Source organism: uncultured Hymenobacter sp., assembly GCF_964243305.1.
In the GTDB taxonomy this organism is placed as follows: Bacteria; Bacteroidota; Bacteroidia; order Cytophagales; family Hymenobacteraceae; genus Hymenobacter.
In genome coordinates, this window is sequence record NZ_CAXTEF010000008.1 from 79446 (window position 1) to 127040 (window position 47595).

General features: G+C 61.1%; 38 protein-coding genes. 21 read left to right on the forward strand and 17 right to left on the reverse strand.

Annotated elements, in window-relative coordinates:
- Positions 1–139: 139 nt before the first annotated feature.
- The 5 genes from ACFE70_RS07405 (at position 140) to prfB (ending at position 7054) form a co-directional block, all read left to right on the forward strand.
- Positions 140–2980: a hypothetical protein gene (locus ACFE70_RS07405; protein ID WP_375417090.1), complete on the forward strand. Its 2841-nt coding sequence runs from the start codon at positions 140–142 to the stop codon at positions 2978–2980.
- 31 nt (positions 2981–3011) lie between these two features.
- On the forward strand, positions 3012–3746 hold the full coding sequence (locus ACFE70_RS07410; RefSeq protein WP_375417091.1) for an ABC transporter ATP-binding protein: 735 nt from the start codon (positions 3012–3014) through the stop codon (positions 3744–3746).
- Between the two features lie 152 nt (positions 3747–3898).
- On the forward strand, positions 3899–4453 hold the full coding sequence (locus tag ACFE70_RS07415; RefSeq protein ID WP_375417092.1) for a cob(I)yrinic acid a,c-diamide adenosyltransferase: 555 nt from the start codon (positions 3899–3901) through the stop codon (positions 4451–4453).
- A 141-nt stretch (positions 4454–4594) separates the two neighbouring features.
- Positions 4595–5665: a branched-chain amino acid aminotransferase gene (locus ACFE70_RS07420; RefSeq protein WP_375417093.1), complete on the forward strand. Its 1071-nt coding sequence runs from the start codon at positions 4595–4597 to the stop codon at positions 5663–5665.
- A 311-nt stretch (positions 5666–5976) separates the two neighbouring features.
- Positions 5977–7054 (forward strand): peptide chain release factor 2 gene (gene prfB / locus ACFE70_RS07425; protein WP_375417094.1). Its coding sequence is split into 2 segments (ribosomal slippage): positions 5977–6036 and positions 6038–7054, totalling 1077 coding nucleotides; the frame shifts between segments, so codons are not numbered across the junction.
- Between the two features lie 86 nt (positions 7055–7140).
- Here the strand turns inward: prfB and ACFE70_RS07430 are convergent.
- The 3 genes from ACFE70_RS07430 to ACFE70_RS07440 form a co-directional block, all read right to left on the reverse strand.
- A complete protein-coding gene (locus ACFE70_RS07430; RefSeq protein WP_375417095.1) occupies positions 7141–8766 on the reverse strand; it encodes a SusD/RagB family nutrient-binding outer membrane lipoprotein in 1626 nt (541 codons plus the stop codon).
- A 12-nt stretch (positions 8767–8778) separates the two neighbouring features.
- On the reverse strand, positions 8779–12030 hold the full coding sequence (locus tag ACFE70_RS07435; RefSeq protein WP_375417096.1) for a SusC/RagA family TonB-linked outer membrane protein: 3252 nt from the start codon (positions 12028–12030) through the stop codon (positions 8779–8781).
- Positions 12031–12257: 227 nt separating this feature from the next.
- A complete protein-coding gene (locus tag ACFE70_RS07440; protein ID WP_375417097.1) occupies positions 12258–12989 on the reverse strand; it encodes an SDR family NAD(P)-dependent oxidoreductase in 732 nt (243 codons plus the stop codon).
- 99 nt (positions 12990–13088) lie between these two features.
- Between ACFE70_RS07440 and ACFE70_RS07445 the strand changes: the two genes are divergently transcribed.
- Positions 13089–13412, forward strand: a complete 324-nt coding sequence (locus ACFE70_RS07445) for a hypothetical protein (protein WP_375417098.1) — start codon at positions 13089–13091, stop codon at positions 13410–13412.
- Positions 13413–13422: 10 nt separating this feature from the next.
- Complete coding sequence (locus ACFE70_RS07450; protein WP_375417099.1) at positions 13423–13812, forward strand: IS1 family transposase; 390 nt, start codon at positions 13423–13425, stop codon at positions 13810–13812.
- A 48-nt stretch (positions 13813–13860) separates the two neighbouring features.
- Here the strand turns inward: ACFE70_RS07450 and hslU are convergent, their stop codons facing one another.
- The 3 genes from hslU to lon all read right to left on the reverse strand — a co-directional run bounded on the left by hslU (position 13861) and on the right by lon (position 19130).
- Positions 13861–15297 carry an ATP-dependent protease ATPase subunit HslU gene (hslU, locus tag ACFE70_RS07455; protein ID WP_375417100.1) on the reverse strand — a complete coding sequence of 479 codons (1437 nt, stop codon included), beginning with the start codon at positions 15295–15297 and terminating at the stop codon, positions 13861–13863.
- A 123-nt stretch (positions 15298–15420) separates the two neighbouring features.
- Positions 15421–16473, reverse strand: coding sequence for a type IX secretion system protein PorQ (porQ, locus tag ACFE70_RS07460; protein WP_375417101.1), 1053 nt, complete (start codon positions 16471–16473; stop codon positions 15421–15423).
- Positions 16474–16634: 161 nt separating this feature from the next.
- Positions 16635–19130 carry an endopeptidase La gene (gene lon, locus ACFE70_RS07465; protein WP_375417102.1) on the reverse strand — a complete coding sequence of 832 codons (2496 nt, stop codon included), beginning with the start codon at positions 19128–19130 and terminating at the stop codon, positions 16635–16637.
- Between the two features lie 442 nt (positions 19131–19572).
- Between lon and ACFE70_RS07470 the strand changes: the two genes are divergently transcribed.
- Positions 19573–21651 carry an OmpA family protein gene (locus tag ACFE70_RS07470; protein WP_375417103.1) on the forward strand — a complete coding sequence of 693 codons (2079 nt, stop codon included), beginning with the start codon at positions 19573–19575 and terminating at the stop codon, positions 21649–21651.
- Between the two features lie 54 nt (positions 21652–21705).
- Positions 21706–21936 (forward strand): hypothetical protein, encoded by a 231-nt coding sequence (locus ACFE70_RS07475; RefSeq protein WP_375417104.1) that lies wholly within the window; start codon positions 21706–21708, stop codon positions 21934–21936.
- A 366-nt stretch (positions 21937–22302) separates the two neighbouring features.
- On the opposite strand, the gene ACFE70_RS07480 is transcribed toward ACFE70_RS07475, so the two are convergent.
- From ACFE70_RS07480 to ACFE70_RS07495, 4 genes are read right to left on the reverse strand one after another with little or no spacing between them, the layout of a single operon-like run.
- A complete protein-coding gene (locus ACFE70_RS07480; RefSeq protein WP_375417105.1) occupies positions 22303–22764 on the reverse strand; it encodes a 3-oxoacyl-ACP synthase in 462 nt (153 codons plus the stop codon).
- A complete protein-coding gene (locus ACFE70_RS07485; protein WP_375417106.1) occupies positions 22764–23195 on the reverse strand; it encodes a hypothetical protein in 432 nt (143 codons plus the stop codon). The genes ACFE70_RS07480 and ACFE70_RS07485 overlap by 1 nt, the downstream gene beginning before the upstream one ends.
- Complete coding sequence (locus ACFE70_RS07490; RefSeq protein WP_375417107.1) at positions 23182–23388, reverse strand: hypothetical protein; 207 nt, start codon at positions 23386–23388, stop codon at positions 23182–23184. Before ACFE70_RS07490 ends, ACFE70_RS07485 begins: the two co-directional genes overlap by 14 nt.
- Positions 23389–23406: 18 nt before the next feature.
- A complete protein-coding gene (locus tag ACFE70_RS07495; protein WP_375417108.1) occupies positions 23407–24903 on the reverse strand; it encodes a GH3 auxin-responsive promoter family protein in 1497 nt (498 codons plus the stop codon).
- 165 nt (positions 24904–25068) lie between these two features.
- Between ACFE70_RS07495 and ACFE70_RS07500 the strand changes: the two genes are divergently transcribed.
- Both ACFE70_RS07500 and ACFE70_RS07505 read left to right on the forward strand, forming a co-directional pair.
- Positions 25069–25497: an OsmC family peroxiredoxin gene (locus ACFE70_RS07500; protein ID WP_375417109.1), complete on the forward strand. Its 429-nt coding sequence runs from the start codon at positions 25069–25071 to the stop codon at positions 25495–25497.
- A 124-nt stretch (positions 25498–25621) separates the two neighbouring features.
- Positions 25622–26131: a hypothetical protein gene (locus ACFE70_RS07505; protein ID WP_375417110.1), complete on the forward strand. Its 510-nt coding sequence runs from the start codon at positions 25622–25624 to the stop codon at positions 26129–26131.
- Here the strand turns inward: ACFE70_RS07505 and ACFE70_RS07510 are convergent.
- The 4 genes from ACFE70_RS07510 to ACFE70_RS07525 all read right to left on the reverse strand — a co-directional run bounded on the left by ACFE70_RS07510 (position 26128) and on the right by ACFE70_RS07525 (position 30292).
- Positions 26128–26616, reverse strand: coding sequence for a Uma2 family endonuclease (locus ACFE70_RS07510; protein ID WP_375417111.1), 489 nt, complete (start codon positions 26614–26616; stop codon positions 26128–26130). The genes ACFE70_RS07505 and ACFE70_RS07510 overlap by 4 nt on opposite strands.
- Before the next feature lie 57 nt (positions 26617–26673).
- Positions 26674–28248 (reverse strand): chromosomal replication initiator protein DnaA, encoded by a 1575-nt coding sequence (dnaA, locus tag ACFE70_RS07515; protein WP_375417112.1) that lies wholly within the window; start codon positions 28246–28248, stop codon positions 26674–26676.
- A 154-nt stretch (positions 28249–28402) separates the two neighbouring features.
- Positions 28403–29338, reverse strand: a complete 936-nt coding sequence (locus ACFE70_RS07520; RefSeq protein WP_375417113.1) for a bifunctional metallophosphatase/5'-nucleotidase — start codon at positions 29336–29338, stop codon at positions 28403–28405.
- A 186-nt stretch (positions 29339–29524) separates the two neighbouring features.
- Positions 29525–30292: a 5'-nucleotidase C-terminal domain-containing protein gene (locus ACFE70_RS07525; RefSeq protein ID WP_375417114.1), complete on the reverse strand. Its 768-nt coding sequence runs from the start codon at positions 30290–30292 to the stop codon at positions 29525–29527.
- A 175-nt stretch (positions 30293–30467) separates the two neighbouring features.
- Between ACFE70_RS07525 and ACFE70_RS07530 the strand changes: the two genes are divergently transcribed.
- The 5 genes from ACFE70_RS07530 (at position 30468) to ACFE70_RS07550 (ending at position 38376) form a co-directional block, all read left to right on the forward strand.
- Positions 30468–32267 (forward strand): methylmalonyl-CoA mutase family protein, encoded by a 1800-nt coding sequence (locus ACFE70_RS07530; RefSeq protein WP_375417115.1) that lies wholly within the window; start codon positions 30468–30470, stop codon positions 32265–32267.
- 135 nt (positions 32268–32402) lie between these two features.
- Positions 32403–34673 carry a methylmalonyl-CoA mutase gene (gene scpA / locus ACFE70_RS07535; protein ID WP_375417116.1) on the forward strand — a complete coding sequence of 757 codons (2271 nt, stop codon included), beginning with the start codon at positions 32403–32405 and terminating at the stop codon, positions 34671–34673.
- A 29-nt stretch (positions 34674–34702) separates the two neighbouring features.
- Positions 34703–36049, forward strand: coding sequence for an RNA-binding domain-containing protein (locus tag ACFE70_RS07540; protein ID WP_375417117.1), 1347 nt, complete (start codon positions 34703–34705; stop codon positions 36047–36049).
- Positions 36050–36091: 42 nt separating this feature from the next.
- Entirely contained in the window at positions 36092–37471 is a 1380-nt protein-coding gene (locus tag ACFE70_RS07545; RefSeq protein ID WP_375417118.1) for a Fic family protein, read from the forward strand.
- Positions 37472–37587: 116 nt separating this feature from the next.
- The gene (locus ACFE70_RS07550) at positions 37588–38376 is read left to right on the forward strand and encodes an SDR family NAD(P)-dependent oxidoreductase (RefSeq protein ID WP_375417119.1); all 789 of its coding nucleotides are present in this window, start codon (positions 37588–37590) and stop codon (positions 38374–38376) included.
- Between the two features lie 31 nt (positions 38377–38407).
- Here ACFE70_RS07550 and ACFE70_RS07555 read toward each other — a convergent pair whose 3' ends face one another.
- Complete coding sequence (locus tag ACFE70_RS07555; protein ID WP_375417120.1) at positions 38408–38902, reverse strand: ankyrin repeat domain-containing protein; 495 nt, start codon at positions 38900–38902, stop codon at positions 38408–38410.
- 125 nt (positions 38903–39027) lie between these two features.
- Positions 39028–40197 (reverse strand): NAD(P)/FAD-dependent oxidoreductase, encoded by a 1170-nt coding sequence (locus ACFE70_RS07560; protein WP_375417121.1) that lies wholly within the window; start codon positions 40195–40197, stop codon positions 39028–39030.
- Positions 40198–40367: 170 nt separating this feature from the next.
- On the opposite strand from ACFE70_RS07560, the gene ACFE70_RS07565 reads away from it, so the two are divergent.
- The 4 genes from ACFE70_RS07565 (at position 40368) to ACFE70_RS07580 (ending at position 45426) form a co-directional block, all read left to right on the forward strand.
- Positions 40368–41762 carry a Fic family protein gene (locus ACFE70_RS07565; protein WP_375417122.1) on the forward strand — a complete coding sequence of 465 codons (1395 nt, stop codon included), beginning with the start codon at positions 40368–40370 and terminating at the stop codon, positions 41760–41762.
- Positions 41763–42076: 314 nt separating this feature from the next.
- Positions 42077–43231, forward strand: coding sequence for a 1-deoxy-D-xylulose-5-phosphate reductoisomerase (locus tag ACFE70_RS07570; RefSeq protein ID WP_375417123.1), 1155 nt, complete (start codon positions 42077–42079; stop codon positions 43229–43231).
- 176 nt (positions 43232–43407) lie between these two features.
- On the forward strand, positions 43408–44751 hold the full coding sequence (gene rseP / locus ACFE70_RS07575; RefSeq protein ID WP_375417124.1) for an RIP metalloprotease RseP: 1344 nt from the start codon (positions 43408–43410) through the stop codon (positions 44749–44751).
- 168 nt (positions 44752–44919) lie between these two features.
- Entirely contained in the window at positions 44920–45426 is a 507-nt protein-coding gene (locus ACFE70_RS07580) for a DUF6702 family protein (RefSeq protein ID WP_375417125.1), read from the forward strand.
- 30 nt (positions 45427–45456) lie between these two features.
- Here ACFE70_RS07580 and ACFE70_RS07585 read toward each other — a convergent pair whose 3' ends face one another.
- The gene (locus tag ACFE70_RS07585; protein ID WP_375417126.1) at positions 45457–46125 is read right to left on the reverse strand and encodes a DUF2461 domain-containing protein; all 669 of its coding nucleotides are present in this window, start codon (positions 46123–46125) and stop codon (positions 45457–45459) included.
- 213 nt (positions 46126–46338) lie between these two features.
- Here ACFE70_RS07585 and ACFE70_RS07590 point away from each other — a divergent pair, with 213 nt between their 5' ends.
- Complete coding sequence (locus ACFE70_RS07590; RefSeq protein ID WP_375417127.1) at positions 46339–47451, forward strand: hypothetical protein; 1113 nt, start codon at positions 46339–46341, stop codon at positions 47449–47451.
- Positions 47452–47595 lie beyond the last annotated feature (144 nt).

Below are 47595 nucleotides of genomic sequence, written 5' to 3' on the forward strand. Positions count from 1 at the left end.
CAAAAGGAACGTCATGCTGAGCGCAGCGAAGCATCTTGCCAGGAAAAGTAATCCAATCGTTGTTCATTCATTTGGATTAGTCAGCGGGCAAGATGCTTCGCTGCGCTCTGCATGACGGTCTAATTTTTTCAATCGACTTTTGCCCAACTCCTTGCCTTCCCCTACCCCCTTGCGCCGCCTGCCCGGCCCGCTCTTGCTGCTGGCCCTGCTGGCCGCGGCGCTGGCCGGCTACCACTACGCCACGGGCGAGGCCACCACCCTGCCGCTGGTGCTGGTGCCGCACTTGCAGCCCCTGCCCCTCACGCTGGAGCAGGTGCCGGTGGGTGCCGGGGCCACGCTGCCGGTGGAGGCCAACGGCTACATCACCACCCTGACCCACGATTTGGCGGGCCCCTTTACCCGACCCGACGCGGCGGCGCTGTGGGTGGCGCTGCTGGGCGTGGTGCTGGCCGGCTGGCTGGCGGTGGTCAGCACCCTGCCGCGGCCGGCATTCGTGGGCGGCATGGCGCTGGCCATCTTCTTTCTGATGTCGCTGAACGCTGATTTACTGGGCATTTTCAATGCGTCGCGGCAGTATTTTCTGCTTTTGGCTTTGGCGGTGCTGGGGGGGGTAGGGTTTGGGCTGCATGCCTTTGGCGAGCGGGTGGCGCTGGGGTGGCGGGGGCTGATTTTCGGCGTGCTGGTGGCGGGGCTGGGCGGCTTGGTGTTCAGCCGCAGTCAGTTTTCGGTTGATGAAACGGTGCTGCACCTGGCGGCCTACGCCACGCCGGGCGGCGCGGGGCTGCTGGCGCTGCTGGTGCTGTGGCTGGGGTTTGAGAACGTGCACGGGCTGTTGTGGCTCAACACTCAGGCAGCGCAGCCCGGCGGCCGGTTTGGCGTGCTGCCACTGCTGGGGGCCAGCCTCTTGTACCTGAGCCCGCTGGGGCTGTATTTCTGGAACAATGGCGAGCTGCTGCTCTTCCCTGGCCTGCGCTTCGACCCGCTGGTTTTGCTGCTGCCGGCAGCCGTGGTGGGGGTGCTGGGCCTGCGGCGCCGGGCCGCCACGGTGGCCGACTGGCTTCCCTACGCACCGGGCCTGCGCCAGCTGCTGCCGCTGGTGCTGGCCGGCGCGGCCGGTGCTCTGGGCTACGGCCTGGCCACGGCCAACGGCCCGCTGCTGCAAGCCGCCCGCGAGTTCACAAACCTGGCTTTTCTGGCCCTGGGCACCGCTTTTCTGCTGTATCTGCTGCTGAATTTTGCGCCTCTGCTGCAACAGCGGCTGCCCGTGTACCGGGTGGTGTTTGAGCCGCGCCGGTTTCCGTTCTACGCTATGTATTTGCTGGGTTTGCTTACCGTGGTGCTCGTGCTAGTGCGCAGCGAGTTCGCGGCCCTCAACCAAGTGCGGGCCGGCTTTTACAATGAGCTAGGCGACCTCACGCGCCAGCAAAGTGAGGCCCACCCCGACGACCTAGGCCGCGCCCTGCTGGCCGAGCGCTACTACGCCGAATCGGACGCGCTGGACCGCAACAACCACCGCGCCGCGCTGGGCCGGGCGGCCCTCTACCGCTTCCGGGGGCAGCCCCGCAACGAGCTGCTGGCCCTGAGCCGCGCTCTGCGCCGGGCGCCGGCCGAGAAAATCTCGCTGCACCTAGCCGCCCTCTACAACGCGCCCCAGGACTTTTTCGACGCCCAGCAGGTGCTGCGCCAAGGCTTGCGCGACAACCCCGGCAGTGCCGCGCTGGCCAGCGACCTGGCCCAGCTCTACACCCGCTCGGCCCTGACCGACTCGGTGGCATTCTACCTCGATTTGGCCGCGCGCCGCGCGCCCGGCGCCTACCCCTCCCGCACCAATCAGCTCGGCTTTCTGCTGAGCCAAAACCTGCTGGATGAGGCGCGGAAGCGTAGCCTAAGCCCCGCCACACCGGCCGAGCCCGCCCTAGCTGGCAACCAGCTGCTGCTGAGGTTGCTGTACCCGGCCGCAGCCCCGAAAACGGTCGCGGCCCCGGAATCCCTACCCCCCCTCGCGCAGCTCAACGATGCCAGCTTCGCCTGGCTCTACCACGCCGCGCTCCAAGCCCAGCGCCGGGCCGACACAGCGCTGCTGCCCGCGCTCCGGCGCGCCGTGGCCCAGCCCGACAACAACGCTTACTCCGACCAATTGGCGTTTGCGCAGGCGCTGCTGCTGCACGGCGCCGGGCAGGAGCAGCAGGCCCGGCAGCTGCTCGCGCCCCTGGCGGTGGGCGAAAGTTCGACAGCGGCTTATTATCAGTACGTGCTGGGGCTATGGCAGCTGCGGCAAGGGCAATATGGCACGGCCGCCGCGCAGTTTGCCCAGGCCACGGCTCACGGCGCCTCCACCGACGCGGCCCGCGCCTACGCCCTGGCCCTAGCGGGCCAGCTCGACTCGTCCCGCGCCGGCGCCGCCCGGCTGGCAGCCAGTTCCGACACCGCCCGCCAGCGCCTGGGGCGCCAGCTGCAAGGCCAGCTGGCAGCCTTCCGGCCGGAGAGCCCAGGGGTGCCGGCTCAGCTGCCAGCCACCATCGCGCGGGCCGGCAGCGTGGCTGAGTTGCAGCGATTGGCCCCGGCAGCCCGCGCCCGCCCGGCGCCGGCCGGCACCGAAACCTTGCGGCAAGCCCGGTTGGCGGAGCTGGAGAACCGGGCAGCGGAGGCTAGCAGACTATATGCGCGCCTGCTGCAAGAGGCGCCCTTCAATGAATCCGCTATCCTCACCGCCGCCACCTTCTACACCCGCCGCCGCGACTACCTCGCCGCCTACGAGGCCCTGCGCCGGGGCCTCGATGAAAACCCGGAGTCAAGCGCGCTGTTAGGGGCTTATGTGCCGGCCGCCGCTCAGGCTGGCCTAAGCGACTACGCCGCCGACGCCCTCGCGCGCCTGCGCCCGCTACTCAGCCCGGCCGCTTATAGTACCTTGCAGCAGCGTTTGGCGGCGGTGCGAGCGGCCAGGGCAGCGGCCACCGCGTCTTTCAGCGCAACGCCCTAACTTTCAAGCTCTCAACCAGCTGCTTTCGCTCATGGCCCCTACCCCCTCCCCCGTCATCAAGACCACCAATCTGGCCAAGAAGTACATCATGGGCACGGAGGTGATTAACGCATTGCGCTCAGTCAGCATCGAGATTCAGCGCGGCGAGTACGTGGCGTTTATGGGGCCGTCGGGCTCCGGCAAAAGCACGCTGATGAACCTGATTGGCTGCCTCGACACGCCCACCGAGGGCTCCTACGTGCTCAACGGCCAGGATGTGAGCCGCATGTCGGACAACGCCCTGGCCGAGGTGCGCAACAAGGAAATCGGCTTTGTCTTCCAAACCTTCAACCTGCTGCCCCGCGCCTCGTCGCTCGATAACGTGGCCCTGCCCCTCATCTACGCTGGCTACGGCAAGCGCGAGCGCGACGAGCGCGCCATGACCGTGCTCGAAAGCGTGGGCCTCGGCACCCGCGCCAAGCACAAGCCCAATGAGCTGTCGGGCGGCCAGCGCCAGCGCGTGGCCATTGCCCGCGCCCTGGTCAACCACCCCAGCATCATCCTCGCCGACGAGCCTACCGGCAACCTCGACTCCAAGACGAGCTACGAAATCATGGATTTGTTCGAGGCGCTCTATGCCAAGGGCAACACCATCATCATGGTGACGCACGAGGAAGATATTGCCCGCTACGCCCACCGCATTGTGCGCCTGCGCGACGGGCTCGTGGAGTCAGATGTAGTGAACACAGACATTGCCACGCACGCTTCAATGAGCAGTGAGCAGTGAGCAAAACGAACGTCATGCTGAGCCTGCGAAGCATCTTGCTCGGGGCAGTAATTCAAGAGTTGCGATTCCCTACCCCCTACCATTCCGCCAAAGCGCTTCGCCTCCACTTTGCTGCGCTCAGCATAGGATTCAATGGCTGATAAAGTTATTCTATGAAAATCTACACCCGCACCGGCGACCAGGGCCAGACCTCCCTTATCGGCGGCACCCGCGTATCCAAATCCAGCCTGCGCCTCGATGCCTACGGCACAGTCGATGAGTTGAATGCCTACATTGGACTGCTGCGCGACCAGGACATCAACACCAGTCGCCGGCCGCAGCTTAAGGAGCTGCAGGACCGACTGTTCACCATCGGCTCATCGCTAGCGGCCGACCCGGAGAAGTCGAGGATGAAGCTGCCGGACCTGCACGAAGAGGACGTGGCCCTGCTCGAAGCCGAGATGGACCAGATGAACGAGGGCCTGCCCGAGCTGCACGCCTTTGTGCTGCCCGGTGGGCACCCGGCCGTGTCGTTTGCCCACGTGGCGCGCTGCGTGTGCCGCCGCGCCGAGCGGCTGGTGGTAGAACTACAGGAAACCGCTTTCGTGGCCGATTTGGTGGCGATTTACCTCAACCGACTCTCCGACTACCTGTTCGTGCTCAGCCGCTGCATGGCCTTCGAGCTGGGCGCGGAGGAAGTAACCTGGCAGGCCCGGATTGACCGCTGAGCCGCCCGGCGCCGGGCCTTGCCGCACCCAAACGACCGTCGCGCCGTTACAGGCCTGCGGGGCCGTTTTGGTTTATCAGTTGGCCGGCTCTGCCGTACTTTTCAGCTCCCTACCCTCCCTATTTTCCCCACCCCCGCTCGCATGACGCCCACCGATATTCTCCCCGTGCGCATTCAGCCTACCACCGCCTCGCGCCTGTCCGAGTTGGACTTCAGTCAGCTTGAATTCGGCAAAGCCTTCGCCGACCACATGTTTGCCGCCGACTACCGCAACGGCGAGTGGCAGGACGCTCAGATTGTGCCCTACGGCAATATGGCCGTGAGCCCGGCCAACTCGGCTTTGCACTACGGGCAGGCCATTTTTGAGGGCATGAAAGCCTACCATCAGCAGGATGGGGGGGTAGCCTTGTTTCGTCCCCTCGACAACTGGTCCCGCCTCAACGCCTCGGCCGAGCGCATGTGTATGCCGCCGCTGCCGGAAGAGGTGTTTATGAATGGGCTGAGCCAGCTTATCAAGCTCGATGCGGGCTGGGTACCCACGGCGCCGGGCAGCGCGCTCTACATCCGGCCGTTCATGTTCGCCACCGATGGCTTTATTGGCGTGCGGCCTTCGGACACGTACCGGTTTATGATTTTTACCTGCCCGGTCGGCTTGTACTACAACAAGCCCCTGCGGGTGCGTTTCGAGCAGAAATACGTGCGCTCGGCCGAGGGTGGCACCGGCTACGCCAAAGCCGCCGGCAACTACGGCGGCGCTATGATGCCCAGCAAGCTGGCGCAGGCCGAGGGCTACCACCAACTGCTCTGGACCGATGCGTCAGAGCATCAGTATGTGGAAGAATCCGGCACCATGAACGTTGTCTTCGTGCTCAACGGTCGGCTGGTGACGCCCGCGCTCAGCTCCTCTATTCTCGATGGCATCACGCGCCGCTCGGTGCTGCAACTGGCCCGCGACCTGGGCGTGGCGGTAGAAGAGCGCAAGGTGAGCAGCCTCGAAATCATGGAAGCGCTGGCCGCGGGTCAGTTGCAGGAGGCCTTTGGGGTCGGCACGGCTGCCACCATCGCGCCTATCGCCACCATTAGCTTCGAGGGCCACGACTATCACCTGCCCGCCACCGGGCCCGATGCCCTTTCGCGCCGTATTGGCGCGGCCCTCGACGCCATCCGCGCCGGCCAAGCGTCCGATGAGCACGGCTGGATGGTGCGGGTGTAGTTTCTTTGCGTGGCTCCGGCGGCTTTTCCCAGTTGTCGGGTTGCCCTTTTGGAGGAGTGCTTTCCTACCCCCCTGATCAACAACGAAGTGGCCCGACGACGCAATGAGTCGCCGGGCCACGTCATTCTTTTAGTTTCATCAACCGATTTCGTTATCCTGCGCAATGCCAAGCGGTCCCGAAAGAGCCTGCCTCGCGCCGTTAAACATTGTCGGCCAGCCGACTTTGGTTACGGCCGCGACCGGCGCGGGCAAGGTTCTTTCGCTCGCTGAGCTAGCGCCGGGTGACGTTCTTTTTCCTAATTTTCCCACCAATGACCCAAGACCAGATTAAGGACTTGAAGGGCCGCGCTGAGGCCCTGAGGAGGTATCTTTGACTACGATGCCCGCAAACAACAAGTAGAGGAAGCCGAGGCCCAGACCACCGCCCCCGGCTTCTGGGATGACTCCAAGGCTGCCGAAACGCTGCTACGCGAGGTCAAGTCCATCAAAACCTGGACCGACGACTACGAAGCCGTGCAACAGGCCGTCGCTGACACCGAGGTGCTCTATGATTTCCATCGGGAAGGCGAGGTCACAGAAGCCGAAATGCAGACCGAGTTTGAGGCTACGCAGCAGAAAGTGGAGGCGCTGGAGTTCAAGCGAATGCTTTCTGACGAGGAAGACCAGCTCGCCGCCATCATCGATATCAACCCCGGCGCCGGCGGCACTGAAAGCCAGGACTGGGCCGAGATGCTCATGCGCATGTACATCATGTGGGGCGAGAGCCACGGCTTCACCGTGCGGCAGGTCAGCTACCAGCCCGGTGAGGGCGCCGGCATCAAGTCGGCCTCGCTGGAAATTGACGGTCCGTTCGCCTATGGCTACCTCAAAAGCGAAATCGGGGTGCACCGCCTCGTGCGCCTCTCGCCCTTCGACAGCAGCGGCCGGCGCCACACCAGCTTCGCCTCGGTGTTCGCCTACCCCGTCATCGACGACACAATTAGCATTGAAATCAACCCGGCTGACATCTCCTGGGACACGTTCCGGGCCGGCGGCGCGGGCGGGCAGAACGTGAACAAGGTCGAAACCGCCGTCCGCCTCACCCACGCGCCCTCCGGCATCATCATCGCCGTCCAGATTGAGCGTAGTCAGCTCATGAACAAGGAGCACGCCCTGCGGATGCTCAAGTCGCGCCTCTACCAACAGGAATTGGACAAACGCCACGCCGAGCGCGACAAAGTCGAAGCCACCAAGAAGCGCATCGACTTCGGCTCCCAGATTCGCAACTACGTCCTGCACCCCTACAAGCTCATCAAAGACCTGCGCACCGGCATCGAGCGCACCGACGTACAGAACGTGCTAGACGGCGACCTAGACGAGTATATCAAGGGGTTTTTGATGCAGAGCTAGGTTAGATAGTACTCTTTGCTTTTAAGCAGCTAAAAAGGGCTGCCCGATTGGGCAACCCTTTTCAATTAACGACCATTACCATCGGACTAGTCCACTACGTCCCAGAATATCTTAGTAAACTGGTCAACACCAGTGGGAAGGTTTGCCGCGTTCGTGCTTACTTCGGTCTGCGGGTAGAACAAACGTGTGGGCAACCTACCTGGAGTAGCCGCGCGCAGCGAAACCTCAAATTTGGGTTGCGCAGTACGCCGGTAATCAGCCCATGCTTCAGTGCTGGCAACAGTATTCTCAGCCAGATACTTCTGGTAGATGATAACTGATTGTTTGCCTAAGGAGCCCGACGATGGAGCGATATCGAAGTTTACTAATGGATTAGTGGCATTAGCGGAAATATATGTGTTGTACTGAGCTACACCAGCGGTTGTCGCAGTGACGTCAGCTAGCGCAGTGGGAACGAATGGAGCCGTCCGATAGGTGAACAAAAACGAGGCTTCGATTCCGTTATTGAAATCAGTCCTAGCAGCAGCGTCGCCGCCAGCAAGCAAGTTCCGAGTCTCAGCTTCAGCTTTAGAAAATAAATGCTCCGACAGTAGCATCAATACAGTTGGTTGAGTTGGAGATCTCAGGAAGGTTCCACCCAGTGGTCTAGCAGCAGTTGGATTTAAAAGGCGCGAACCAACACGAGGAGTTTCGGGATCATATTGAGGAGGATTTGGTTCTCCCAAAGTAGTTCCGGAGTAAGCTGAAACACTATCAACCGTACCTCGCCGATAAAGCTGCGAAATACGTGGGTCGTTATTACTCTCATACTGCCGAATAATATAGTTCGTGGGAACTATGAAGTTGTATTCGGAAGTAGGATTAACGAGGCCAGGAGCAAAGCCATAACGGTTGTAGAATGGGTTCTGCTGGTTGGAGTTAGCAGCGTAGCCTGGCTGTGCCACTACGTCCGCGTCAATGAAACCGTCGGCAACAGCTGCGGTTTGAAGGGCCGTCATCTCCGTCGCCACGTAGGTATTTAAGCCCGCGTCATTGGTCTGCGATTCACGGAGCAGTATACGCAGTTGCAAGCTATTAGCAAATTGCTTCCATTTCTTCATGTCTCCGCGAAAGACAACATCCTCCGAGGTAACAGGACGAGCATCAGTACCTGCCGCATTGATATCGGAAATAGCCCCCTTCAGTTGCACAATGAAATCCCGATATATTTCGTCTGCCTTGTCATAAGTAGGGGAGGTGTTCGCAAGGCCTTGCAACGCGTCCGTATAAGGGATATCTCCGTACTGATCAACCAGCAGCAGAAAGTTATACACCTTCATGATACGAGCAATGGCCGCGTGGTTGGGGTAGCCACTTGCCGTACCCTGTTGCTGGATGATATTGTAATCATTCAGGTTGTCATAGGTAGAGCTGAACAGGTTCTGGTAATAGTTACTGGTATAGTTATAGGTCTGCTCCTCAGCAAAGCCACTAACGGTACCTGACTTACCCCAGTAGCCAGCGGCAAAGCTCGAATAGCTATTGTAGTTCTGGCCGTTGGCCACACCACCCGTATAATTAGCGGCCGTGGTGACCAGCGCCGAAGCCAAAAGCGCATCGGGAGTTACCGAAGTTGCTTGGTTCGGGTTTTCATTGATGTCGAGGAACGACTCGCAACCAGTCGCCGCAGTTGAGAGTGCGGCTGCAAGTAGGACTCTAGAAATTACTTTCATGAATAAATCAGATTAGAAGGTTACGTTAAGGGTAGCCCCGTAAAACTTGGTGGGGGGAGTTTGCAGGAAGCTGTTGATACCAACTGCATTGCTGCCAACAGACGTGCCGCTAAATTCGGGGTCAGTATAGATGTTCTCTTTTGGTACCCACGTAAATAAATTCCGGCCAAAAAGATTCACTGTAGCTGCCTTTACCAACCCAATTTTTGATACAAGCGTAGCTGGTAACGCGTAGCTCAACGACACCTCCCGGATTTTAAAGAATTTACCCGAAGTAACGTAGTTCTCTGCTACCCCCCGGTTCCAAGCCGGAGTGTTAGCCCAGAACTCTGAGCCACCAGGAGTCAGCCCTTCAGTGTTAGGCACATAGGTTACACCATCAGGAGATAAAATAGCCGAATTGGGATACACAAAATCTTGGCGGCCGTAGGTCGCGCTCCGTTGTCCGCCGCCCGTGAAGTCCAAGTCCTCGCCAATGGCGTGGTACACTACATAGCCCGTGCGCATTTCGGCTTGCCCCGCCAGAGTTATGCCTTTGAAGGTGAAATTGGTGTTGAAGCCATACCGGTACTTAGGCTGAGTATTGCCGAATATTTTGGTATCAGTAGCCCGCAGAGGAAAATAGCGAACATCACCAGTGTTTGGGTCTTCTGTCGTACCCATCTTCACCCGGCCATCTTCTGTGCGCTCATAGTAGGTTCCTTGCAGAACTGGAAAAGGCTGGCCCGGAATGGCAACTAGGGTTGCGTTGCCAGTGGGGCTACCGCTGCCCAGCAACGTCAGTTGCGGAAGACCATCGCGCAACGAAATTACTTTGTTGTTATTATAATTAAAGTTGCCGCCAACCGTGATGCTCAAGCCATTATCAATACGAATCGGCGTGATGTTTAAGTCGGCCTCAATCCCTTGGTTCTGTACCTCACCGGCATTAAGCAGCAAGCTACTATAGCCTGCAGCAGCTGAAATACTCGTACTTACAGTCTGATCAGTACTATTCTGGGAATAGTACGTAACGGCGCCTGATACCCGACGTTGGAGGAAACTGAGTTCAACTCCTGCCTCAATCGAGCGGGTTTCCTCAGGCTGTAGGCCCGGCTGCACCAATCCTCCGTTTGCAGTGAAAGAAGGTGTCGAGCCGAAAGGAAAGCCTCTGCCGGGTGAGAAAGTAGATAGAGTTTCGTAAGCGCCACCCGTCTCGTACACGCCATTGCCCGTTCTGCGGGGTAGGTTTACTTGGCTCACCTTGGTAATGCCTCCCCGAATCTTACCATAATCTAAGAAAGAAACCTCTTTCAGCGCCGGAATTGCATTGGTAAAGATGAAAGATGCATCAACTCCAGGATAGAAGTATTTGTTATTACCATCATCCAAGACGGAAGTGGCATCATAACGACCTGAGCCATGCAGATAGAAGAAGTCCTTGTAGCCTAAGGTCAAGTCAGCGTAGAAAGCGTACAGGCGGCTTTGAGCGCGTGAGTTAAAGCCATCAAGGTTACCAATGCGATTTTCCAGGTTGAAGTACTCATCATCCACAACCGGCACTGCCAACGCAGTGGAAGCCACGTAATTATAGCGGCTATCGAGTTGTTGCACGTTGTTGCCTAAGATGGCCTGCACGCTGATATCGCCAAAGGTTCTATCCATACTGGCGAACAAGTCCGAATTGCTGCGTGTCAGGTTACTACCCAAGTCCCGCACGTAGCCGGCATAGCTGTTAATCTGCTTGGGCGAATTAGGGTCAAGCGAAAACTTGTTTTGAGTTGTCAGGCTCGTTTGGTTGATATTGGTAGTGCCCAAACGGTACTGTACGCGCAGCCAATCAAATACTTTGTATGACAAATCAACATTGCCCTGCAACGTATTCCGGCGGTCCGTCGTGCGGTTGGCATCGATGACGAAGTATGGGTTGTAGTAATAGGCATTGTAGTACCCAAAGTTTGGCTCAGCAAATGGATCGTTTCGGTAGTCCTTATACGACGTAATAGGAGCCATTACCGTCGTATTGAATACGTTCCAATACACTGAACTCTGCTGGTCGAGGTTCGAAGTAATGTTAGCCTTCTGTATAGAATAGTTAAGATTGAAACCAACAGTTAGGCGGCCTAGCTCCCTTGAAGCATTAAAGCGGAAACTGTTACGATCAAACTTGTCTTTTGGAACAATACCATTGTTGCGCAGGTTCTGGTAGGAGGTAAAGAACTTAGTCTTCTCATCACCACCTGAAAACGTTACGCCATTCTGCATCTGGTAGCCTGTGTCGAAAAACTTACGCTTCTCATCAGGGCGGGCCTCATAGGTCAGTTGTTGTACGCTTCCATCGGCCAGTGGCTGACCAAAAGGTCGCAATGAGCCATCAAAGCGCGGTCCGTACTGTTGATTTTCGTAGCCTTGATACTGGTGAACATAGCCTGCATCTACCGTATTATCAGGTTTGAATGCTGGCCGCCCCGAATTAGTAAAATAATCAGGGGAGCCCGGCCCGAATTCCTCCTGAAACTTCGGCAAGAATGAAAGTGACTCAAACTGCGAGGTATGCGAGAAAGTAACTTGGGGAGTAGTGCTCCCCTTTTTGGTAGTAATGATTAAAGCGCCGTTAGAGGCTTGCGAGCCATAAAGCGCCGCTGCGTTAGCCCCCTTTAGTACGGAAATATCCGCAACATCATCAGGATTGAGAGCCCCCAGGATATCATTTGTAGTGATAACCCCATCGATTACGATAAGTGCTTCATTATTACCAGTTAGAGAACGAGTACCGCGTAGCGTCACGCGCGGACTCGGATTGACGCCGTTGCTAAGAGTCTGGATTTGCAGACCTGATACTTTACCGGCCAAGCCATTTGCTACGTTTGTGACGCGAGCCTGAGTAAGCTCTTTAGAGTCAAGTGTAGCTGTGGCATAGCCAACCTGTCCTTGCTGGCGCTGAATACCCAGAGCGCCGGTCACTACTACCTCACCTAGCTGCTTAGCATCCGTTGCTAAGGCCACATTAATATTTGAGCCATCGCCGATAGGTTGCTGCACAGTGGTGAAGCCCACAAAGCTGAACGAGAGCGTGGTAGCCGAACTTGGTACATTAAGCGAGAAATTGCCATCCGCATTTGTAGAGGTACCAACGTTAGTACCTTGCGCAAGCACTGTTACGCCGGGCAGCCCCTGCCCGTTAGTGCGGTCGGTTACCCGGCCTGAAACGGCCCGGTCCTGCGCCGATGCTTGGTGCCACAAGCAGCTGAGCAGAAAGACCAATAGTAAAGAGAAGTTCTTCATACTAGAAGGTGGGAAAGTGAAAAAAGGTGAAAAGCAAGTCTTAAGAAAAAAGGATGGGTATGAAAATCTGTTGGCAAGGTATCACATTCTTAACAAATTTAAGAAATTTACTCCGGTTCTCTAGCACAGTTTATTAAAGAAAAAATGACGTCCTGCCAGTCTATATTTAATGTATGAATATCTATACATATTAATTTATTTTATAATGTTTTCCAGCCGGAGGCAGGCTACTTGATATCTTCCAGCCGCAGCACTACCCCCTCTCCCACCGGCAAAGGCGCGCGCAGCCAACTCACGATGCTGGCAGCCACAGCTTCGGGCTCCTGCAGCCGGCCTTCGGTGTGGAGGTAAGCGAATTTGGCGGCTTCTGAGAACTGCGCCTCGTCGGCGGCGCGGATGTGCTCCTGCATGGCTGTGTCGAGTACGCCGGGCGAGAGGGCCCGCACCCGCACGCCGGAGCCGCGCAGGTCCTGCTCTTTCTGTACGGTCTGGCTCAGGGCATTAAGGGCGGCTTTGGAGGCGGAGTAGGCGCCCCAACCATCGACGGCGCGCTGAGCGGCGCCGCTGCTGATGTTGAGGATGGTGCGCGGCACTGCCAAGTTGCCGTAGGCGGCCAGGAAACCGTTCATCAGCATGGCCGGGGCCACGACATTCAGGTCGAAGACGAAGTTGAAATGCTCGCTTTTCTGGGTGCCAAAGTAGCCAATTTGGCCCAGCACGGCCGCGTTGTTGATGAGCGTGAGACTGCTCGCGTCGGGGCGCGGGACGAAGAGCTTGTAAAGGTTGTTCTCTACCGCGTCGATATCAGACAAATCTAGCGGCTGGTGCTGGTAGCGGGGGTGCTCGATGGTAGCGTGCCGCGAAACGCCCAATACGGTGGCATCGGGCCGTTGCAGCACGGCATCGGCCAGGGCGCGGCCCAGGCCGCGGCTGGCGCCGGTGATGAGGTAGTAGTGCATTTCTTTGAGTTATGAGCTAAAAGTTATGAATTATGAGTTGGTAGTGAAGTTGGGTTGCGGGCGGTGGTCTATTAAGAGGTGAAAAGCGTATAAGGGTTTATGGTTTACACGCAACATCTCTGCGCCAAATGCGGCAGCGAGCATATTCGGCGCAATGGCACGAGTCAAGGACACGCCAAATACCAGTGTAAAGCTTGTGGCTACCAAGCGCGTTTTACGCCCGCTGCGGTCGCAAAAGCCGCCCAATATGCCCAGGTTGAAAAACTGTTGGTTGAACGTAACTCACAACGCAGCATCGTGCGGGCAACGGGCGTCGCACGCGTGACCGTGGCAAAGCTGGTAAAAAAAAGCGCGGGCAGCTTCGCCCCCGCTGCCCCGACTGCGGCGGAAGAAGACCCAGAAAAAACGCTGGGAAGCGCTTGAACTCGATGAGATGTGGACGTTTGTGGGCAGTAGAGCGCATAAAGTCTGGCTCTGGCTCGCCGTTGAACGTGCCAGTCGGCGCATCGTGGCGTGGGTCTTGGGCGACCGGAGTGCCCAAACTGCGCAGCAGCTGTGGCAAGCCTTGCCTCGTCGCTACCGCCGCCACTGCTGGTATTTTACCGACCTCTGGGACGCCTATGCGAAAGTGCTGCCGCGTTGGCAACAGCGGCCATGTCCGAAAGGCGAAGGGCAAACTAGTATTATAGAAGCCATCAACTGTTCCTTACGTCAGCGTTGCGGGGTGCTGGTGCGCAAATCGTGCTCCTTTAGCAAAAGGTTGGTGATGCATACCGCACGCATCAAAATCGTTATCGATAATTATAATATCACCTTAAATTAAACCACCACCGGGTTGCGAACTTATAATTCATAACTTTTAACTCATAACTCACAAAATATACTGGCTCAGGTCCCGGTTCTTGACCATGCCGCGCAGGCGCTCCTCGACCAGCTCGGCGGTGATGTTGATTTGCGAGTCGGCGCCAATTTTGTCGGGCACGTCGAAGAGCAGCTCATTGAGCAGGCGCGACATGACCGTGTGCAGGCGGCGGGCACCGATGTTCTCAACTTCAGCGTTCACCTCGGTGGCGATTTCGGCCAGCCGGTCCAGGGCAGCATCTTCGAATGTCAGCCCTACCCCCTCCGCTTGCAGCAAGGCCTCGTACTGCTTGGTAAGGGCATTTTTGGGGTGGCGCAGGATGCGTACGAAGTCCTCCTTGGTGAGCGGCTGCAACTCGACGCGGATAGGAAAGCGGCCTTGTAGCTCCGGAATCAGGTCCGAGGGCTTGGCCACGTGGAAGGCGCCGGCGGCGATGAACAGGATGTGGTCGGTGTTGACGATGCCGTACTTGGTGTTCACGGCCGAGCCCTCCACGATGGGCAGCAAATCGCGCTGCACGCCCTGGCGGCTCACGTCAGGGCCGCCGCTTTTGCCGTTGCCGCCGCTGCTGGCCACTTTGTCGATTTCATCGATGAAGATGATGCCCGCGTTTTCGGCCTGGCGCACGGCTTCTTCCTTCACCTCATCCATATCGATGAGCTTGGCGGCTTCCTCATCCAGCAGCAGCTTGCGGGCTTCGGCTACCGTGACTTTACGCTTGCGGCTCTTCTTGGGCAGCATCGAGCCCAGCATGTCCTGGAGGCCCGACAGGGCGGCCTCGTCCATGCCGGGGGGCGCCATCACGCCCACGCTCGGGCCCGATTGGGATACCTGAATCTCAATGCGCCGCTCATCCAGCTCGCCACTGCGGATTTTTTCGCGGAAGCGGGCCCGGGTGCGCTCGTTCAGCTCTTGGTCAGAGGTAGGGGGGGTAGGGATTTCGCCCTCGCTGCCGCTGCCATTGTCGCTGCCGCTCACGCTGAAGCCCGGACTGCGGGTGGCACTGCCGTTGCCGGCCGCCGGCCGGATGGGCGGAATCAGCGCATCCAGAATCACGTCTTCCACGGCCTGGGCGGCCTGGGCCTTCACGGCTTCCTGGCGGCGGGCCTTCACGCGGTTAAACGACTGCTCGGCCAAGTCGCGCACCATGCTTTCCACATCGCGGCCCACGTAGCCGACTTCCGTGAATTTGCTGGCCTCGACCTTGACGAAAGGCGCGTCGGCGAGGGCGGCGAGGCGGCGGGCAATCTCGGTTTTTCCTACCCCCGTCGCCCCAATCATGAGAATGTTGTTGGGCACAATCTCGGCCTGCATATCGGCGGGCGCGTGCAGGCGGCGCCAGCGGTTGCGCAGCGCGATGGCCACGTAGCGCTTGGCCTCGTGCTGGCCGACGATGTACTTATCTAGCTCCGCCACAATCTGGACGGGGGTCAGGAAATCTTGCATGAGCTACGTAGGGTGCGGGGCTGGCCCCCGCCCGGTAGTTGAACGGTAATGAGACTAAGCGGCGATTTTGGGACGGCGCGCACGTCCGGACGAAGGCAACTAAAAGCAGCCGGAGCCCCGCTCCTACTCCTTCTTTTTAAATAGCGTCTTGCTGAGCGTAAAATAGTTGCTGCTGCCCGCCGCTTGCAGCGTGGCGTAAGTATAATCGAGCTGGAACTGACTAATCTTAAGCATCACGCCCAGGCTCAGGCCCGCGCCGCCGCTGACGTTGTCGAGGCGCAGCTCGCGGCGGGCCAAGTGGTTGTAGCCGGCCCGAAAGCTGAGGTTTTGACCCAGCAGCAGCTCGGCCCCAACCGTGAAGTGCCGGGCCAGGTTGTCGCCGAAGCTGCGCTTGGGGGTGGTTTCGTTGCCGGCCTCATCGAGCGGACCGCGCTGATTAGGGTCAAAATACTCGATGTCCCAGCGCTGCAAGTGGTGGGCCGTGAGCGAGACGCGCACCGGCATGTGCTCGGGCTTGATGGCGGCGCCCAGCTGCACGTCGAGCGGCAGCGGTCCGCGGCGGGTGCCGGGGTAGGGCGTGAGTTGGGCGCCAGCATTGCGCACCACCAGGCCCACCGTAAAGTCCTGCGCCGGGTGCTTGTACAAGGCGCCCACATCGGCGGCCAGGCCCACCGCGCGGCTGCCGGCAATGCTGGACACGGCCAGCTTGGCGGCCCCGCCGAACGTAACCCTACCCTTCGTGTATGAATCAGCCACGCTCAGCGCGAACTCATTGACTGAGAAGCTGCCCAGGCTGTTGCCGGCCGCATCGAAGCTCTCGAAGTCGCCGTAGCTCACGTAGGTCAGCCCCACGCCGAAGCGGCCGGCCTTGGCCGTGTTAAAAACGTAGGCTGCCGTGCTCTGCCGGATGTCGCTCACGTAGTCCACGTAGCTCAAGGCCAGGCGGCCGTCCATGCCCTCGTGCAGGGCGGCAGGGTTGGCGAAAAGCAGCGTCGGGTCGTCGGCGCGGGCGGCCGGGGCCATGCCGCCGAGAGCCGCCTGCTGGGCGCCGGCCGGCAATTCCAGAAACGGAAACGCAGCCCTACCCCCCAACTGCTGCGCAAGGGCAGTTTGCCAGCTCCCTACCCCCATCATCAAGCCAAAACCAGTCAACCAGCGGGCGTAGCGTTGCTTCATGTAGCTAAAGGTAGGAAAGAATGAAAACTACGCGCCGACCGGCCCGACGCCCCAGGCGTTGGACCAGTTGTTAGCGGGCTCGCTAAAACGACATCCTACCCAACAGCGCACCCCTCAACTGGCCGAGCGCCTAGAGCGTCGGACCGGACCGCCAGCCGGCGCTACTGCACCTCCACGCTCGCGCCAATGGCCGGCACGGGCTCGTCGCGGATGGGCAGCAGCTGCGGATGCGGCACCAGCTCCGGCAGCAGGGCCACGCGCAGCACGTCGAGCACGCGGTCGGCGTAGTGAATGGTGAGGCCCTTGAGGTAGTCAGCGGGGATTTCGTCGATGTCCTTGCGGTTTTTGGGGCACAGAATAATATCGGTCAGGCCGGCGCGGCGGGCGGCGAGCAGCTTTTCCTTGATGCCGCCCACCGGCAGCACCTTGCCGCGCAAGGTAATTTCGCCGGTCATGGCCAGCTTGGCGCGCACCCGGCGCTGGGTGTAGGCCGAGGCGATGCTCGTGAAAATGGCGATGCCCGCGCTGGGCCCGTCCTTGGGCACGGCGCCCTCGGGGAAGTGAATGTGCAAGTCGTACTGCTCAAAGAGGCGGTAGTCGATGCCGATTTCGTCGGCCCGCGAGCGCAGATAGCTCAGCGCCGTGATGGCCGATTCCTTCATCACGTCGCCCAGCTGCCCGCTCAGCGTGAGCTTGCCCCTACCCCTACTCAGCAGGCTTTCCACGAACAGAATGTCGCCGCCCACGCTCGTCCAGGCCAGGCCCGTTACCACGCCGGCCGTGTCGTTGTCCTGGTACTGGTCGCGGTCGAAAATTGCGGCGCCGAGAATCTTGCGCACGTCGGTTGGCTCCAGGACGGGGGGTAGGGATTCCTTGCTGGCTTTGCGGCGGGCCAGGTTGCGGGTGAGGGCCGCCAGCTTGCGCTCCAGCCCGCGCACGCCCGACTCGCGGGTGTAGTCGTCGGCCACGCGGTGCAGGGCCGCATCCGTGATTTTCACCTCCGCTTCGCCCAGGCCGTGCTCACGCAGCTGCTTGGGCCAGAGGTGCTTGCGGGCAATGAGCGTCTTTTCTTCCTGGGTGTAGCCGGTCAGGTCGATAATCTCCATCCGGTCGCGCAGCGCCGGCTGAATCGTGTCGAGCGAGTTGGCCGTGGCGATGAAGAGCACCTTGCTCAAATCGTACTCCACTTCCAAGTAGTTGTCGGTGAAGGTCGCGTTCTGCTCTGGGTCCAGCACTTCCAGCAAGGCCGAGCTGGGGTCGCCCCGAAAGTCGCTGCTCACCTTGTCAATCTCATCGAGAATAATGACCGGATTGCTCGCGCCCGCCTTCTTAATCTGACTCAGAATGCGCCCTGGCATGGCCCCGACGTAGGTTTTGCGGTGTCCGCGAATCTCGGCCTCGTCGCGCACGCCGCCCAGGCTCATACGCACGTACTTGCGCCCCAGCGCCGTGGCGATGCTGCGCCCGAGCGAGGTTTTACCTACGCCGGGCGGGCCGTACAGGCACAAAATCGGCGCCTTGAGGTCTTGCTTGAGCTTGAGCACGGCCAAGTATTCAAGGATGCGCTCCTTTACTTTTTCGAGGCCAAAGTGGTCGGCATCAAGGATTTGCTTGCTCTTCTTGAGGTTAAACTTGTCCTTGGTGTACTCGCCCCAGGGCAAATCCAGCAGAAATTCGACGTAATTCAGGCTCACCGCGTAGTCGGGCGCCATCGGGTTGGAGCGGGTGAGCTTGTCCATTTCCTTTTGGAAATGCAGGGCCACCGGCTCCGTCCATTTTTTGGTCAGCGCGCGCACTTTCAGGCGGTTGATGTCCTGGTCGGGGCCGTCCTGGCCCAGCTCGTCCTGCAAGGTTTTGAGCTGCTGGCGCAGGAAGTACTCGCGCTGCTGGGCATCGATGCCGGTGTGGGTTTTGGTGCGAATGTCCTGCTTGATTTCCAGCAGTTCGGCCTGCTTGAGCAGGGCTTCGAGCAGCATCCGCGCCTGCGCTTCGGCGTCGGGCGCGTCGAGCAGGGCCTGCTTGGCGGACAGTTCCAGCTGCACATTAGAGGAAAGAAACTGCACCAGAAACGAAGGCGACTCGATGCCGTCGAGCATGGCGCGGGCTTCGTTGGGGATGTCGGGGCTTAACTCCAGCACCTTGCCGGCGGCCTCGCGCAGCGCTTGCAACAAGCCCAGCTGCCCGGCGTCGTCGGGGTCGAGGGTGCTTTCGGCAAAATAGCCCACCCGCGCGGTCAGAAACGGCTCGAAGGTGAGCTGCTCCTCCACCCGAAACCGCAGCTGGCCCTGCAAAATGATGGTCACATTGCCATCGGGCTGCTCAATGAGCTTAAGGATACGCGCCAATGTGCCCACGGCGTAGAGGTCGTCGGTGCTGGGGTCGTCGGCTTCGGGGTTTTGCTGGGCCACGATGCCGAGCAGGCGGTCTTTCTGGTTGATTTTGCGCACCAGCTTCGCGCCTTTTTTGCGCGTTACGGTCACGGGCAGCACCACGCCGGGAAACAATACCGTGTTGCGCACCGGCAGCAGGGGTAGGGTTTCGGGCGCATCGGCCCGGCTCAGCAGGTGGTCGGGGTCAGCAGCCATGATGGAAATGGCCTCGGGCTGCGGATTGACTTCGCCTAGAGTGCGCGCGGAACGGCGGGAATTTGCAGACATCAGGAAAGAGAATAGCAACGGAAAAAGCCTGCGGATGCCAGTTTGGCAGCCATCAGGCCAGGGGCAGCGGGCCCGGTAAGGTACGGGACCGGGTCGGCGTACCGGTCAAGGGCCGTGCCAGGCAGGGAGCAGGCCGCTATTTGTCACGGCCCGCTGCCGCCCAATTCCCTGCCCCCTGCCCCGCCACCAAGTCCGGGCCGGCGGCCGAAAGTAGCCGCGCCGCGGCGGAAGCGCCCGCCGGGGCTCCTGAAATTGCCCGGCGGCTCCTCGTCCGGCATCAGCGTCAGCGCCAGGGCCGCCCCCCGATTAAGGGCGGCCTGTTCCCTACCCCCCTCTTGTCGGGCGAAGCCAGCAAACGCATTCGTGACGAGCCGGGCTGTTTCTGGTTTAAATCCCTATTTTTAGGCAACTTGCGGGTCCTTTCCCACTCTTGTTTTTTCCAATGTCTGCCTCCTTGCGCCGTCTGCTGCTGTCGTATTTGCTGCCAGGGTTGTTTCTAGTCTTCAGTGCCGCACCCGCGACCTGGGCGCAACGCGGCAGCCGGGCGCCCCAGACTAAGCCAGCCGCCGGGCAGCGCGCTACCCAAGTCGCCGCCCAGGCCCGCGGGCGCGGGCGCGCCAGCCTGAGCAGCCGGCGCCTGCGCGTGCGCCCCGACGCCACGCCAGACTTTATCAACATCAATAAAATCCCCTATTTTGAAGACAAAAAGGCTTACCGGGCCATCGAGCGGGCCGAGCGGCGGCGCGACTACCGCCTGGCCCGCACCCTGCGCGAGCAGTACGTGGCGCAGTTCGGCATCGAGAACTTCTGGCGCAATACCGATTTGCTCTGGCGCCTGGGTCAGCTTTTGCAGCGCGACAGCAGCCAGCAGGAAAAAGCCAAGGCCTACTTCCGCCTGGCCTTGAAGCACCACCGGACCGATATTAAAAAAGTCCAGAACTACTACGACTCGCTCGAAACCGACCGCACCGACCTCTACGTGCCGCTCAAGACCTACTACAACCTGGTCGAGTACCGCAAAAATCTCAACACGTTTCATCCGCCCCGCGGCGTGCAGGCCAACATGGGCGATGCCATCAACAGCGCCGTGCCCGACTACGGCCCGGCCCTGAGCGGCGGCGACACGCTGCTGCTCTTCAGCTCCAAGCGCAAGCGCCGCGGCCTCAAGGCGGTGGTGGATGAGGACCTCTACACCTCGCGCAAAGACGGCAGCAGCTGGACCGACGCCGAGCCGCTGCCCAAGCCCATCAACTCGCTCTACAATGAGGGCTCAGCCTGCTTCACCAGGGATGGCAAAACCATCTTTTTCGCCCGCTGCGAGTGCCCCGGCTGCCGCGGCAACTGCGACCTGTTCACGGCCCGGCTGGGCAAGGATGGCAAGTGGAGCACCCCGCAAAACCTGGGCGCGCAAGTCAACTCGCCGGCCTGGGACTCGCAGCCCAGCCTTTCGCCCAAAGAGGATACGCTCTACTTTGCCTCCGACCGGCTCGGCGGCTTCGGCTTGTCGGATATCTACTTCTCGGCCCGGCAGCGCAACGGGCAGTGGGGCAAGGCCCAGAACCTGGGGCCGGTGGTGAACACCCGCGACAATGACCTGAGCCCGTTTTTTCATCCGCTGTATAATGTGCTGTATTTCAGCTCGCGGGGCCAATTGCTCAACTTTGGCGACTTCGACATCTACAAAACCTACCGCGTGGCCGGCCGCTGGCAGGAGCCCCGCAACATCGGGCCGCTGGTAAATGGCAAGGGCTCGGAATATTATTTCAGCATCGACGCGCAAAGCAAAAACCTCTACTACGCCCGCTCCGAAGAGAAGGAGCTAACCAATCTGGACCTGTACTCCTTTCCACTGCCGATGGAGGCGCAGCCGCTGGCCACCACCAAAGTGGAAGGCACCTTGCTCGATTCGGTGAGCCACAACCCGCTCAAGGGTATCGTTAGCATCATCGACACGGATAACGGCATCGAGGTGGCCAGCAAGTACCTGCGGCCCGACGGCACGTTTGACTTCGAGCTGATGGAGGGCTCGCACTACGCCCTGCTGATTCAGAGCCCCGACTTTTTCAGCATCGAAAAGCAGTTTATCCTCAAAGGCGACACGGTGATGAGCCTGCTCACCAACAGCATCGACTACAAGCTGCCGCTTATTTTTAAGAACATCGAGTTCGAGGCCGGCCGGGCGGCTATCCGCCCGGCCATGCACGGCACCCTCGACCGCGTGGCCCTGTTCCTGGTCGACCACCCCACGTTTCGGCTCAGCATCGCCGGCCACACCGACACCAAAGGCGACTCGGATGAGAACGAGAAGCTCTCGCAGGACCGCGCTGCCGCCATTCGCAGCTACATCGAGCGCAAGGGCATAATTGCGGCCAGCCGCATCGAGAGCTTCGGCTACGGCGCCAGTCGCCCGCTCAAAGACGAGCTGACCGAGGCCGACGCGCGCGTCAACCGCCGCGTGGAGTTCCGCCTCATCAAGCCCGAAAGCGAGTCGGCCGCGCCGGGCGGGGCGGGCTGGAACTAAGGGGGTAGGGCGGCGTTACAGGCGTACTTTTCCTAAAGTCAACTAGCTTTTGCCATGACCTACAAAGAACAAATTATCGAGCGCATTGCCAAATCAGATGATAGCCAGTTGCTGCACGAGATACTCGCGTTTCTGGAACAGCGCGAAAAGGAAGAGCCGAACCGCCCGCCGAAAGGCAGCTACGAGGCCCTCATGCAGTTTGCTGGCACCATTTCTAACGAAGAAGCCGAGGAAATGCACGACGTTATTAACCGAGAGTTTAACAATATCGAAGGCGAATGGTAGCCCTCGATACGAATATCGGCATTGAAATCTTGCGCGGCAAATTGCAGCTCCCTCAGGAGCGGCAGCAGGCACCGTATGCATTGCCCACCGTGGTGGCTGGGGAGTTGTTGTTCGGGGCTCACAACTCAGGGCGTCTCACCAAAAACCTGGGATTATATCGCACCTTCATCCGCAACCTACCCGCGCTGCTCCTCGACGCTATGGCCGCCGAGCACTACGCCGAAATTCGCCTGGTCCTGAAGCAAAAAGGCCGCTCATTCCTGACAACGACATGTGGATTGCCGCCATCTGCCGCGCCCACGACGTGCCGCTGCTCACCCTCGACCGGCACTTCGCCGAAGTCCCCGGCCTGCGGGTGCTCACGCCTTAGCTCACCGCCAGCACCCGCACGGCCTTGCCGTTGAAAACGGCTTCCTCACCCGCCCGCTTGCCGTGCAGCGCCAGCGCTACCGGCGCGGCCGCCGACACGGCAAAAACTTCCGGCTGATTCTCTACCCCCCCTGCGCCGGCCAATGCGCCCGCGCTGACGCTGAGGTAAAACCAGCCCAAACTCGTCTGCACCAAGGCGCCCTGCCGCACCGTATCGCAAACTAAATGAGGGTTAATGCGAGCCAATTCGGCTTGCAGCTGCTGGGCCTGGTGGAGCTGGGCGGCGTTGCGGTTGCGCTCTTCCTGGGCCATCGCGCGGCCGGTTTCGTACTTGTCGCCGGCGCTGCTCTTGGTTTCGGAGTTGGCCGATTCCTGCGCCGCCTGCATGGCCTGGGTGGCGGCGGCCATCCGCTGGGCGATGAGGGCCTGGCAGGCGGCGTGCAGGGCAGGTTTGGTCACTAGCTGATTTGGGATTTCCATACAATCTCTGGCGTGTCACTGACATTCCAGTTGACTAGCAATGTGCCCAATTTATTAATGGAAGCTGCTTCTGATGCAATAGAAAACTCGAAGCGGTGATGAGCTGCCCGTTCTTCGTTGTTGTCAACTATAATCCTGAGCGCCGTATGGCCTACCGGGCTAGCGCAATAAGCTTCTATAAGCAAGTAGACTAAAGTCGAGGGATGACCAGCTTGGCCAACCTCAAAACCGACGGTATCCGCAGCATTTTTGGGGAATGCCATTAACGTTTTGCCAAAAGCATCAAACGTGTTGGCATCGCCGTAAAAATAGGCATGTGCTTTTACATCTGGCCGAATGATGTCAACGTCAAATAAGCAGTCGCCGTCATCGTCCACGCTCACCGAGAACACGACTTTATTTTTCTTCATTACTGGCTTCTGTGGCCTCTGGGCTTCGCGGCAATTTACTTAGCGCGTAAAGAACTCCAGCCTGATAGTGCAGATATTCTACTACTTCCCGTTTTTCAGCAAAAGTCATTGCCCGCCAACGAGCGTGGTCGTCTGCGTCTTGGTCGTAATGAAGCGGTACTTTGCGAGTAACGGTTTTGTCAAGGCGAAGCATAGTACAAATTACGCATTTTCAGGCGCAGGCCAGCAGCCCATTCCCTACCCCCCTATCATTGCTCAACCGCGGCACTTTGTTCTGGCCGCCGAGCTTGCCCTGGCTTTTCATGTAGCGCTGGAAGGCGCCGGCCGGCAGCGGCGTGAGTTGGAGCGGAGCCAGGATGTCGCCGCGGCGCAGGTCGTCGTAATAAGCGTTGCGCTGGCGTAGCGCAGTATCCAGCGCGAAGGCGAAACTGACTATATCCCGCGGCGGGCGGCCAAACTCAACCAGCCACTCGTGGCGCGAGGGCACGGCCGGGTCAGCGCTGACAAGCGGCGCTACGGTAAATTCAACGACCTCGGTTTCGGGGTGCTGGCGCATGGCTTCGCGCAGCACGGCCTCGACTTCCTCACCAATGACGTGCTCGCCGAAGGCCGACAGAAAGTGCTTGATGCGGCCCGTGACCACGACCCGGTGCGGGGCCAGACTCACGAAGCGCACCGTGTCGCCGAGCGAGTAGCCCCACAGGCCGGCGTTGGAGGAGAGCATAACGGCGTACTGCGTATCCAATTCCACGTCGGCGATGCTCAAGCGGGGCGGGTGGGCCTCAAAAAAGCGCTCGGCGGGCACGAATTCAAAGAAAATGCCGCTATCAAGCAGCAGGAGCAGGCCCGGATTGCCGGGCTCGTCCTGGAAGGCCAGAAACCCTTCGGAGGCCGGGTACAGCTCCAGCGTATCGACGGGGCGGCCAATGCTTTCGCGCAGGCGGGCCTGGTAGGGCACGATGTTGACGCCGCCGGTCACGAAGAGGCTGAACTGCGGGAACACCTCCCCCACGGGCCGGCCGGTGCGGGCCGTCACGCGGTCGAAATACATCTGAATCCAGGGCGGAATGCCCGAAATCAGGGTTAGCGGCTCGCCCAGCAGCTCGTCCACGATGCGGTCGAGCTTGGTTTCCCAGTCTTCGATGGAGTTGGTTTCGTAGCTCGGCAGCTGGCTGCGGCGCAAGTAAACCGGCACGTGGTGGTTGATGATGCCCGACAGCCGGCCCGTGGGCGTGCCGCCGACGTCTTCGAGCACCGGTGAGCCGGACAGGAAAATCAGCTTGCCATCCAGAAACCGGCTTTTGCCGGTGGCGTGGACGTAGTGCAGCAGCGCGTCGCGGGCGCCGTTGATGTGGTTGGGAATGCTGGCCGCCGTGATGGGAATGTACTTGGCGCCCGAGGTGGTGCCGCTGGTTTTGGCCAGATACAGCGGCCGGCCGGGCCAGAGCACGTCGGCCTCGCCGGCTTTCACGCGGTTGAAGTAGGGTGCCAGCCCTTCGTAGTCGCGCACCGGCACCTGGGCGGCAAGCTGCGCGGGCGTCTGGATGCCGGCCAGGCCGTGGTCGCGGCCGAAGGCGGTGCCGGCGGCCGTGGCCGTGAGCTGCCGCAGCAGCTGCAGCTGCGTGGCAGCCGGCGTGCGCTGCCAGCCGCGGTAGCCTGCCACCACATAAGCCGCCACGGGCCGGCTCAGAAAGGATTTTATGCCCATACGCTCACCCCTGTAAAACCGTGAAAATTCCTATTGGCCGGGCGGCGAAGGTACATTCGGCGGGTTTGGCAGCCCGTTTTTTCAAACCTCCGCCTGCTTACCGCCGTTTGGCAGCCGAGTACGACATTCTTCATCCTTCATTTTCCTTCATTTCCCCAAAATACCATGATTAAGCAACGCGGAAAAGCCGCCTGGACCGGCGACATCAAAGGCCACGGCATCCTCTCCACCCAAAGCGGCGTCATCGAGGCGCCTTATTCGGTCGGTAGCCGCTTCGAGGGCCAGAAGGGCACCAACCCGGAAGAGCTGATTGGCGCGGCCCACGCCGGCTGCTACACCATGTACCTGACCAGCGTGCTCACGCAGGCAGGCCATCAGAGCGAGGGTATTACCACCACGTCGCTCGTGACGATGGACCCCACGGCCAAGCCGCCGCTCGTCACCGGCATTCACATCAGCACCGAGGGCCGGGTCCAGGGCCTCTCGCCCGAAGAGTTTCAGGCCTTTGCCGAAGACGCGAAAGCCAACTGCCCCATCTCGCGGGCGCTGAGCGCGGTGGGCGACATGACGCTGGAAGCCAAGCTTGTCGGCTAGTGGTTAGCGGTTAGTAATTAACAAGGGGGGGTAGGGAATCTACGGCGGCGACAACTGAATTCCCTACCCCCCTTGTTAATTACTAGCCGTTATTCATTGACCACTAACCGCTAATTTCGCCGCCATGCCCACTGGTACCACCCGCATTCGCCTGCGCCCCGCCAATACATCACGCATTCCGTTCTGGGGGCAGCTGGCCATTGGCGCCTTCTGGCTGGCCTACGTGCTGTTTTCGATGTGGGGCGACGAAGTGGGCGCGCAAGACTACCACTTTCTGCACTTCGTGTTCCTGATTTTCACGCTCGTGTACCTGGGCTACGTGCTGGTGCACAACGCGCCCATCTTCGGTACGCAGAGCTACCTGGAGTTCACGCCCGGCTACATCGTACATAAAAACGGCCTTTTCCGCCCCAAGCAGGTCTTCGCAGCCGAAAACATCGCCACCCTGGAGCTGCTGCCGCTGCTGCTGCGCGTCCGGCTGAAAGACAATGAGCTGTACGCTCTGAACTTACGCGAGGTGAAAGGCCGGCGGCGGCGCGACATCTTCCGCGAGCAGGTGCGCCGCTTTGCCGGGCAATACGGCATCGCGCTGCGCGAAACGGCCGCCGCGTCCGGCAGCGCGGCGCTGGGCTAGTCGAAGAGTGGGCTGACGGCCATCTCAATACCAGTTGCCGGGTCCGTCAGCGTCTGCCCATTATAGAAGTACTTGTACTTGCCCAGTTCGGAATACACCGCAATGCCACGCAGCTCAGGCAGCACCAACCAATAGGATTTAACTCCGGCCGCGAAGTAGCGCCGCGATTTTTCCAGCAGTTCCGCAATGACTTGCGTGGGGGAGAGAATCTCTATTGCCGTGATGGGAATATTGCTTACGGCTATGAAATCAGGCCCAGTTTGAGTAACAGGCAGGTTTGCTTGCTTAAAAACAGCTACATCAGGTACGGCACTGCGCTCGTCTAAGATGATCTTCAGTTCGGGCAGTACCTCATAGGACGCACCCAAGCCTTGCTCCAGAATGCGCAGCAGCTTTTTTTGAATCCGGGCGTGTTTTAGACTGGGCATGGGTTTTCCACGTTCCAACTCATATTGGCTGAGTTCGGCGGGCGCTAAGGTTTCCATAGGGCAAAATGCTTTCCCCAAAGCTACCCAATCCGGCCCGGAAAAATCCCTACCCCCCTACCCTTTCACGAACTTCTTGCGCAGCTCTAGCACCTGCGCGCGGAAGGCTTTGTCGCGGTCCACGAGGTCGGACACGAGCTGCACCGAGTGGATGACCGTGGTGTGGTCTCTTCCCCCGAAGTGGTGGCCGATGCTCTTGAGCGAGTGCGTGGTGCACTCTTTCACGAAGTACATGGCCACTTGCCGGGCCTGCACGACTTCCTTCTTGCGGGTTTTGGCCTTGAGCAGCTCCACCGGCAGATGGTAGTACTCGGCCACGGCCTTCTGGATAAAGTCCACGTTCACCTCGGCCTCAATGTCCTCAATGATGTGGCGCAGGGCCTGCTTGACCATTTCGAGGTCAATTTCGCGGCGCTCCAGGCTGCTTTGGGCCACGAGTGAAATCAGCACGCCTTCCAGCTCCCGCACGTTCGTATCGACTGACGAGGCCAGGTACTCGACCACCGAGGGCGGAATATCGATGCCGTCCTGCTGCATCTTGTTCTGGATGATGGCGATGCGGGTCTCGAAATCCGGGCTTTGCAAGTCGGCCGTCAGGCCCCACTTGAAGCGCGAGAGCAGGCGGTCTTCCAGGCCCACGAGGTCGCGCGGGGCACGGTCCGAAGTCATCACAATCTGGCGGCCGGCCTGGTGCAAGTGGTTGAAGATGTGGAAGAACATCTCCTGGGTCTTGTCCTTTTTCGACAAGAACTGCACGTCGTCCAGAATCAGAATATCGACCTGCAAGTAGAAGTTGGCGAAGTCCTGGACCGTGTTGCGCTGCACGTTCTCGATGAACTGGTTCGTGAACTTCTCGGCCGAGACGTAGAGCACGAACTTGTCGGCGTAGGTGGCCTTGATGTGGTTGCCGATGGCCTGCACGAGGTGGGTTTTGCCCAGCCCTACCCCCCCGTACAGCATCAACGGGTTGAAGCTGGTCGTGCCGGGCTTGTTGGCCACGGCCAGGCTGGCGGTACGCGCCAGCCGGTTGCAGTCGCCCTCAATGTAGTTCTCAAACGTGTAGGAACCGTTGAGTTGGGAGGCCACGCCCTGGTGGTCGAGCGTTTTGAGGGCGTCGAAGGGGTTGCGCAGCAAGACGGGGGTAGGGGCCGTGGCTGTGGCGCCAAACTGCCGGGCCGCCGGGTTACGCAACACGCCGATGCCGGCCGGGGCGTAGGAGGTGGCGGCGGCCGGCGCGGGCCGGGATTCGCGCTGCTGCTCGCGGGCTTCGCGCTCTTCGGGCGAGGTGGGGCGGGCGGGCGGCGGGCTCTCGGCGCTTGGCGCGGCTTTGCGGGCCGGCGGCACGTGCAGGGTGCGGGGCTGCGACTGCTCGTTGCCCTGGTCCACGGCCACGCTGTATTCGAGGCGGCCGCCAGGGCCCAGCTCCTGGTAGATGGCGCGGCGCAACTCGTCCACGTAGTGCTCTTCGAGCCACTCGTAGAAGTAAAAAGTCGGCACCTGAATGGTGAGCACGTTCTGCTTCAGCTCGACCGGAAAAATCGGCTCAAACCAAGTGCGGTAGCTCTGCTCGCCGATTTCTGCCCGAATCGTGCGCAGGCAACTGGCCCAAACGGTGCGGAAATCTTGGAGCATTAACCAGAGAAAACAACTGCCGGGCCAACCCGAAATGCGAATAAATGGAGGTACCTGGACCAGCCGCCGGGCGGCCGCGTTTTTTCAGGGGGAACAAATTTGTGGAAAACTCGGCAGTTAAAAAAACCGGCTTTCGCTTGCGTATATCGGCCCGCTAACAGGCCCCGCCCACGGGCAGCACGGCGGCCTGGGCCAGGGCCGGCCGGCGCCGGCCGCGCGAAAACTCATAGTCGAGCCGGCCCAGGTTGATGCCCGACCAGCCGACTTGGTTGATGAGCGTCTGGTGCCCGTCCGGGCCCGCAATCGGCTCCGGCCGCTCCATAAACGTGTGGGTGTGGCCGCCCAAAATCAGGTCGATGCCGGCTACCTGGGCGGCCAGCTTGCGGTCGTCAATCCTGGCCGAGTCATTTTGATTTGAATATTTATATCCCAGGTGCGAGAGGCAAATCACCAGGTCGCACTTTTCGGGGCCGCGCAGCCGGCTCACCAGCTCGCGGGCCTTGGCCACGGGGTCGAGATACTGCGTGGCGCCGAAGTTTTTGTCGGCCACCAGGCCCTTCAGCTCAATACCCAGCCCGAACACGCCCACGCGCAGGCCGGCTTTCTCAAACACCTTGGAAGGCTGAAAACGGCCGGCCAGCGGCGTCTGGCTGAAGTCGTAGTTGGCGATGAGAAACGGAAATTTCGCGTTGGGCAGTTGGCGCTGCAAGCCCTCCAGCCCGTTGTCAAAATCGTGGTTGCCGAGGGTGCTGGCGTCGTAGCCCATCTGGCTCATGAGCTTGTATTCCAACTCGCCGCCGAAAAAATTGAAGTAGGGCGTGCCCTGGAAAATGTCGCCCGAATCGAGCAGCAGCACGTTAGGCTCCTGCGCCCGAATCTGACTAATCATAGTCGCGCGCCGGGCCATACCACCGAGCCCGGCCCACTGCCCGCCGTTGTCGGGAAAGGGCTCGATGCGCGAGTGCAGGTCGTTGGTGTGCAGGATGGTGAGGCGGCGGGGGGTAGGGCTGGCCGCGGCGGGCAGCGCGGCCAGGGTGCTCAGGGCGGCGGTGCTGAAGGTAGCCTGCCGGATAAAGTCGCGACGGTTCATAGCTTGGTTTCTTGTTGGGGAAACGAGTAAGAAGGCGGTCAGGCAGAGCGCAAGCGAAGCACCTCGCGTGGGGAAGCAACCAGCGGTCAACAACGATTGGGTTAGTGCCGCCCGCGAGATGCTTCGCTGGCGCTCTGCATGACCGCCTTTCTGCTAGTTATTTTCTTCATTCCTATTTCTTCATTCCTAATTCACCCTCACCCGGCCCTCCACCTTCGCTTCCACCGGCTTGCCGGCCTTGGTGAGGGCGCGGATGTGGTCGGCAATGGCAGCGCGAAGCAGGATGTTGGTGTGGCGGGGGGGTAGGGATTTGAAAAACAGCATGTTGTCGCCGCCCGAGGCCAGGTAATCGGAGATGGCGATGGGCCAGGTCCGGGCCTGGTTGGGGTCGAAGGGCTGGCCGCCGATGCGGATATCCTGGGGCTGGCCGTCGAAGGTGACGGCGTAGGTGGCGCCGGCGACGGCCATCTTGCTGCGGGCGGCGTAGTCGAAGAGCTGCCGCACGACCGGGCCGGGCACGTCAAGCACCACCAGCTCATTCTCGAACGGCATCAGCTCGAACACCGCGCCCAGCGTGATGGGGCCGGCGGGCAGGGCCGCGCGCAGGCCCCCGTTGGTCATTACGCTCAAGGCAATGGGCTCGTTCAGTGCCTGGCTGGCGCGGGCGCGCTGGATGTCGGCCACGAAGTTGGCCAGCGGCGACTCGCCGGCGCTCTTGACGAGTGGGGCGGGCGCCGTGCCCACCACCTCGGCCATCTGGCTCGCCACCTTATCGTGATAGGGCCGGATGAGGGCCGCCGCCGCGGGGTCGTCGGGCAGGGCTTTGCCCACCGGATGGCTCGTGGCCGGCGCCAGGCGGGCGATGGACCGGTAGGCGGCGCGCTGGCAGGCGGGCAGGGCCAGCGCCAGGCTGCCGGCCAGGCAAAGCGAGCGAAGGTGGCGGGCGAAAGTCAAATCAGGAAGCAAATGGTGGTAAAAAGCCCGAACGCAAAACCCCATCGCGCCAGGGTGCGGCGGCTTCCAAAGTTACGGCGCCGCCGGGCGGCCGGCCCGGCTTTCCAGGGGCCGGCGGTATCTTTCGGGGCGGGTGCGCCGTTGTAGCAAGCCCGCTTTTCCCTGGTTCAACGATATGTCTGACCTCCCGCCCGGCGCCGCGCCGCTCTCGTTTCGTGAGTTTGCCCCGGTGAGCACCGCCGAGTGGCAGGCGCGCCTGGCCCGCGACCTGAAGGGCGCCGACCCCGCCTCGCTGCGCTGGCCCCTGCCCGACCTGGACGGCCTGACGCTGGAGCCATTCTACCACCGCGAGGCGTTGAATGCTTTGGGCGCAATTCCTACCCCCCTCGTCCGGCCTAGTGCTTCCTTTCTGAACCTGCCGGCGCTGCCCGTGCCAGCCGGCGCCGATGGCCGCCTGCAAATCGAGCAGGCTGCCGACGCGCTGGCCCGCGGCGCCGACGGCATTCATTTCGAGCTGCTTGGCGACCCGGCCGATTTCGCCGTGGCCTACCTGGCCGAGCGCTTGCCGCTGGCAGCCACGTTTCTGGGTTTTACGGTGGTTAAAAGCCCCGACCAGCTCTTGCGGCGGCTGGCGGCGGCGCTTCCGGAAGCAGGCGGACTGCGCGGCTTTCTGCGTTTTGCCCCCGGCGCCGTGCCCGAAGGCGCCGAGGCTATCCATTTTCGGGAAGCGCTGCGGCAGTGCCTGCGGCTGGCGCGCCCCTACCCCGCCTTCCGGGCCGTGACCGTGAACAGCACGTTTTTCGGCAACCGCGGCGCCACGGCTACCCAGCAGATTGCGTTTAGCCTGAACACGGCCGCCGCCCTGCTGGCCGAGCTGCCCGACGACGATATTGCCCCGGCCGAAGTGGCGGCGGCTTTGCATTTGCACGTGGGGGTAGGAACCAGCTTTTTCCTTGAAATCGCCAAGCTGCGGGCCTTGCGCCAGCTCTGGGCCACGCTGCTGCACGGCTTCGGGCTGCCGGTAGAGGCCGCGCTGAGTTTGCCGATTTATGCCAGCACTTCGTCGTGGACGCGCACCACGCTCGACCCGCAGTCCAACCTGCTGCGCCACACCACCGAGGCCCTGGGCGCGGTGCTCGGCGGCGCCGACGCCGTGACGGTGGCGCCCTTCGACTGCCTCTATGCGGCCCCGAACGAGTTTTCAGCCCGCCTGGCCCGCAACCTACCGCTGCTGCTGCGTGACGAGGCCGGCCTGGGCCGGGTGCAGGACCCGGCCGCCGGCTCCTACTTCATCGAGACGCTGACCGACGAGCTGGCCCGCGCGGCTTGGGCCACATTTCAGCGGGTGGAAGCGGCCGGCGGGCTGCCCGCCGCGCGCGGGCTGGTGCTAGAGGAAGTTCGGAAAGTGGGGCTGGCCACGTTTAACCGCATTGCTACCGGCCAGCAGATTATTATTGGCACCAACCGCTTCCAGAATCCGCACGAGCACTTCGACTTCAAGCCTAAGCAGCTTTTGCGCAGCAAAGAATTCGACACGACCCGCGCCGCCTACCCCTCCGAAGTGCTGCGTCTGGCTACAGCCATCCACTTCGAGCGCCGCGAAAAGCAAAACAAGAAGGCCGCGCTGGTCCTGCTCGGCGCCGAAACCAACCGCCACATTCTGGAATCCTTCCTGGCCCTGCTGCCGGCGCAGGAGCAGCCTGCCACCCTGCCCGAAACGCCCGCCGGCACGCTTTCGCTGCTGTTTTCCTCGCCCGAAGAAGCCACGCTTATGTACGCCACGCCCGCGCAGTTCGGGCGCCTGGCGCGGGTGGTGCAGGGCATCTCGATGGAGGAAGCCGGCTTCGTGCCGCCCGCCCTGCTCACCGCCGATTTAGCCACGCTGCAAGAGGCCGTGCGCGTGTTCGGCCTGCGCGAGTTCACCGTCGAGGGCTACCGCACTGAGGAGGTGCTGGCCCGGCTGCAAGGGCGGTAACTTCTTGAGTTATGAGTTAAAAGTTATGAATTATGAGTTGAGGGGCGGCCCGTTTTTGCTCCAGTTTATTCTTTAAGACCGCGCATACATACTGCTAACTCATAATTCATAACTATCAACTCATAACTCAACGAAATGCGTCCCGACTTCACCTCCCTGGCCTACGACGCCGCATCCCTACCCCCTCCGCCGGCGCCAACCGAGGCAGGCCGCACGGCCGAGGGCATTCCGCTTAAAAGCTACTACGGCCCGGAAGATGTAGCCGGGCTCGACCACCTGGGCTTCGGCGCGGGGCAGGCGCCGTATCTGCGGGGGCCCTACGCCAGCATGTACGTGCAGAACCCCTGGACCATCCGGCAGTACGCGGGCTTCTCGACGGCGGAGGCCAGCAACGCCTTTTACCGCCGTAACCTGGCCGGCGGGCAGAAGGGGCTGAGCGTGGCCTTCGACCTAGCCACGCACCGCGGCTACGACTCCGACCACCCGCGCGTGGAGGGCGACGTGGGCAAGGCCGGCGTGGCCGTGGACTCGGTCGAGGATATGAAAATCCTGTTCGACCAGATTCCGCTGAGCGAAATGTCGGTGAGCATGACCATGAATGGGGCGGTGCTGCCGGTGCTGGCCTTCTACATCGTGGCAGCCGAGGAGCAGGGGGTAGGGCCCGAAAAGCTGACCGGCACCATCCAGAATGATATCCTCAAGGAGTTCATGGTGCGCAACACCTATATCTACCCGCCGGAGCCGAGTATGCGCATCGTTGCCGACATCTTCGCCTACACGGCGGCCTACATGCCCAAATTCAACTCCATCAGCATCAGCGGCTACCACATGCAGGAGGCCGGCGCCACCGCCGACTTGGAGTTGGCCTACACCCTGGCCGACGGGCTGGAATACGTGCGCGCCGGCCTGGCCGTGGGGCTGAATATTGATGAGTTCGCGCCGCGGCTGTCGTTTTTCTGGGCCATTGGTATGAATCATTTCATGGAAATCGCCAAGCTGCGCGCCGGTCGCCTGCTCTGGGCCAAGCTCATGCAGCAGTTCGGGCCCCAAAACCCCAAGAGCCTGGCCCTGCGCACCCACTGCCAGACCTCGGGCTACTCCCTCACCGAGCAGGACCCTTATAATAATGTGGCCCGCACTGCCCTGGAGGCGCTGGCCGCCACGCTCGGCGGCACCCAGAGCCTGCACACCAATGCGCTGGACGAGGCCATTGCTCTGCCCACCGACTTCTCGGCCCGCATCGCCCGCAACACCCAGCTGTATTTGCAGCACGAAACCGACATCACCAAAGTCGTGGACCCCTGGGGCGGTTCCTACTACGTCGAAACGCTAACCCACGAGTTGGCCGAGAAAGCCTGGGCCCTCATTCAGGAAGTAGAGAGCTTGGGCGGCATGGCCAAGGCCATCGAAACCGGCCTGCCTAAGCTGCGCATCGAGGAAGCCGCCGCCCGCAAACAGGCCCGGATTGACTCCGGTCAGGAAGCCATTATTGGGGTCAATAAATACCGCCTCACCGCCCAGCAGCAAGCCCAGGAAACGGCTATCGAGGTGCTAGATATTGACAACGACGCGGTGCGCACCAGCCAGATTGCGCGGCTCAGCCAGATAAAAGCCACCCGCGACCCTGCCGCCGTGCAAGCGGCCCTTGCGGCGCTGAGTAAGGCGGCGCAAACCTCACGAGACCCCCACGGGGCCGGCTCCCTCTCCAAAAAAGAGGGGGTGCCAAACGATTCAGAGTCGCGCATAACGGGTTCCCCCCTCTCTTTTGGAGAGGGGGACCGGGGGGGTGAGGTCCCCCCGGAGGGCGACCCAAAATCTAATCTCCTCACCCTCGCTATCATTGCCGCCCGCCACCGCGCGACCCTAGGCGAAATCTCCGATGCCCTCGAAGCCGCCTTCGGCCGCCACCAGGCCACGACGCGCACCGTCTCGGGCGTGTACAGCTCCGAAATGAACTACGACGAAGAATTTACCAAAGCCCGCCAGGCCGCCGAAGATTTCGCCGCCCACGAAGGCCGCCGCCCGCGCCTGCTGGTCGCCAAAATGGGCCAGGACGGCCACGACCGCGGCGCCAAAATCATTGCTACCTCCTTCGCCGACGTGGGCTTCGACGTGGACCTGGCGCCCCTATTCCAGACGCCCGCCGAAGTAGCCCGCCAGGCCGCCGAAAACGACGTGCACGTGGTCGGCATCAGCTCGCTGGCCGCCGGCCACAAAACCCTCATGCCCCAGCTTCTGGCCGAGCTAAAGAAACTGGACCGCGCCGATATCCTCGTCATCGTGGGCGGCGTCATTCCGGCTCAGGACTACGAGTTTCTCTACCAAGCCGGCGTGGCCGGCGTCTACGGGCCGGGAACGGTTATTGCCCTGGCGGCGCAGGAGATTCTGGGGAAGCTGACAGTATAGTTTTTCTATTTAATTAAAACACCTAGTCAATGGCACTGCCAGTGAATTTAGAGCAGCTCCTAAGCGGACAAGTAGTGGAGTGGGCAAGACTTGAGTTTAAGCGAGGTTGGAACGAGGAAGCAGCAATTCATACAATCTGTGCCTTTGCTAATGACTTAGACAACTGGGGCGGCGGCTATCTAATTATCGGTGTAGCGGAGAAAGATGGCCAGCCCGACTTACCACCGGCCGGTTTGCAACCAGCACAGGCAGATGCCATCCAAAAAAGGTTAATCGAACTATGCCATCAATTGACGCCCACCTATTTTCCGCTAGTAGAGCCAGAAGAATACCTCGGCAAACTTGTGCTGGTTATTTGGGCACCGGGCGGCGAAAATCGGCCTTATAAAGCACCAGTAAGCTTAGCTAAAGACAATAAGGCCCAGAAAGAATATTATGTCCGACACTTTGCCAGTACAACGAGAGCCAATCCAGATGAGCAGCGACGCTTATTAGACCTGACTGCTAAAGTGCCTTTTGACGACCGCATCAACCATCAGGCAACATTAGATGACTTAAGTCTCGGGCTTATTCGGGAACATCTACGCGAAATCAAAAGCAAGCTGGCTGGCGAAGCCGTCACCATACCCTTTGAGGCATTGTGCCGCCAGATGCGCATCGTTAGTGGCCCGCCCGAATATTGCAAGCCGCTCAACATCGGCCTACTCATGTTTAATGAACAGCCCGAAAGCTTTTTCCCTGGCGCGTTCATCGATGTTGTGATTCATTCCAGTGAATCCGGCCGAAGTCGCAGTCTGGTTGAGAAACGTTTCAGTGGCCCTCTACCTCAGCAGTTACGACAAGCGTTGAGCTTTCTACAAACCCAGGTTTTGAAAGAGACAACCCGCAAAATACCAGGCCAAGCTGAAGCTTTCCGATTTTTCAACTACCCTTTTGCGGCGTTGGAGGAAGCTTTAGCTAATGCCGTGTATCACCGAAGCTATGAGTTGCGGAACGCTATTGAAGTAAGCGTGCGCCCAACTCAAATACAGATTTTGAGTTTTCCAGGAGCACTGCCGCCCGTTACCGCTGAGCAACTCCGAAACACCCAGCCCATCATGGCCCGTGATTATCGAAATCGCCGGGTAGGCGATTTTCTCAAAGAGCTGCGCCTAACTGAAGGACGGGCCACTGGCCTGCCTGATATTCGGGCTGCAATGGAAGCCAATGGTTCGCCACCTCCCACATTTGAGATGGATGCCGACCGATTCTCCTTCCTTACCACGTTGAAGGTGCACCCGGCTTATACTAGTCAGTCCGTTGCAGCGCGCGAAGCTGAGGCGCAACGGGAAGCTCGCTCAAAACGCTTGTCCCAGGACCCTTCTACCGGCCAGTAGCTTACGCTTGCCTTTCGCTCTGTCACCGTTTTCCTACCCCCTATGCCCCTCTTCGCCGACCTCGACCGCCTTAAAGCCGAACTCGACGCCCTGCGCCCCCTCAAGCCGGAGCAGGAGCAGCGGGTGCTGCAAAAGTTTCGGCTGGAGTGGAATTATAATTCCAACGCTATTGAGGGCAACTCGCTCACGCTGGGCGAAACCCGTTCCTTGCTCTTGCACGGCCTCACGGCCCAGGGCAAGCCCATTCGGGACCACCTCGACATCCGGGGCCACAACGAGGCGGTGCTCTGGCTCGAGGATTTCGTGCGTGACCAGCGGCCCCTTACCGAACAATTTATTCGGGGGATGCACGAGGTGCTGCTGGGCGAGCCATTTCATGCGCCCGCCCAAACGGCCGATGGCCAGCCGACCCGGAAGTTCATTCAACCCGGCCAGTACAAGCAGCAGCCCAACAACGTGCTGACCGCCACCGGCGAGATGCTCTACTTCGCCAGCCCGGAGGAAACCCCGGCCAAGATGACCGACCTCGTGGACTGGTGCCGCCGCGAAACCGAGCAGCCCACGCTGCACCCCGTGGAGCTGGCCGCTGAGTTTCACTACCGCTTCGTGCGCATCCATCCCTTCGACGATGGCAACGGCCGCATGTCGCGCCTGCTGATGAACCTGATTCTGATGCGCGCCGGCTATGCCATCACCGTCATCAAAGCCGACGACCGTAACCGCTACCTCGCTGCCCTCTCCGAAGCCGACGCGGGCGAGCCGGAGCCGTTTCTGCGCTTCATTATCGAAAACGTGGAAGCCTCGCTGCGGCTGATGATTCGGGCCGCAATGGGCGAATCAGTAGATGAGCCGGATGATTTAGATAAGAAGATAGCACTGTTAAAGAAGCAAATGGTAAGCCGGGAAGAGTTCGAAAAAACCACTTGGAATGCCGAAACGCAACGAAGCTTCTATCAGAACTTCTTCAAGTTTTGGGTCGAGGACGCTTGGCACACGATGCGAAAGCTCAATGACCTTTTCTTTAAAACAGAGGTGTGGCTTGAAGTACGCGACCACAATAACCGTATTATCAACGACGCGCAAAATGTTTGGTTAGATGAACTTATGCATTCAATCGAGGAGGTAGTAATGGATGATGAGCGCATGATAAAAGAAATTAGTTTACGTTTTGATTGGCAAGACTTTAGGAAAGCCGGTTTCTATCATCATCAAGGCGTTAGGTTCATTTGGAGATTTGAAAAATTCAAGTGTGTGGCTGTATTTTCACTTCATCCTGGCTCCCATCATCATGAACAGGATTTGCAATACGGACAGGCCTACGACCTTAACCGCATGAAAGAAATCAATCACCAATTTGCTACCGCATCAGTTGACTTCATTGCTGCCAAAGTAGCCGAAGCCGACACGCCGCCCCAGCCCTAATCCCAGGCCCGCCCCACCCGGCGGGCCTCTTTCGTGTCCACAATTTCCAGCGCCTAATCAAACGCCTGCCGTTTCAGGTTTGGAGTCGAATTTTCTTTTCTAATCCCTACCCCTTCATGAACCTGCAACTCACCAATAAAACCGCCCTCGTCACGGGCTCTACGGCCGGCATTGGACTGGCCATTGCCCGGCGCCTGGCGGCCGAAGGCGCCGAAGTCATCATCACCGGACGCACCGAGGCGCGCCTTCAGGAAGCCCGCGCCGCCATTGTGGCCGAGACGCCGACGGCGGCGGTGCGCGGCGTGGCCGTCGATTTTGGCCGGGCCGAGGAAATGGCGCACCTGCTGCGCGAAGTGCCCACGGTGGATATTCTGGTGAACAACGTCGGCATCTTTGAGCCCAAGCCTTTTGCCGAAATCTCGGATGAGGACTGGGTGCGCTTTTTCGAGGTGAATGTGCTGAGCGGCGTGCGGCTCGCGCGCCAGTATTTCCCGCTGATGCTGGCCCAGGACTGGGGCCGTATTTTGTTCATTTCCAGCGAGTCGGCGCTCCAGATTCCGGCCGAGATGATTCACTACGGCACCACCAAAACGGCGCAGCTGGCCGTGGCACGCGGCCTGGCCGAGCTAACCAAGGGCACTGGCGTCACGGTGAATTCAGTGCTGCCCGGCCCCACGGCGTCGGAGGGGGTAGAAGAATTCTTGAAGCAGCTGGCCGGCGCGGGTAAGACCCGCGCGGAGGCCGAGCACGAGTTCTTCCGCGATGCACGGCCGTCGTCACTGCTCCAGCGTTTCATCACCACCGATGAAGTTGCCAGCCTAGTGGCCTACCTGGCCAGCCCGCTGGCCGCAGCCACCAACGGCGCCTCGGTGCGGGTGGATGGCGGCGTGGTGCGGCACATTTAAACACTACGAACATTCGTCCTACCGTTTCCACTTACTCTTCCCTACCCCCTAGTAATTTCCACGCCTCCTCATTGCCTTGCTGACCGGCTAGGTGCAGCGCCGTCAGGCCGCGCTGGTCGGCGATGTCTTTGTCGGCACCGGCTTCGAGCAGGATGCGGACTAGCTCGTTGCGGCCAAACAGCGTGGCGAACATGAGGGCAGTGCCGCCATTACCGTTGCGCAGGTTCAGGTCGGCACCGTGCTGGATGAGGGCGCGGGCGATGTCGGCGTAGCCCTTGAAGCTGACGCCCATCAGGGCCGAGTTGCCGGTGGCGTCTTGTAGGTTGGGGTCGGCGCCGGCTTCGAGCAGGGCGTTGGTGGCATCAAGGTGGTCGTCGTAGGAGGCCAGAATTAGGGCCGTGAAGCCCTTGGCGTTCTGCGTGTTAAGGTTGAGGCCGGTGGCGAGCTGCTCCCGGATGGCCGCGACGTCGCCGCGGCGGGCGGCGTCAAACAAAACATCTTCGGAGCGGGCAGAGGTGAAAGACATGCGGTGAAATGGTGAGCTAGTAAAATAGTGAGTTGTTGCTACGCAATAGCCAGAAGGTGAGGTTTAGGTTTCAATTAATTCCCGAACTCATTAGCTCACCATTTCGCTATTTCACCATCTCACCACTATCCAATCGCCTTCTGCACCCAGGGGCGCAGGGCGGGCAGCTGGCCCAGGCGCACGGCGGCGTTCACCAGCCAGGGCTTGTCGCTCAGAAAGCGCATTAGGCGGTAGCTGCGGGCCAACTTGGGAATAATTTTCTGGGCCACGGCCGCGTCGTACTGCTGCATGAGGTCGGCGCTGAAATCCTGCTTCTCGAAGCACGCCACGGCCTGCGCGGCGGCCAGAATGCCGCTCTGCACGGCCGTGTCGATGCCGTGGCCCTGCAAGGGGTCGATGAGCGAGGCCGCGTCGCCGCACAGCATAAACCGCCGGCCGCTGACCGGCACCCGGCGCCCGCCGCCCAGCGGCAACCCGAAGCCCCGCACCGGCCCCAGCGGCCGGGCCTGGGCAAAGCGGCTGGCCAGGGCCGGGTGCGTGGCCAGTAGTTGAGGCAGCAGCTGCCTTAAGTCAACTCTATGGCGGGCTACGGTTTCGGCGAGCATTCCCAGGCCCACGTTGCAGCGGCCCGCGCCGACGGGGAAAATCCAGAGGTAGCCTTGCAGGTAGTCTTTGGTGAGGAAAAACTCGGTTTGGCCCGGCTCGGCTCCTTGCACATTTTCAAAGTAGGCCCGCACGCCGGCGCAGTGGTGGGCGCGGGCGAGGGGGGTAGGGAGCAGCTTGCGCCCCACCACGGAGTGGGCGCCGTCGCAGCCGATGACCAGCCCACAGGTCAGATCAGATCCATCGGCCAAGCTCAGGCGGACGTGGTCTGTCTCAACCCGCACGTCTTTCAGCACCGCGCCTTCGCGTATTTCCGTGGCTGAGTGCCGACGCACCAGTTTTAGCAGGGCAGCGTCGAACACTTCGCGCGGACAGCTGAAGCTGGGTAGCTGCCAGCGCAGGGTCAGGGCCCGGCCGCTGGGGGCCACCAGCCGGCTCTGGCGCACGTCGTCGCGGGGCTGAGCCTGCCAGAGGGCGGCGGCAAACGCGGGGTCGAGCTGGCCCAGGTACTTGAGGGCGTGGCCGGGGATGGCGTCGCCGCAGATTTTGTCGCGCGGGAAGGCCGCTTTGTCGAGCAGCAGCACCCGCAACCCACTGTGACGCAAGGCCAAAGCCGCCGCGCAGCCCGCCGGCCCGGCTCCAATCAGGGCCACGTCGTAGGCGGGGACGGGGGGGGTAGGGAAAGCAGGCACGGCCGGCAAAGGTAGGGGCGCTGCCGGCCCGAGTTGGCCCGGCCCGACGGCGGCGCTATCTTTACCCGACCCGAGCGCTGGTCGGGTTTAAACACAAGGTTGCAGTCCGGAAAGCCAGTCTTTTCGTACTTCCGTAGCTACCTTAGTAGCTAATTAGTATTTGTTTATATATGGCTTCTTTTGCCGAACTCGACCAGCTAAAAGCCGAACTCGACACCCTACCCCCCCTATCCCCCGACCAGGAGGCCGGCCTGCTGCAAGAATCCTGGCTGGAGTGGAACTACAGCTCCAATGCCCTGGAAGGCAACTCGCTGACCCTCAGCGAAACCCGGCGCCTGCTGCGCCAGGACCTGACCGCTCCCGGCAAGCCCCTGCGCGACCACCTGCGCATCCGCCACCACGACGAGGCCGTGCGCCGCCTCGAAGAAGCCGTGCGCGACCAGCGCCCACTCACCGAAACCCTGGTGCAGGAGCTGAACCAGCTTTTGCAGGGCTCGCCCGTGCTCCCGCCGCTGGCCGCCCCCCACCCCTACCAGGCTGCGCCGGCTTCGCGCCGGCCCAGCGCCCAGGTGCTCACGCCCACCGGCGAGCTGTTTTACTTCGCCACGCCCGACCAGGCCCCCGCCAGCCTGCCCGACGTGGTGAACTGGTACCAGCAGGAGCTGACCCAGGGCAGCCAGCACCCCGTGGCCCTGGCCGTGGGGCTGCACTACCGCTTTCTGCGCCTACCCCCCTTGCAGGAGGAAGCCTACTACCACGGCCCGCTGGCCCGGCTGCTGCTCAACTACGGGCTGCTTAGCCGCGGCTACCCCATCACGGTGGTGCGCGCCACCGACCGCAACCACTACTACGCCGCCCTGACCGTGGCCGACTCGGGCAACCCCGAGCCGCTGCTGCGCTTCCTGATTGACAACGTGGCCGCCGCCAGCCAGGTGCGCCTGCAAACGGCCACCAGCGAGCCGCCGCACGAAACCGCCTACCTCGACCAGAAGCTCGCCCAGCTCAAGAAGAAGCTGCTGGGCCGCGAAGATGCCATCGTGCTGACCTGGAACCTGGAAACGCAGGCCAAGCTCTACTACTATCTGCTGGAAGAATGGCTTAAGGACCTGCAAAAGCAGACGGCCCGCTTCGACGACTTATTCGTGGAGAAAAGCTTTCTGCTGGGCTACTACGAGGTCACGGAGGGCGCGCCCGTTATCCAGACGGCCCCGGCCCTGGCCCCGCTGCTGGAGTCGGCGGCGTTTGTGTTTAACAACGCTAGCGAGCTGCTCCGCCAGCTCAGCCTCGGCATCAGCTGGCAGGCGTTCCGGCTGCGCGGCCACACCTTCAATCTTAATCTGCTGGTCAGCTTCACCTTTGATGACTATGGCTTTCAGGTGCAGTACCAGATTAACGAGCTGGACGAGGAAGATTTCTACATCGTGCAGCCCGCCCTGACTACCACCCTCCACGACTCGACCTACCGCGACAAGTACGACCTCGACCACGTGGCCCAGCTCAACCACGAGCTGGCCACGCGCCTCTACAACCACCTGGCCGACGCCGTGCCGGCCCTGGCAGGATAAGAGGGGGTAGGGAATTAAGGTAGAAGGCAGGAGGGAAGAGGAAAGAGGAAAGAGGCGGTCATGCTGAGCGCAGCGAAGCATCTCGCCCGCTGACTAATCCAACTGATTGAACAACGATTGGATTACTTTCCCAGGCGAGATGCTTCGCTGCGCTCAGCATGACCGCCTCTTTCCTCTTCCCTCCTACCTTCTACCTTCTACCTTAATTCCCTCATACTTCCTGCCTCCTGCCTTCATTCCCTACCCCCCCGGTCCCGCCAAGCCTGCCGTACCTTTGGCCCTGATTCCGCTTTTTTCGGTTAATGGCAGCAGACATGAAAACAAAGTCGCTGGCGCTGCTCGGTGCCACCGGCTCGATTGGGACGCAGGCGCTGGAGGTGGTGCGCCAGCAGCCGGGCCGCTTCCGAGTGGCCGTGCTCACGGCCCAGCGCAACGCGGCGCTGCTGCTGGCTCAGGCCCGCGAGTTCCGGCCGGCGGCCGTCGTTATCGGCGAGGAGTCGCAGTACCAATTTCTGAAAGAAGCGCTGGCCAATCAGCCCGAAACTCAGGTGCTGGCCGGCGCCGCGGCCCTGGCCGAAGTCGTGACCCGGCCCGACGTCGACGTGGTGCTCACGGCCCTCGTCGGCTACGCCGGGCTGCTGCCCACGGTGGCGGCCATCCGGGCGGGCAAGGACATTGCGCTGGCTAATAAAGAAACGCTGGTTGTGGCCGGCGAGCTGATAACGGGCCTGGTGCGTCAGCACGGCGGGCGCCTGCTGCCGGTCGATTCCGAGCACTCGGCCATCTTCCAATGTTTGGTGGGCGAGGAAGCTAACCCAATTGAGAAAATCATCCTTACGGCATCGGGCGGCCCATTTCGGGGGCGCGACCGGGCCGCGCTGGCTACGGTGACCAAGGCGCAGGCCTTGAAGCATCCCAACTGGGACATGGGCGCCAAAATCACCATCGATTCGGCTTCTTTGATGAACAAGGGCCTGGAAGTGATTGAAGCCAAGTGGCTGTTTAACCTGACCAATGAGCAGATTGAGGTGGTGGTGCACCCGCAGAGCATCGTACACTCACTGGTGCAGTTTCAGGATGGCTCGCTGAAGGCGCAGCTGGGCTTGCCCGACATGAAGCTGCCCATTCAGTACGCGCTGGGCTTCCCGGAGCGGCTAGGCAATGATTTTCCGCGCTTCTCGTTTCTGGCCTACCCCACCCTCACCTTCGAGGCGCCCGACACCGCCACGTTTCGCAACCTGCCGCTGGCTTTTGCCGCCATGCGCCGCGGCGGCAACGCCCCCTGCATCCTCAATGCCGCCAACGAAGTGGCCGTCGCCGCTTTTCTGCGCGAGCAGGTCAGCTTCCTGGGCATGGCCGACGTGGTGGAAAGCTGCCTCGACCGGGTGTCGTACCTTGCCGAGCCGCAGCTGGCCGACTACGCGGCCACCGACGCCGAAACGCGGCGCGTAGCGGCCGAGCTGCTGTAATCCCTACCCCCCTCCTGCCATTCGGAGCCGGCGAAGCACCTTATGCTAGTTGAACGATGCACTAATTATTGATTATTGCTTGTTCTGACCTGCGAAGGTCCTTCGCAAGCTCAGGATGACAGATGAGCATGGCAGAAGGCAACTCATAATTTGTAATTCATAATTCATAATTGTCCTTGGATATTCTCACCATGATTGGCCAGTTTCTGCTGGCCCTTTCGCTGCTCATTGGCTTGCACGAGTTCGGGCACTTTGCCTTCGCCAAGCTCTTTAAGATTCGGGTCGATAAGTTCTACATCTTCTTCGACTTCCTGTTTCCGCTGCCCAACGTGGCCAACTTCGCCCTGCTCAAGAAGAAGGTGGGCGAGACCGAATACGGCATCGGCTGGTTCCCGCTGGGCGGCTACGTTCAGATTCACGGCATGGTGGATGAAACCCAGGACGCCAATGCCCTGGCCGGCCCGCCCCAGGCCGACGAGTTTCGCTCGAAGCCGGCCTGGCAGCGCCTGCTGGTGATGCTGGGCGGCATCATCATGAACGTGCTGACGGGCGTGCTCGTGTTTTCGGCCCTCACCTTCTACTACGGGCAGACGTATCTGCCCGCCTCGGAGGCGCGCTACGGCATTTTGCCCAACGGCCTGGGCCGGCAGATGGGCTTCCGCACGGGCGATAAAATCGTGAAAATCAACGGCCGCCCGTTCACGGAGTTCGATGAGGTGTACAAGCCCGACGTGCTGCTCGGCAACAGCTCCTACTACACCGTGGAGCGCGGCAGCCAGCTCGTGGACGTGAACGTGCCCAAAAACTTCCTCGACAACATGGCCGCCCAGAGCGACAGCCTGTTCGTGATGCCGCGCCAGCCCTTCACGCTCGAGGAAGTCGTGCCCGGCCAGCCCGCCGCCCAGGCCGGCCTGCAAGCCGGCGACCGGCTGGTGAAGATTGGCGAGACGCCGGTACAGTTTTTTGATGAGCTGACCGGCACGCTGGCACGCTACAAAAACCAGGCGGTGCCCCTGACCGTGCAGCGCAATGGCCAAACCCTACCCCTCACGGTGAAGGTGAACGCGGACGGCAAAATCGGGGTGCGGCCCAAGTTCGAGATGAACTTCGGCACCCGCAATTACAACCTGGCGCAGTCGGTGCCCGAGGGCAGCAAGCAGGCGTTTGGCGTCATCAGTGGCCAAATCAAGGCGTTGGGCAAGATTGTGCGCCGCGAAGCCTCCGCCTCAGCCAGCCTGGGCGGACCCGTCGAAATCGCCCAGCAGTTCGGCACGCGCTGGGACTGGGCCCACTTCTGGACCCTGACCGGCTCGTTGAGCATGGTGCTGGCCTTCATGAACCTGCTGCCCATTCCGGCGCTCGACGGCGGCCACGTTGTGTTTCTGCTCTACGAAATCATCCTGCGCCGCAAGCCTTCGGACCGGTTTCTGGAAGGTGCCCAGCGCGTGGGCACCATGCTGATTCTGGCTTTGATGGCCTACGTCATCATCCTGAAGCCAATCTTGAAGGCGCTGTCGTAGCAAATAGTATAGACCGAACTAAAGGACGTCATGCTGAGCTTGCGAAGCATCTTATCACTGAAGAACGACGCAGTAATCAATTGGTTAGTGCTCGTGCCAGCGTGATAAGATGCTTCGCTGCGCTCAGCATGACGTTCTTATTCTAACTGATTCTATCCAGATACGCTCATGCGCCGTGCCCTCTCCGCCGCCCTGCTCCTGTTGCTCTTGCCGCTGCTGGCCCTGGCCCACGCCTACCACGCCAGCATCGCCGAGCTGCGCTACAACCCGGCCCAAAAGCAGGTGGAGATTTCCCTGAAAGTCTTCACCGATGATTTCGAGCGTGCCCTCTCGCAGGGCCAGCCCACGCCGGTACACCTCGACCAGCAGCCCCGCGCCGGCGCGCTGGCAGCGGCTTATTTGCAGCGCAGCCTGCGCGTGGGCACCCGGCCGGGCGAATCACTACCCCTCCAGTTCGTCGGGATGCAGCACGAAGCCGACGCCTACTGGCTCTACGCCCGCGTCGCCCTACCCCCCTCCGCCACGGCCAAGCCCCTGACCCGCCTGCACCTACGCCAAGGCCTGCTGCTGGACTTGTTCCCCGACCAGATGAACATCGTCAACCTCGAAGCCCGTGGCCGCAAGCAAAGCGTCCTCTTCCGGGCCGGCAACGAGGAGCAGGAAGTGAGATTTTGAATTATTCATTTATAATTCTTAATTAATTCCCTACCCTACCTCGCGCAGCCAGCCTACCAGTGGGTGCAACGCCCGCAGCCCTTCGAGCACGTGCGCGCGGTAGTCGGGCAGGGCCAGCACCTCGGCATCGGGCCGCGACTGGCTGGCAATGCAGCTCTTGACTTTTAGCAATTCGGCTTCCGGATGCGTGGCCTCGTAGCCCTGCGGCACGCGCTTGAGCCGCTCGCCGCTTAGCCCCTGTGGGTAGAACTGCCGAAACGCCGGGGCAGCCAGCAGCTGGTGCAGCGCGGGCGCGCTGTAGTCGATTTCCTGGCGGATGCGGGCCAGCTGCTCCTTGTCGGGGGCGAAGAGCCCGCCGCCGATAAGAGTCTGATTATTCGGTCCCAGCTGCACGTAGTAGCCGGGCTGCTCCTGGCCCGGCACGCGGCTGGCGGAGGCGAAAAAGGCGCTGAAGTGAGTTTTGTACGGGTCTTTATTCTTGGAGAAACGCACGTCGCGGTAGATGCGAAACAGGCACTTGCGCGCCGTCAGGCCGGCCAGGGCGGGGTCAGTTTGGATTAGCTCAGTCAGCCAAAAGGCTACATCCTGCTCGAAATCAGCCCGCAGCTCGTCATACGTGGCTTTGCGGGGCAGAAACCAGTCGCGCTCGTTGTGCCGGGCGAGTTGGCGCAGGTAATCAAAGAGCTTGGGCAGACGCATGGGGGTAGGGAGCCAAATGCCAAAGCTAGCTAACGCCGCGGGCCGGACCGGCGGCCCGGCAGATTCTTCGGAACGAGTTTACCGCATGGCGTGCCCAACAGCCGGTCAGGCAGGCCCGGCGGCCCGGCAGGCCCGGCGGCCCGGCAGCCACTCACGTAGCAGTTTGGCTTATTTTTTCGTTAGAAAGCTCAACAACCCGTTCCCGCTTTTTTCATGAAAAAACTCCTGCTGTCTTTGCTGGCTTCTGCCCTGCTGCTGCTGGCCGTCCCCGCCCAGGCCCAGCGCCCCACCGACCTCTGGTATTTCGGCCAGCAGGCGGGCCTCAGCTTCGGGCCCGATGGCACCACGCCTACCCCCCTCAACAACGGCAAGATGAGCACTTTCGAGGGCTGCGCCGTGGCGACCACCGCCAAGGGCGAGCTGCTCTTTTACACCAACGGCGAAACCGTCTGGAACCGCGCGCACCGGCCCATGCCCAACGGCACCAAGCTCATGGGCAGCGGCAGTAGCACCCAGTCGGCCCTTATCGTGCCCGACCCTGGGGCGGGCAACATCTTCTACGTGTTCACGGTCGCGCCGCAGGGCACACCCAACGGCCTGCGCTACTCCATCGTCGACATGACCCGCGACGACGGCCTGGGCGATTTGCCGCGCGTAAACCTGCTTTTGGTGCAGCCCGTGGCCGAAAAGCTGGCCGCCGTGCGCCACGCCAACGGCCGCGACACCTGGGTGCTGGCCCACCGCTGGAACTCGACCGCCTTCGTGGCCTACCTCGTCACGGCCGACGGCGTGCAGGGCGGCAAGCCCGTGCTGAGCAGCGTCGGCAGCCTCAACAACGGGCCGGGCCGCAACGCCATTGGCGAGCTGAAATTCTCGCCCGACGGCCGCCGCGTGGCCGCCGCCCTCTGGCGCGAAACCAACAAGTTTGAAGTCTACAACTTCGACCGCAACACCGGCAAGGTCAGCCAGCCGCGCTCCTTCGGCCCCTACCCCGAAGCCTACGGCGTGGCCTTCTCGCCCGACGGCACCAAGCTCTACGGCACCTGCAACGGCGTGGGTGGCGGCCAAAGCCAGCTCTGGCAGTTCGATTTAAAAACCAAAACCGGCACCCCCACGCTCGTGGGCCGCTCGGCCAACCGCAAAATCGGTGCCCTCCAAGCCGGCCCCGACGGCCGCCTCTACGTGGCCCGCGAAGACAACCCCGCCCTGGGCATCATCCAAAAGCCCAACGAAGCCGGCAAGGCCTGCACCTACGTCGATGAAGGCTTGAAACTGGGTGGGCGCCGCAGCAAGCTGGGTTTGCCCAATTTCGTGGTGAACCCGTAGCCGGCTTGTTCAAAAGTAAAACCCGGTCATGCAGAGCGCAGCGAAGCATCTCGCGTGCAGCAGTAATCAGCGGCTAACAACGATTGGATTAGGGCGTGTTCTCAGCTAAGTGCTTACTTTAGGGTCATGAACGCCGACCGCACG

Coding starts and splice junctions, on each gene's coding strand:
- ACFE70_RS07410 (WP_375417091.1), top strand. CDS start 3,012: ATGGCCCCTACCCCCTCCCCCGTCATCAAGACCACCAATCTGGCCAAG.
- ACFE70_RS07415 (WP_375417092.1), top strand. CDS start 3,899: ATGAAAATCTACACCCGCACCGGCGACCAGGGCCAGACCTCCCTTATC.
- ACFE70_RS07420 (WP_375417093.1), top strand. CDS start 4,595: ATGACGCCCACCGATATTCTCCCCGTGCGCATTCAGCCTACCACCGCC.
- ACFE70_RS07430 (WP_375417095.1), bottom strand. CDS start 8,766: ATGAAAGTAATTTCTAGAGTCCTACTTGCAGCCGCACTCTCAACTGCG.
- ACFE70_RS07435 (WP_375417096.1), bottom strand. CDS start 12,030: ATGAAGAACTTCTCTTTACTATTGGTCTTTCTGCTCAGCTGCTTGTGG.
- ACFE70_RS07440 (WP_375417097.1), bottom strand. CDS start 12,989: ATGCACTACTACCTCATCACCGGCGCCAGCCGCGGCCTGGGCCGCGCC.
- ACFE70_RS07445 (WP_375417098.1), top strand. CDS start 13,089: ATGGTTTACACGCAACATCTCTGCGCCAAATGCGGCAGCGAGCATATT.
- ACFE70_RS07450 (WP_375417099.1), top strand. CDS start 13,423: ATGTGGACGTTTGTGGGCAGTAGAGCGCATAAAGTCTGGCTCTGGCTC.
- hslU (WP_375417100.1), bottom strand. CDS start 15,297: ATGCAAGATTTCCTGACCCCCGTCCAGATTGTGGCGGAGCTAGATAAG.
- porQ (WP_375417101.1), bottom strand. CDS start 16,473: ATGAAGCAACGCTACGCCCGCTGGTTGACTGGTTTTGGCTTGATGATG.
- lon (WP_375417102.1), bottom strand. CDS start 19,130: ATGTCTGCAAATTCCCGCCGTTCCGCGCGCACTCTAGGCGAAGTCAAT.
- ACFE70_RS07470 (WP_375417103.1), top strand. CDS start 19,573: ATGTCTGCCTCCTTGCGCCGTCTGCTGCTGTCGTATTTGCTGCCAGGG.
- ACFE70_RS07475 (WP_375417104.1), top strand. CDS start 21,706: ATGACCTACAAAGAACAAATTATCGAGCGCATTGCCAAATCAGATGAT.
- ACFE70_RS07485 (WP_375417106.1), bottom strand. CDS start 23,195: ATGAAGAAAAATAAAGTCGTGTTCTCGGTGAGCGTGGACGATGACGGC.
- ACFE70_RS07490 (WP_375417107.1), bottom strand. CDS start 23,388: ATGCTTCGCCTTGACAAAACCGTTACTCGCAAAGTACCGCTTCATTAC.
- ACFE70_RS07495 (WP_375417108.1), bottom strand. CDS start 24,903: ATGGGCATAAAATCCTTTCTGAGCCGGCCCGTGGCGGCTTATGTGGTG.
- ACFE70_RS07500 (WP_375417109.1), top strand. CDS start 25,069: ATGATTAAGCAACGCGGAAAAGCCGCCTGGACCGGCGACATCAAAGGC.
- ACFE70_RS07505 (WP_375417110.1), top strand. CDS start 25,622: ATGCCCACTGGTACCACCCGCATTCGCCTGCGCCCCGCCAATACATCA.
- ACFE70_RS07510 (WP_375417111.1), bottom strand. CDS start 26,616: ATGGAAACCTTAGCGCCCGCCGAACTCAGCCAATATGAGTTGGAACGT.
- dnaA (WP_375417112.1), bottom strand. CDS start 28,248: ATGCTCCAAGATTTCCGCACCGTTTGGGCCAGTTGCCTGCGCACGATT.
- ACFE70_RS07520 (WP_375417113.1), bottom strand. CDS start 29,338: ATGAACCGTCGCGACTTTATCCGGCAGGCTACCTTCAGCACCGCCGCC.
- ACFE70_RS07530 (WP_375417115.1), top strand. CDS start 30,468: ATGTCTGACCTCCCGCCCGGCGCCGCGCCGCTCTCGTTTCGTGAGTTT.
- scpA (WP_375417116.1), top strand. CDS start 32,403: ATGCGTCCCGACTTCACCTCCCTGGCCTACGACGCCGCATCCCTACCC.
- ACFE70_RS07540 (WP_375417117.1), top strand. CDS start 34,703: ATGGCACTGCCAGTGAATTTAGAGCAGCTCCTAAGCGGACAAGTAGTG.
- ACFE70_RS07545 (WP_375417118.1), top strand. CDS start 36,092: ATGCCCCTCTTCGCCGACCTCGACCGCCTTAAAGCCGAACTCGACGCC.
- ACFE70_RS07550 (WP_375417119.1), top strand. CDS start 37,588: ATGAACCTGCAACTCACCAATAAAACCGCCCTCGTCACGGGCTCTACG.
- ACFE70_RS07555 (WP_375417120.1), bottom strand. CDS start 38,902: ATGTCTTTCACCTCTGCCCGCTCCGAAGATGTTTTGTTTGACGCCGCC.
- ACFE70_RS07565 (WP_375417122.1), top strand. CDS start 40,368: ATGGCTTCTTTTGCCGAACTCGACCAGCTAAAAGCCGAACTCGACACC.
- ACFE70_RS07570 (WP_375417123.1), top strand. CDS start 42,077: ATGAAAACAAAGTCGCTGGCGCTGCTCGGTGCCACCGGCTCGATTGGG.
- ACFE70_RS07580 (WP_375417125.1), top strand. CDS start 44,920: ATGCGCCGTGCCCTCTCCGCCGCCCTGCTCCTGTTGCTCTTGCCGCTG.
- ACFE70_RS07585 (WP_375417126.1), bottom strand. CDS start 46,125: ATGCGTCTGCCCAAGCTCTTTGATTACCTGCGCCAACTCGCCCGGCAC.
- ACFE70_RS07590 (WP_375417127.1), top strand. CDS start 46,339: ATGAAAAAACTCCTGCTGTCTTTGCTGGCTTCTGCCCTGCTGCTGCTG.